The following is a 43,772-nucleotide window of genomic DNA, read 5'->3' as shown; positions in this document are numbered from 1 at the left end:
GCGCGGATTTGGGCGGGGGCAGGGCAGGGGGAAGCGGCGAAGGCATGACTCCCGTCGGAAGCGGACCGGCAGCAGGGCCGGGGAGGGGACCGGTGGGAAGTCCCGCGACGCTCGTCGACATCACGGGCACTGCCGGGACCGGTGCTTGCTCGGCGGGGGCCAAGTCTTCAACCACGAACTCACGACCCTGCCGGGTGGTCACGGCCTTTTCGCGTTCGGACTTCTCCTTGGCCGCGCGGTCTGCAGCGAACTGCACGCGGTACTGCTTGATCATGTAGCCCGCGACCGCGAGTAAAGCGATCAGGCCCGCGACGAGGACCAGGCCGCCGATCAGAGCCCGCGTGTTCTGGCGCTTCGCGACTTCGCCCTGAAAGGGGACGGCAGTCTCGACGACGCTTTCCTCGGGGTGGGTCTCGAAGGCCTCGGGTGCCCCTTCTGCGTGGCGCGAGTCGCGAGAATCGCGCGACTGGCTTGTCTGGTGCGTCATTTGAGTTCCTGCTTCAGACCCGTGATCGTGGTGCCGGCCCGTGCTGCGATGCCGACGGGGTCGTAGGCCTCGTTGAAGATGCCCAGCACCGAGCCGGACAGGCGCAGGTTCCAAGACGCACCCACGCCGTGGACCACGATGTAGTCGCCGTCCCGGTGGCTGTTGACGAGCCATTCGTCCTGGCTGCCCGGCGCGCTCTTGTAGATCGCCGGGATGGGGAGGTTCTCTGGGAACCGGAAGTACGTGAAGCGGCCGTCGTCGAAGACTTCCCTCGGCCGGATGTCGATCGTCTCGCTGACGGCTTCGAGCGAGTAGTGGTGATTGCGTGCCGTCGACAGCGCCTCGGAGAGGGGCGTGGCCGCTTCTTTCGCGGCCTTTGCTTCGATCTCCGGCTCGGGTGCCTTGGCCGGAGGCGGCGGCATCCGCACCACAATCTTGGACACGAAGTCGGCCGGCATGCCCTTGCCGCTGCCTGGCACGAGGTCCAGCACATAGGAGCGCGTCCTGGTCGCGATCAGGACGGTCGTGGGGCGCGCGCCTTCTAGTGGCCGCGCGAACAGCCGGGAGCCGCGTGTCTCGACCTCCCAGTTCGCGATCTTCCCGCCGGCGCCGCTTTCGATCGGCTCGCCGGGATCGAGCTCGAGGACCAGCGGATGGTCGGGGTAGCCGACGGCACGCAGCACCAGGTCCTCTCTATAGTCGACGCGGCGAACGCGCGCCGACTCGTCATAGGACGCGCTGTAGGTCTGGGCGGAAGCGATCGCTGGCAGAAGGAGCGCGATCGCGAACAGGACAAAGAACCTCATCGACCAGCCGGCTTGCTGTCACCGCCCATCTCGGGATCGGTCTGGTAGTTCGTCACCGTGAACCCCAGCGGGTTGGCGATCGCTTCTTTCTCGAGCACGAGATTCTTGACGGCGTACTCGTAGCGCAGCGTCGCAATGCGGCGGGTTGTCGTGGCCGGCGCCGTGGTTCGGTAGTCGCGGGTCTTGAGTTCGTAGCGCACGGTCGCGAGTCCGTTGCCGCCGAGCGTGATGCTGAGGACCGTCGGGATGATCTCCACGTCGTCCTTGAAGCGCTTGTCGAGAGCGTCGGTACCTTCGAACAGCGGTGTGTAGTTGCTCCATGTCTTGTCGCCGGCCAGGCGCCGCACGGTGTCGTAGTCGTGCTGGATGATCTTGTAGACGTAGCGCTCGCGGGCGATGACGAAGGCCTGGATCCAGTGCTTGTCGGATAGCGCGCTCGTTTCGACGTACTCACGCGCCGGTGCGACGACTTGTCCTTCGCCGGTGAGCTTGTCCACCATGACCACATGCGGCATGACAGTCTTGAGCGGGATAAGCATGACCAGGCTCGCGGCCATCAGGCAGATGACCACCGCCTCGGCCGCGGCAAGGCGCCAGGCGATCAGGCGAGATCGGCGCTCGAGCAGCACGACGTCTGCTTCCCAGGAAAGGTCTGTGAGCATTCGCTCGTCTTTGGCCGGCGTCTGGGCTGTGCTCTGGCGCCTCCATGTGGGGAATCTCAGCATCGTTGCCTCGCCCTTGCGGGCACATCCTTGCACCGGTCAGGCAGCTCTTTCAAGATGCACAACGATGCAGTAAAGGTTGCTATAAAAGATGTAGTATAGATGTCACAGCACGCCTTTTCGGCGACTCATCTGCTGAGAACTGCCAACTTTGGCGGCTTTGACCTCGATCCAGAAAATGAACTCGTCCTCCAGGACTTCGGGCGCGACCTTTGTCGGCGCCTTCGCGGCAGCGTTGCTGTTCGCATGCAGTGCGCAAGCGGAGCAAGCTTCTTCACCGACCGCGGCGAAGCGCCGCGCCGGCGATGTGCCGATCGCGGTTCCTTGCGTGGAGGAGGCCGCGGCATTCCACGGCGTCAACTCGATGCTGATGCGCGCGATCATCTTTCATGAGTCGCGTGGCAACGCATCGGTCGTGATGCGCAACACCAATGGCTCGATCGACGTCGGGCTGGGCCAGCTCAACTCGATCCACTTCAAGGAGCTGGCCCGCTACGGCATCGCGCCTGAACACCTGCTCGATGGGTGCGTGAACACCTATGTGGCAGCTTGGCACCTCGCGAAGCAGGTCAAGCAGCACGGCAACACCTGGATCGCCGTCGGCACGTACCATTCGAAGACGCCCGTCTTCCGCGACCGGTATGCCCAGCGCATCCACGCCGTTCTGCGGCGATGGAACGTCGCGCCCTGAGCCCCATCGCCATCACCGATGGTCGAGCGCGTCGATCCGATAGACGCAGGGCAGTCACTTGAACGTGCGCTCGCCCATGTGGCTGCGATCCATTCGCGACCCTGCGGCCGTTCCCAGCCTCCACGTTGCTGCAAAGCGGCCCGACCGCATGAGTTCCGTCGCGCCGTGTCTCCGGCAGACAAGCAGGAGGCTTCGTGGTACTGTATTAATGTACAGTACTCCAAAATGTCCGCCGTTCCCGCTCCTGACCTCTGCGCTGCCGCCAACGATGTTGGGGAGCCAGGGGGCATGCGCCTGCCGCCGAGCATCGCCAATGCCATCTGGCGTGGCACGGAGCTTGAGCACCGCACGACGGCGGCGCGCCCGACGGGATGGGCTGAACTCGATGCCGAGCTGCCCGGAGGAGGCTGGCCCGAGCAATCGGTCGTCGAAATCCTGTCGGCGCAGCCCGCAGTGCTTGAATGGCGGTTGCTCGCACCGGCCTTGCAGGCAGTGGTCCAGAAGGGCGATCAGGTGGTGGTCGTCGGGCCGCCTCGAAACCCGCATCTGCCGGGCCTGCAGTACATGGGCCTGAGCGAGCGGCAGTTCGTCTGGATCCAGGCCGAGCAGCCGGCCCAGCGGCTGTGGACCACCGAGCAGCTGATCAAGTCCAAGGCAGCTGGCGCCGTCATTGCCTGGTTGCCCAAGGCGCGTGCTGAGCAATTGCGTCGACTGCAGGTCTGCGCGCAAGGCTGCGAAGGGCTGGTGTTTCTGTGCAGGCCGGAGGCGGCTCGTCATGAGTCGTCCGCCGCGCCGTTACGCGTGCATGCCTCAGTCGGATCCGACTGGGAACTCAACGCCCACATCCTGAAGCGGCGCGGACCGATCCACGACCGACCGCTCGCGCTGCCCTCGATACCTGGCGGGCTCGCGTCGGTGCTCACGCCACGGCTGCGCCGTTTGACCCGTCCTGCCGTCCCCGAGGTTTCTCATGCTGTGGGTCGCCCTGTTGATCCCATCCGACCCCAGCACGCCACCGCCTGATGACCAGCTTCGTGGCCTCTCGATGTATGCGCTCCAGTTCTCTCCGCGCACAGCCATCGTCGAAGGCGCGGTCGTCATCGAAGTAGAGGCGAGCACGCGGCTGTTCGGCGGACGGCGCGCCTTGCGCGACCGCGTCGTTGCGGAGGTGCCTGAGTTGGGCGTCGGCAGCGTGGCTTGGGCGCCGACCAGCCTGTCCGCGCTGGCCTTTGCGCGAGCGGGCAGGGAAAACGGCATGCGCGGCGCTTTGACGTCCTTGCTCGACGAACTGCCGATGGAGACGCTGGCCGCGGTGCGCCCGCACCTGACGACCTTGTCGCAGCTGGGCTGCAAGACGCTCGGCGATGTGCGCGCCCTGCCGCGCGGAGGCATCAGCCGGCGCTTCGACAAGCAGTTGCTCACCGCGATGGACCAGGCCTACGGCCTGCGCCCCGAAGCCCATGAGTGGGTTCAAGCGCCGGAGACATTCAGACAGCGCCTGGAACTCATGTCGCGGGTCGACACGGCGCCGGCGCTGCTCTTCGGGGCGCGGCGGCTTCTGCTGCTGATGTGCGGCTGGCTGGCGGCCCGCAACGCGGGCACGACCGCGTTCGTGCTGCGCTGGATGCACGATGCGATGCGTCCGCGTGATGTGGACCCCGGCGGAGAACTGATCGTCCGCACGGCAGCACCCATGCGGGACGTCGAGCACCTGTGCCGGCTTCTCGCGGAAAACCTGGCCAAGGTCGCGCTGCAGGCGCCCGCCGGTGACCTGGAACTCGAGGCGCTCGGTGTGCATCCGCTCGAAGAGGTCAGCAAGTCGCTGCTGCCCGACGCCGTGCAGCAAGGCGAGTCCTTGACGTTGGCGCTCGAGCGCATCGCCGCGCGGCTTGGCCCGGACAAGGTGCTGCGGCCCATCATCGTCGAGGACCATCGGCTCGAATGGCAGACGCACTGGCAACCGGCACCCGAGCCGCTGCCCAAGAAACGCGCGAGACGCAATCGATTTCCGCAGCCGAGCTTCATCCTCGCAAGGCCGCTGAAGCTCGCGATGGACGGCGAGCGGCCGATGTACCAAGGCATTCTCCAATTGCTGGCAGGGCCACATCGGGTCGAAGGAGGCTGGTGGCATCGGGTGCGAGACGGAGAGGCCGAGAGTCCGGCGACCGTCGTTCGGGACTATTGGGTCGCGCGCAGCCCGCACTGCGGCGTGCTGTGGGTGTTCCATGAGCGGCTCGGAGGTGACCGGATTGCCTGGTACCTGCACGGGACGTTCGCATGAACGCCGGGACCATGCGGTTCATCGAGTCGCCAGTAGCTTGGCAGCCGAGCCCAACGCGGATGAACTTGGATCGTCGGCGCGCCGCGAGCCCGTACTGATGGATGCAGCAAGCGCCGACACGCGCGCCGGCATCCCGCCGTACGCGGAACTGCGCTGTCTGAGCAACTTCAGCTTCCTGAAGGGCGCCAGCTGGCCCGAAGAGCTCGTCGAACGCGCGAAGAAGCTCGGCTACAGCGCACTGGCCGTCTGCGACGAATGCAGCATGGCAGGCGCCGTGCGCGCGCATGTGGAAGGCAAGGAGCAGGGACTCCAGGTCATCCACGGAAGCCAGTTCGCCGTGGCCTGCGATGCGTCGTTCACGTTGGTCGTTCTGGCCTGCAACCTCAACGGGTACGGCAACCTCTGCCAGTTCATCACCGCACTGCGCCGCAGCGCCAAGAAGGGGACGTACCACCTGGTGCTGGACGCCATCGAGCCGTCCGCGCTGGAGGACTGCGTGGTGTTCGTCTCGCCGGACCGCGAGGCAACGGATGCCCAACTCGAGACGATTGCGCGCTGGCTACTCTCGACTTTCACCGGGCGCTGCTGGCTTGCCGTGGAGATGCAGCGTGTGCTCGATGACGAGATGTGGCTATACCGCATGGAGAAGGTCAGCGAACTGACGGCCATCCCGCTGGTCGCCAGTGGCGATGTGCGCATGCATGTCCGCTCGCGAAAGCCCATGCACGACGTCATGACCGCCACGCGAGTTGGCCGACCGCTGACCGCCTGCGGCCTCGACCTCGAGCTCAACAGCGAGCAACACATGCGAAGCCGTGTGCAGCTGGCTCAGCGCTTTCCGGAAGCTCTCTTGGCCGAGACCTTGAACATCGCGGCGCGTTGCACGTTCTCGCTCGATGAACTGCGCTACCAGTACCCGGCCGAGGTCGTGCCGGATGGCCAGACGCCGAGCAGCTACCTGCGGCAGCTGACCTACGAAGGCGCGGGTCGACGTTGGCCCGAAGGCGTACCCGCGAAAGTTCAAACGCAGATCGAGCACGAGCTCGCCCTCATCGCCGACCTAGCCTACGAGCACTACTTCCTGACGGTCGCGGACATCGTCCGGTTCGCGCAGGCGCAAGGCATCCTGTGCCAGGGGCGTGGCAGCGCCGCGAACAGCGTGGTCTGCTATTGCATCGGCGTGACCGAGGTCGACCCGGCGCGCATGAGCGTGTTGTTCGAGCGCTTCATCTCGAAGGAGCGCAACGAGCCGCCCGACATCGACGTCGACTTCGAGCACCAACGGCGCGAGGAGGTGATCCAGTACCTGTATCGCAAGTACGGCCGGGACCGCGCCGCTCTGACGTCGGTCGTCATCAAGTACCGGTCCAAGATGGCGTTCAAGGATGTAGGCAAGGCCTTGGGCATCGAGCCACCGCGGCTCGAAGCGCTGGCCTCGAACCTGGCCTGGTGGGACGGCAGCGATGTCCTGCCGCAGCGCGTGGCCGAGGCTGGGCTCAACCCCGAGGAACTGGTGGTTCAGCAGCTGATGTCGCTGACGTCGCAGCTGATCGGCATGCCGCGCCACATGAGCCAGCACCCCGGAGGCTTCGTGCTGACCAAGGGCCCGCTCGAGCGCCTGGTGCCGATCGAGAACGCCGCCATGGAGGACCGCACGATCGTCGAGTGGGACAAGGACGACCTTGACGCGCTCGGCTTGCTCAAGGTCGATGTGCTGGCGCTCGGCATGCTGTCAGCGATCCGCCGATCGCTCGAGTTCGTGAGCCGGCGCAACGGGTACGAATTCTCGATGCAGGACATCCCGGCCGAGGATCCGGCGACCTACGAGATGATCTCGCGCGCCGATACGGTGGGCGTGTTCCAGATCGAGAGCCGAGCGCAGATGTCGATGCTGCCGCGCTTGAAACCCAGGTGCTTCTACGACCTGGTCATCGAGGTCGCGATCGTTCGACCCGGGCCGATCCAGGGCAACATGGTTCACCCATATCTGAATCGGCGCCAGGGCAAGGAGCCCGTGGTGTATCCGAGCGAAGCACTGAAGCAGGCTCTGGGCCGCACGCTCGGCGTTCCGATCTTCCAGGAGCAAGTCATGCAGGTGGCGATCCTGGCGGCCGGCTTCACGGCCGGCGAGGCAGACCAGCTGCGGCGTTCGATGGCCGCATGGAAGCGCAAGGGCGGCCTGCAGCAGTACTACGACAAGATCGTCAACGGCATGACCGAGCGGGGCTATGACGTTGGGTTCGCGAACCAGATCTTCGAGCAGATCAAGGGATTCTCGGAGTACGGATTTCCCGAGAGCCACGCCGCGAGCTTCGCATTGCTCGTCTATGCGAGCTGCTGGCTCAAGCATCACCACCCGGGCGAATTCCTGGCCGCGATGCTGAACTCGCAACCTCTGGGCTTCTATTCGCCGTCGCAGCTCGTGCAGGATGCCCAGCGGCATGACGTCGAGGTGCGCGCGGTCGATGTCATGTACAGCGATTGGGACTGCACGTTGGAAGACTTGCCCGCTCCACCGGTTGTACGCCTCGGGCTCCGCCTGATCAGCGGCCTCAAGGAAACGTCGGCCAATCGCGTCATGGCGGCACGTGCCGAAGCGCCGTTCGATGACCCCGAGGACTTGGCTCGTCGCGTCGGCCTTGAGCAGCATGAGATGCAGTTGCTCGCCGGGGCCGATGCTCTGAAAAGCCTATCGGGGCATCGACGACAACAGGTCTGGCAGGCATCGGCCTTGCGTCGACCGCCCAAGCTGCTTCACGATGCCGCGGTCGACGAGGACTTTCTTGAACTCCCTCCAGCGCTGGAAGGCGAGGAGGTCGTGCATGACTATGACACCGTGGGCCTCACGCTGCGCAGCCATCCCTTACTGCTGCTGCGGCCCGTGCTGGATCGGCGCAAGCTCGCCAAGGCGAGCGATCTCGAGCATGTGCCGAACGGTCGCTTCGTGCGCTATGCGGGCATCGTGACGGTGCGGCAGCAGCCCGAGACGGCGAAGGGGACGGTGTTTATCTCGCTCGAGGATGAGACCGGGAACGTCCAGGTCATCGTGTGGCGGTCACTCAAGGAACAGCAGCGGCCCGAGGTGCTGCGGGCGCGACTGTTGGGGGTGTATGGGGAGTGGCAGCGGGACGGTGACGTCAAGAATCTGATTGCGCACGAGCTCAAGGATCTGACGCCGTTGCTGGGGAAGCTTGCCACGGCGTCGCGGGATTTTCAGTAACTGCGCGGGCGACGATTTTCTTCTCAGAGCCCTCGAAACACGCAGGTTGCGACCGGGCGCAACCTTCCGCAGTGTTCCGTTCATGCAAGTGCGACTTATTTCATGCAGGCGCCCAGGGACCGGCAGGTTGCGGTGCGTCGCCGAAGAATCCTGGAGGGCAGAATCCCGTCCGACACATCATGGCGGCGGTTAGAACCAACCACTCACTTGGAGGTCACATGAAACTGATCATCTTGTCCGTGCTTGCCCTGCTGTGCCAGGTTGCCAGCGCCGAAACCGTTCAAGTCAAATACCACGGAGCCGTTTCGCTCGATGCCTTCGCGTGTGCGGACGTTAACGAGAGCAGCGATGTTTCGCGCATCTGCTATGACAAGGCAGAGCGGTACATGATCATCCGGCTGAAAAGCACCTACTACCACTACTGCCAGATCGACGCCGCGACGGTGCAGGGTTTGCTGAGCGCCAATTCGAAGCGGCTGTTTTTTGAAACACGCATTCGCGGAACTGGCGCAGATGGGCCCTTCGACTGCCGGACTCGACCCATCCCGGCGAAGTACCGACAGTAGGAACGAGGCCCGCGGCCAGAGTCCGGCATTCGATGACAGGCCCCAGCCCTCCCTGCCGGCATTCACCGTGCTCACGCAGCCGCCAAGGCGGCCAGTCTTTTCGAAGCCCTCAGCAGCAGGCTCGCCCGCTCGCTCGGCAACTCGGCATTGGTGTCGCCCATGGCGACAATCTCGAACGCAATCCCAGTCTCGACCGAGCAGCGAAATGACTAAGCTTACTTTTGAAGCCCGAGTTTTTATCAAGGATGCACTGCCTCGTCTGTACGGAGATGTGAAACGAACTCTGCTCCGTGATCGGCCAGAAATGCTCGAACAGCTAGAGTTGCTCTACCTAGTCGAGCGGTGCAAGTGTGGCTTGGATGGCTGCGTTTCCTTTGTATGCGAGTCAGCAGACGCGCGCTTCACCCCAATTAACGGGCGTCGTCCGCTCTCCTATCCCCTCGGTGAAGTGCATGGCTGGTATTCCTTATCAGACGACGGCGTGTTCGCTGGCTTCGAAGTTCTGGATGATTACGACGATGGATATCTGGACAGTTGTCTTGTCGAAGCCGGCTTCGGATCCAATGCTTCGGGCGCCACTCCGACCACCGAAGACCCTTCCGAAGTCGCCAAAGGCAAATGGGACGGCTCCCTGCCACCGATCGAGCCTCGTTCGGAAGATCAGGAGCAGAAAACGTCCACCAATTCCGTGTACATGACAGCTCCCGCAGTTCAGCACCTGATTGAGTATCGGCTCGCTGTTCAGGCGTATAGCCGGGAGGAGATAGTCGACTTTACGGATGCGGCCATGGCCGCGAACGCGACCCCTCAGGCAACCGTCGTTCGCGGGTTTCGATACCCATCCCTCCTGAGCGCCGCGGTGCATGAATCGACTAGACGCGTGTTTAATTTGAGGATGCCACTTAACAAATCGAAGGACGGATTTGAAATGCGCACCGTGGTTCCGGAAGGCCGCTTCGCTCCGAGTCGGAAAGGTTGATGGGGTGCTCCTGTCGACTCAAGGATACGGACCTGGGACCACAACGATGGGCGCGCATCGTGACCTCGCCAAAAGGCAGAATCCGGCCAAAACCAGACGTTCACCAGTAGGCTAGATTGTCCCTCGTGATTTCCAGTCCCAAGTCATTCTTTGCTGATCGGGGCGGCCTGCATGACGCCCGAATCAAGGCGTTCCGTTGGGATGCATCGGCTCGCTTGATAGTTCTGGAAGTTGCTGACCTGGATGCGAATGCGTTGGGTCTGCCCGAGTACATGGGACCCAAGCCGGGGACCATCACCTTTCGCGAGGTCGAAGCTCTAGCGTTTAGTTGTGATGCGTTCGCGGACGACATCCAGCGCGTATACGACGTGGAGATCGAAGAGATCGGGAGCGGAACGTTCCGCTGCGTCTTGCTCATCTCACCTAGCGGTCGCCTCGAGTTTGTTTTCTCTTCGGCCGCTATGGAGGAGCATCGTTGACCGGAAAGGTCACTAGGCTGGCACCGACAACCTCCGGCAGAATTCGGCCAACAGCAGTCATTCGATGCGTGAACTCTATTGTCGCGACTTTGAGCAACATATGAGCCATCAACGAACAGCGCTCCACCCATGCACGCCCTCACTACCACCTCGAAGACGTTCTACGTCTATATGCTGCACGAAGCCCCGGAGCAGGAACCGTTCTGGTGCAAAGTTAGTTACTCAGACAATCCCTTGAAAAGATTGAACGAGTTGCAGGCCGGCAATCCTCGCTACTTGCGCTGTTGGGAATACACACGGCGGCCTACGAATCAGTTTGGATTGCCGTTGCCGGACAAAGCGCATGCGCGCGCCTGGAAGGCAGGATTCACGAGCGGCTTGAAGGAATGGGACTTCGAACCCTTCGTGACTACAACTATGCGACGGACTCCGCGTCCAAGAGAGAGTGGTTTGCAGGGCTCCATCCAAGCAAACTTTCTGTGCTCATAGATGCAATGTACTTCGACTACTGCAGGGAGCATCACCTCCTTGACGGCATGTTGAACCAATAGGAGCCGGCTCAGAGGCAGGACACGGTGGCGGATTCAACCTGTCGATGCAACACACTGAAGACTGCCGTGGGCAGAAGGAGTGTTGCAGAAATGGCGTACCGGACAAGGACCTACTACACCTACAAGCAGAAGGCACTGATGTGGGAGCGATGGAGGCAGGGTTGGACCCTCCATCAAATCGCTCAGTTGTTTGATCGGTCCCACACCTCGGTTCGGGGAATCCTGTCGCGCACCGGCGGCATACGACCGCCGGAGCGAACTCGTTCGTCAATGGCGCTGACGCTGGCCGAGCGCGAGGAGATCTCGCGTGCCATGGTCGCTGGCCTTTCGATTCGCTCGATCGCGTCGATCCTCGGGCGGTCTGCGTCCACCATCAGCCGAGAGATCAAGCGCAACGGTGGTTCGGGATGCTATCGAGCGACCAAGGCCGACCAAGCCGCCTGGGATCGGGCTCGTCGACCCAAGCTCTGTAGGCTTGTCGAGAATAGGTACCTGGCGCGCATCGTCTCGGAGAAGCTCCGCCTGCAATGGTCGCCGGAGCAGATCGCAGGTTGGCTCAAGCATACTTACCCGAGCGACGAGACCTTCCACATGTCCCCCGAGACCATCTACCGCAGCCTGTTCATTCAAGCCCGCGGGGCGTTGAAGAAGGAGTTGCTGCAGCATCTGAGACGCAGCGAGGCATGCGCCGCTCCCGCCATCACACGCAGAAGACGGACATCCACGGAAGAATCGTGGACGCCGTGTCCATCAGCGAGAGGCCGCCCATGGTTGAGGATCGAGCAGTTCCTGGCCACTGGGAAGGTGACCTGTTCTTTGGAAGCGCCAACAGCCAGATCGCCACACTGGTAGAGCGCCAGACGCGATACGTGATGCTGGTCAAGCTGGAGGGCAAGGACTCCCAGACCGTCGTCAATGCACTCATCAAGACCGCGCGCAAGCTGCCGCAAGAGCTCTATCAGTCGCTGACCTGGGACAGGGGCACGGAGATGCACGCTCACAAGAGGTTCACGCTGGCCACCGACATCCAGGTCTACTTCTGCGATCCGCAGAGCCCTTGGCAACGCGGAAGCAACGAGAACACCAACACCTGCTCCGGCAGTACATGCCGAAGGGCATGGACATCTCAGGGTTCTCACAACTTCAGCTCAACGCGATCGCGAGACAATTGAATGAAAGGCCGCGCTAGACGCTCGGCTTCCATACACCTGCTGAGATGTTCAGCGAATGTGTTGCATCGACCGGTTGAATCCGCCGTCAGGACCGGCCGTTCGGGGTCGAAGCAGAACTCTCTCCGGAACCGGGCATTGTCTGAATCGAGGAAACATTGCACCTGAAATCGCCGCGGCACGCCCCCACAACTTGTCACTAACCTTCGACGTTAGGTCTCATCATGCCGACGCCCGACATCAAACTAACCGAGCGAGAACGGGAGCTCTTCGATCAAGTCCGGTTCTGCTCTACGCGGCACGAAGATGTCCGCGCTTCGATCATGCCGATGGTTGCGCTGACCGAATCCCTTCTCAAGCGCGGGGCAGTTCCGGAGGTTCGGCTGCTCTACTTCACCGATTCTGAGCGCAATCCAGGTGGTCGCGGAAAGTCCCGTCAAGAGATCTTTGAGAGGAACGGTACTTCTGGCGCTGAGATCATGGCGCACCCCAATTTCATGAAGTATCTTGAGTACTTTGTGTGTGGGCCGAGTCTTCCTGATGAAGTGATGGGCGAGTTCAAGGATGCTGCCGGCTTTTCTGGGTATCTCACCGGGGGCGACGTCGTTGAACTTATTCCGAAAGCGCGAGCCGCCGTTCGATCGGCGCGGCTCGCTCCGTATGAAGCGTCGGACGAGTTCCACAAGCTGGCTTTGGAATGCGGCGCTAGCCCTTCCAGCGCCGAGACAATCCGAAGTGCGGTCCGATCGGTCAAGGTGGGGAGATAGGGCCCTGACATGGGCGACAAAATGCCGCCACGAGCAGATGTCGGCATCGGTCAAGGGTTGTCCGACACCTGCCCGTGTACGACGACAGCGCCGAGCTCGTCAACGGCGTGAGGGCAGGTGTTGGACAAGCCTCCACGGAGGAAACCGCGGAATGCCCCACTGAGGCTTGAGAGGGCTACGAAGCTATGGGGATTCGGTCGGTGTGAGTCGAACTCTTGGCGGCGACGCAGGTCAAGAGTTCGGCCGATGGCATGGGTGGGGCGCGGCGGACCGATCGCGGCGCGCTCAGTCGCCCCGCGGCGCCACCGGCGGCGATGCCTTCGTCGAGTGCGAAGGCAAGACTCCTCATCGGCCCAGAAGGATAAAGGGTCGAAGCTCGGACTGGACGCTGATGCAGATGTGTACTCATGGTGCTCGAGCCTGCTGAGGTGGCGCGCGGATTGGTTGCCCACGAACAAAGATCTGCAGGATGATCATCGGGTCGCCGCAGTGCGGGCAGAAGAAGCTCGGCCGCACAGGTTCGGGCTCGGAGTCAACATCCGATGTGTGCGCAGCGGCATTGACTTGCTGAAGCAGCAGTTCGCGAATGCGTGCGAGGCTGGCGGTTCGATTGCCGTTGGCCAGGAGCCCGTAGTGGCGAATGCGATGGAAGCCGCTCGGCAGGACGTGCAGCAGGAAGCGGCGCATGAACTCGTCGGCATCGAGCGTCATCGTCTTGCGGCGTGTGCGGCCCTTGGCCCGATAGTCCTTCCAGCGGAAGGTGACGCCTCGTTCGTCCATGGCCAGGAGCCGGCTGTTGGAGATGGCAACCCGATGGGTGTAGCGCGACAGATAGGCCAGCACAGCTTCGGGTCCGGCGAACGGGCGCTTGGCATAGACGACCCATTCGCACTTGCGCAGCGGTGCGAGCCAGTCGGTGAAGGCGTGCGCATCGGCCAGGGCGGCGAACTCGCCGAAGAACTGCAGCAGACCGGCGCGATGAACTTGCTCGAGTTGTTCAAGGAAGCGTCGTCGGAAGAGCCTCGACAGCACGCGCACGGACAGGAAGAAGCCGGGCCTGCAGGCGATCCATCGCTCACCGTTGGGCGACAGGCCACCGCCCGGCACGATGCCATGGACGTGAGGGTGATGCGTCAGCGCTGATCCCCACGTGTGCAGCACCAGGGTGGCTCCGATGCTGGCACCCAGGTGCTTCGGATCGGCCGCGATGGTCGTCAAGGTCGCGGCGGCCACGTCGAACAGCAGCGTATAGATCGCGGCCTTGTTGTAGTAGGCGATCGCACTGATGGGCGCCGGCAAGGTGAAGACGACGTGGTAGTAGTCCACCGGCAGCAGATCGGCTTGGCGAGCGTCCAGCCAACGCCGCGCGGAAGCGGCCTGGCACTTCGGGCAATGCCGGTTGCGGCACGAGTTGTAGGCGATCTGATCTTGCCCGCAGCCTTCGCAACGCAACACGTGGCCACCCAGCGCCGCGCTGCGGCACTGTTCAATGGCCGACATGACCTTGAGCTGGCCCAGGCTCAGGTGACCCCGCTGCGTCTTGCGCCAGACGGGACCGTGGGTGCGGAAGATGTCGGCGACTTCCAGGGCGCAGTGCGCCATGGAGATGGCCTATGCCGCCTGCAGCTTCTCCAGCGGGCTGACCACTTCGTGCAGGATCTCGGTGGCCACGTGCGTGTAGACCGATGTCGTCTCCAGCTTCTTGTGGCCCAGCATCACTTGGATCACACGGATGTCAACCTTCTGCTCCTGCAGGTGCGTGGCAAAGGTGTGGCGCAGCGTATGCATGGAGACGACTGAGCACCACGGGCAGCTTCTGGGGTACATGAACGTAGCTCATCCTTGCCTTCAGTTCGCCGCAGTCGAGCGTGACGTCGAAGAAGAACTTTAGGCCGGTGATGGTGGCATTGAGCGTGATCGGCGAGACGCCTCGATCGACCATGTGCAACTGGAAGCGCGGCAGATCCTCCGCGGTGGCCGTGTCGGGGGAGCGTTGCAAAAAGCCGGCGAGGTACCGAACCGCGCGGATGTAGGCAGCCTGGGTCTTGGGTCTGAGCTTGCGCATGCGCATGTCGTCGAGCATGCGTTGACGCAACGGCGTGACGGCTGGGGTCGAAGGGGTCATGATCCTGCTCCTGTCGAAGAACGAGGCCAATTGCCTCGATCCTCAACATAGACAGGGGCGCTACGTTTGCCATCCGCCGCGGCCTCAGCGGCCGGCTACCGCGCGAGCGGTTTAGTCCACGGGCCCGGAGCGGTCCTTCAGCATCAAGAGAAGCTGACCTTCGTCAAAGTTACCGGACGGCGATCAGCCGACGGTGGCGACAGGCAGTTTGCTGGCATCCCGAAGCAATCGCAAACCGATCACGCGAAAGAGGCCCCGCAGAGGTAGGCACCCACAGGCAGGCGGCACTGCGAGCGATTGAGGCGTATCGCGCGGCTTTAGCCGGTGTGGGCTCACTTCCTATGGGTCTATCGTGCAAGCCATCGACCGGCGGCCCCAGCGGGCGCCGGATGACGCGCCGGTTCACTACGAACGCCACCGCCCGGCGAACAGACCACGCCGCACCGCCTGGTACAGCAGCGTGCCGCGACTTTAATCGCCGAGACAGAGGCGGCCACCGGGGCCGACCTCCCGCAGTTCGTCAAGGACGAGTTCGACGCCTTCCTCGAATGCGGCCTCCTGGCCCACGGCTTCGCGTCGCGTGCGCAGGCTTCGCCTCGCGGACGTGCGGAGCATTTCTCGTGCGACTTCGCTCCGCAGTTGGTCTGCTGACATACCGGGCGCGAGTCCCAACGTGCCAAGTTAGGTGCGCTGGCGCGCAGAGCCTGACATACATTACTTGCGCAAGCTGGCGCGAGTCGTGGACCTCCCGTTCAATGTTCCTACCCCGTTGAGGCGCGCGGGGCTCGATAGGAACGGCTGATGTCATTGCTCGCGATGGTCAACAAGTCGACGGGGGGTGCTATGGACGAGCTATCCAATTTGCAGGTCTACGGTTTGCCCGTTTTTGGCATCGCGGTCGCATCGCTCCTCGTCGCGACCTATAGGCCTGGCCCAGGGCCCTACCTAGCACTGTCGGCGATAGTCGGTGGTGTCACAGGTGCACTCGCGCGCAGCCTGGGTTTGGGACTTGAGACATTCGTGGGGGTGGCACTGCTTTTTGCGGTCGTCAACTATCCCATCCAGCTGGTACTTGACCATCGATTCGAGCTGCGCCAAATGGCTGGGACGGCGACGCCATCACGAATAGGCCATGACGCAGTCGATGACCTAAATGGGAATGTCACGGTAGCACCGGACAGGAAGTCGTTCACTTGGAAGAGAAGGTGGCAGGGCGAACGTGTCGACGAAAAGTACATCATCTGGTTCGAGGTGCCACAGACTACCTGCGCGGAGAACTGCGGGTGCCCAGCACAGTAACTCGACGAGGTACAGCTTGGGCGAGATCCAGCGCGCTGCTCAACCACGTTCAGCGATCACTCGGCTCGCCTTCGTCAGACAACCGTTGGTGGCAGCAAGCCTTTGGTGGCAGCAGCCTCATGAGGCAGGCAACGACTGCGACCTGATCGTCATCGTGGTGAACCAGTTCGCCAAGTCCGAGTTGCGCCTGATCGCCTACATGGGCTCGGCCGCGGCCATCGTCGACCTGCTGGGGGCGCAGGTGTCGTCGGCATCAGGCCCACCCTGCTGTCCACTTCGGGCGAAGCAGGAAGCGCGCAGGCACCCGAGGTGACGACCTGCCGCGAACAGGGCTTTCCGCTCACGGCGCGAGAGTGGTACGGCGTGTACCTGCCGGCCGAGACGACGGCCGACGTGGCGCGCCGCGCCGCTACGCAGGCGGAAGCAGCCGTGAAGGACCCGGCCCTGGTGGCCGAGCTGACGCAAAGTGGCGTTGACGTGGCGTCGTCCACGCCCGCCATGCTAGAAGCCGACACCCAGAGTGGGCGCGCCTGACCAAGCAGATCGGCTTCACCGCCGAGTCGTAGGCAAGGCCGCGGCGCAGCGACGCACCGGCGCGAGCTTGGCGATGGACGCGGCCGGTTCCGAGAGGAGTCGCCTCCGCACGGAATCCGAGGCCGCAGTCGCCGCTGCCAGATCCTCGATGACTTGGATGTCAAGAGGGCCCAAACTGCGCACTCTTGGGCGGCCTGCATGGGTTCGACCGGCGGCTTTGCAGCGCCGAGCCCGAGGCAGCGAATGTCGCTGGTGGGTCGAAAGCGTCGTCGAGCGGCTGCCTTCTGCATCCACAGTGAATGGCTGGTGATGGACGACTGTAGCCGGCCGCGGTGCTGGCGGGAAGGGCCCGAAGCCGGACTTCCAGCCCTGCGAAAGCAGACCTTCGGGCGCTAACTCAGCTTCGTGCCCTAAACACGTACCTACCTTGCGCCGAGCACCAGGTCGGGCCCGAGCGATGGGATGGCTCCAGGTCAGCGGAGATTGGTGCTCGTCAAGAGGCTCGTGCTGTTGCTTCTATCAGCGCTGACGCTGGTCGTACTCAGATGTTTTGATGGTGGTTGTGGGCCATGCGCAGCCGCTTGATTGGCAAGTAGGGAATCGGGTCGTAGCGATTCCTCCGCTTTACCAAGTCCGAAATCGAGTTCGCGAAGCCAAACTCCCAGCCTAGCCCTTCGCGCTCCGGCGGAGGGGATATGCCGTGCCCTTCCAACAAGTCCAGCACCTCGCGTACAGTGCGGCGTCGGCTAAAGGTCTCGATTACCCAATCCCCCGGCGCGACAGCCTCTCCCGCCAACACGGAAGTCACGACGCGCGTGCCGAGCTTGAAGTCGACGCCAAAAGCAAGAGGGGAAATATAGCGGCGGCACTCTAGGGTGCGCATGTTCCAGGCAAGGAATGTATTCTTTACGGTAGCCGCGTAAACCTCAAAGGCCCCGTTGTAGTTCTTTGCTGTGCCCCAGTAGGTGTCCAACAGCGCTTGCTCCGCAGAAAGCATGTCTTCCTTGGAATCGAAGGTCTCGATGACCCCGAAGGAGAAATCATCAAGGCCCCATCCATTCACCTCCATGTCCCGGCGTAATAGATAGCAGCCGCATGTCGAAACCTCGCGAATATTCTTCCTGTGCATCGACCACCGACGGCTTGTGTCATTCGTCGAGCCGACATAGAACTTGCCGTTCCGCTCGTTCCTGATTTTGTATGTGACGAAGGCTTTGGGCATGGGACGGGTGCTGCAGGAGGTTCGCGGCCGCCAACCGCTTGCTCGCGCGACTTTCTTCAGAGAGCTAGTACAGCGAAGACCGAGGAAAAGCCGGCATTCAAACCTTGCAGAACCACAACCGGTGCCTGACATACCTGCTCCTCGTTCAAACGCTCTTAGGACGTGATTCTTGGGGCGTTACTAGGCAGCTCCCACGAAGGGCTGGTCTTGGCCGCATCAAGCCCGGACTGCTACCCGAAGGTCATCATATCGGCAGGTGCCCAGCCGGCGCTTGACCTGACGCGAGCTTCAAGATATCCGTCCCGGATAGAAGCATGGCCGCTTCATATGCCTTGAGCAGCACGTCATGGATTCGCTCGAGGTCATAGAGCATCTTGGTGCACCCGTCAGCCGAATTTCGACGAAGGTTGTGCTCACGGTAGAAGCCATGGTTCAAGCGATTCCGCTCTTTCAGCGCTTCGGCGAACAAGTCCTCGAGGCCGGCCGCCGTCAGGGTAGCTAGCCCAGGCGAGCTGAGGAGCGCGCCAAGCGTCTTTCGATTGATTTCCCTCAGCAACGCCGCGGCACGCTCGGGACGTTGGTTTGCGATCAGGTCTTCCTCCTTCACGCCGTGCAAAAACAGCATGTTGCCCAACTGCGTCTCCAGCAACTGCGCGGCTTCGGCGACCTCCCCGAACTTGGCGTACACGTCTGCTAGCGAATGCATTTGGCGCCTCTCGTCAAACAATTTGATGAATCTGGAGGAGGCTGGCGAAGCGCTGCTCTTGGCTGGATTCTGCCCATCTGCTATCCGTGTTGTGCTGCCACCCACGCGATGCCGGCCACAGCGTTGGCGACGATTGCCCTTCCAGCAAGCGCAAGGAGATACCAAGCAAATGCGCGGTCAGCAAGCCGGGTCGCGCGACCTTGAACCGCGCTTCGAATCGCGCGATGGTGCTCGCAAGCAATCCCCAGGAGCGACAGGCAAGACACGGCCCCGACGATGGACCATCCCCAATGTGTCGAAAGCGCGCCCACGAAGCAGAGGCCGAGGCCTACCATCCAGAAAATGCCGGCGATGTTCTGCCAGAACGGGGATAGGTTTTCGCCAACGCGCATTGTTGAGAGGACAGGTTCAATGTCTGGTCGTGGCCGAATTCCGCCTTAGGTCACTGCCTCGCAGGTCTGGCATGTTCGAGCCACATTGCATCGAACGCATCCTCCGTGATGGCTGAGCCTTCGAACTGTGAGTCTTGGTTGATTTCATCCAGCGGAGGCACCGCACCGATGCCGAGCCGCGTTCGCGCAGTTTCATGGCCGCAATCCGCCGCATCGACGGTGCGGTCTCGGAGGAACTCCAGCTTGCGCAGCTCGGAACGGTCCGCGCCAAGCTCAGACACCAATCGGACGGGGTCCTCGTCGTTTTGGTGCTTCCAGAGCACATCGATGTACTGCTTGGTAGGGTTCACTGAGAGTCGCTGGTGAATGTCTGGTCCTGGCCGAATTGTGCCGCTCGATTTCGCTCCGGATTTCGCTAGTGCAAATGCTGACCGACCTTCTGCTGTAGCAGTGTGACGAGCTCCGGCTGCATGAACTGGAAGCGGTCTGGAACATTCAGGCACACGACCTTCTTTCCCTGCAAGGACGCCGCGAACCTCTGCTTGAGCTTCACCCGGTGCTGCTTCTCCATCACGAAAATCAGGTCGGCCCATTCAACCTGTTCGGCGCTCAGTACGCAGTCCGCGTCGGGCGCGAGGCCGGCGGAGTCCGTCTCGATGTCGGACGACGCGAAGAGGCTCTCGGCGGTGGGGCTGCGGAGCCTGTTTCGACTGCAGATAAAGAACACACGGCGCATTGATGACTTCTGGTCGAAGGTGGGTAGGAGCCGGAATTCTGGCAGAGCCCCGACAGTCCGGTCTTGGCCGTGCCTTGCCTATGAGGTCGGACTGAAGTCTTGGTCGCGCCATCCTCGTCATACCAGATGACACTCAAGAATGACCAAAGGGCGGACAACAGCAGCAACATATCAAACGCGAAAGTCCATTTCGCATAGGACCGAATAGAGGTCAACGGTCGGTGGCGATTCGCGGGTGTCGGTGGAGAGCATCCTGTCGACTCTAGTTGCCGGCTCCGCCCGCCGGACCTAGGGAGTTCGCGGACAAATTGCTTCGGCGTCTCCAAAAGAGCGGCCGCGAGCGCCGCTGGGGCGAGTCGGGCCTTCGTCGCGAATGACGGATTCTGGCGATACTGCCGCTCGCGGCTTCAGCCCGTCCGCACGTCGGTGCAGTTCGATCGAACAAAGGTCCTGCGAAGGTCGTCCAGGAAACCCGCCATGTCCTCGAGACCATGTACCTCAACATCGCGCGCATCCGCATGGAGAACGACGCGCACCAGGTTGTTGCCTTGCCAGTAGAGGTTTGCTCGGCCGATTTCAGGACTCGCCAGAAGCGAGGTTCGGGACGTCGGCGTTTCCTGCGATATTCCCCCGGCTGTAACGTCGAGGAAGGTGTTCTCGAGAACAGGCCTCGGCGGCCGGAGCCACCTTCGGATGACAACTACCAGCAGGGCGACCGTGACGGCGAAAGCGAGAAAGAACGCAAGTACGGCTAGGTGTCCTGCCTCGAGAGGCGCCAGCTTCCAATAGCCCAGTGTAGCGACAACGCATGCCACCGTTGCGCCGCCCCAAGACCTCCCGGTATGGGAGAAGGGCCTGCCGAGACAAGCCTTGCGCGCATCAGACAGTCGGTGCTTCATTGGCCGCAGAACATTTCCATTGGGGGAAGGTGGTGAGTGTCGGCTATTAGCCGGCTTTCGCCTGACGCACTTTGCCGCCGAACGGTTCGCCAGCCTTCGACTGGGCAGGGCAGATCCGTGCAACTTCGTGACGGTAAGATCTAGCGCTCCGCTTTGAAAAAAGTTCAACGGCGTTCGGGGAGGGGCGCAAACCATGGCAAAAAGGAACCTCGCGATTGTTTTCGCATGCATGGTTGTTGGTAGCGCCCTATGGTGGGTCGACCGTAATCGCGCGGACTGGCGTCAGGCTCGCCGCGCTGCCGAGCAAGCCGATTTGCTGGTGAGCCTCGAAGCGCTCAACCGCGCCTCGGTGTTGGCTTTCGTAAGACATTGGAAGGCCATTTACGCGCAGCCCGACGACGAGCGATTGGAGAAGCTTCGGTCTATAGTCGCGCGGCTGCAGAGGGACCCGACCGCACTTGAGACATTCTGACGCGCTCAGCCGCCCTAGGACGCGCGTGGCGTTCTGCTTTGCGCTCGGCGCCGCCAGAGTTGAGCAGCCCGGACATGCTGGATTGCAGTGAGCCAAGCCAACACGCGCAGCCTCGCGGGTGACGACGGCGCAGCCAAGACAATCGGGAATCTCGTCGGCAACGCCTCTGCAGCTCACTTGCATTGAATCAAGGCAAAATCTTCGGTCTGAATTTGCGTGCCAACAACGACAAGAGGAGGATTTCGTGAAAGCACTGTGGACTTTAGGCGCACTGCCATTAGCGGCACTAGTGAGCGGCTGCGCAGCTCCGACTATCCCGCCCGCAGCGGATACAGACATGGCTGTGTCTTCGGGAACGTGGGCATGGCGCTATCGCACTTATGACATCGAGTCGGGGATTGAGTATCCAGCTGGACGCATCGAGCTATCTGGTCGCCCAGGTGGCTATTCGTTCCGCTACGTGCTAAAGGAGCCAAATCCTTGCGCCGCCGGAAGTGTGGCTGCAACGGTCAGCACTGATGATCTCAACACCATCATTATTCCGGTCGAGAGGATGACGGGCTGTGGGGTTCGTCGCTTTGTCCTTCGCAAGGATGGCACAGGCGGACGTGTCGATGTTAAGGTCCAGTCAAAGAAGGGGCCGACGACATGGGAGCCCGAAGAGCGGGATCGCGGTCTGACCGCAATGTAAGAAAGGCCCTCATTGAGGGCCTTCATCATTTGGCATTGCTATCCGCCGGCGCCACCGCCCCCGCCGCTGCCGCCATCTCCGCCAGCATTGCCTGCTTCCGTCAGCGTTCCGGTGCTAAAGACGAAGGTCGAACTCCCGGCCGGGCATGTAAATGGCTCGAAGCTTGTTCCAGTCGGCGTTCTGACCGGTGTGTAGCCACTCGCCGGACCGTACGACCCATACACGCAGGCAACCTGCGAAATCATGTTCCCGCCGTCGTGGCGCGCAAACACGCCAGTGGCAAATCCTCCGCCTCGCCCATACGCAGCATTCGCCGTGTTCTGCGCCGAGTTGGCGACGTTCGACGCATACACGGCCGTGTTGTACGACGCGTCCGCGTAGCTGTAGGCCGAGTTGGCGTAGTTCCAGGCGTTGACGCCGGTCTGCCACGCGTTGTTGATGTTGGTGTAGATGTGAGCCTGGTCAATCACGACCGCAGCCCGACGGCCCGAATCCGCTGAACTGGCCGGAATAGATTGTGCCCAGCCATTCGCGGTGACGAGGCACGCTGCGAGCATGCAGGTGAGCGGCCCGCGGCCGACGAGATGGTAGACCATTCCTCTTTTCCTTCGTAGATGAACTTCGAGCGACAGCCGGAATATATCCTGGATAGCAACTGTTATAGCAACTATCAAGTTGTGCTGCTGTTCGGACGTCATACGTAGTTGCAGTACACGTACAGGATGGCGCTGGCCGCTGGGGTCGCAGAGAGAGCTCCGCCTGCGCCATTGGTCAGCTGCACGGTCCAGCTCGAGCCGTTGTCGACTGTGAAGCGGCTGAAGCCGCCGTCCGAAGACGACTCCACCTTGCCGATCAGGTAGGGCAGAGGTACGGCGGTCTGGCCCGCTGCGACGGCGCACGTCGGCTTCGCCACCACCGATCCGTGCTGCACCTCATACGCGTTGATGAATACCATCCCGCTCGTGATGTCCTGGATCCGAAACCAGCGCGCCGGTCCGCCCGTGGGATTGACGCGGCAGACGAGCGCCGTCGTTCCCGCGCCGGCACCTACCAGGTTGTACCCCAATGCGCCGGGCGTCGCGCACGCCGCGCCTACGATAGCCGGCGGCACCAGGTCGTTCATGTAGATCCAGGTGTTGTTGAAGCAGTACAGCTGCCGCCCTGAGGTATCGAGGGCGCCCTGGCCGTTGACCGGACAGGTGGCGCCGGCGACGGCCACGGTACTCAGTGGCGTCCAGACCGAACCGGAGCACACCACCAGCACGCCGCCAGACGTCACAGCACTCGAGCGAGCGAGCGCACCCGACTCGGAGCAGGCTGCGCCGGGTGCGTAGGCACCGGTCGGGACCAGGCGGTTACCCGCAACCTGGCCCGACGTTCTGACCATGGCTTCGACCCCGGCGCCGCCGCGCGACATCAGCGCGAAGTTGCCGTTGTTTCCGGTGAAGCCCGCCGGCGCATCTGATGCGAGCACATTGCCACTCGCGACCACGTCGATAGCGCGTACGCCACCCGCGTAGCCGCTTGGTAGGTCGGTCGGATCGAGGCAGTTGAAGCCGCCACGGCCGTCTCCCTGAAGCCGGACGCAGTTGTTGACGTTGACCTCGCCGGACGTGGTGACCGTGTTGTTCACCGTCATGGGCCCGGCGAAGGTCGAACTGCCGCCGATCGTGAGGTTGCCGAGGGTCGTCAGGTGCCCCTGGAAATTCGGATCCCGGGGATCGTTAAGGACCAGGAAGCGTCCGAAGCCGCTGGCGCCGAAGCCCACGCGAGCGCCAACCACACCCTGCATCGGCCCGAGCGGGTTGGCCAAGGTCACACCGTTGATGCTGATCAGGGTACCGGGGTTGGTGTTGAGCGCCACCATGACGTCGCCGCCGACCTTGTCGATCAGCGCGCCGATTTCCACGCCGGCCATGTCCGCGGAGCCTGGCTGCCGGATGGGCTGGTCGATGTACACCACGCCCGTGATGTTGCAGGCCGCACCGGCGCACCCGGCAGGAACCTTCTGCAGCGCCACGCGATAGACGCCGTTGTTCAGCTGCGAAGTACCGTTCGTGCCGGCCGGCAGATAGCCCATCGCGATCAGGTTCGCAATGGTCGGAGCCATGGCCTGGCCGTTGGCCGCCCCCGGCGCGAGCGTGACCGCGGCCTTGGTGACGGGCTGGTCCAGTTGCAGTGCCGGGTAGGACTCCATCGCATAGTTGTTCGCCGCGTCCTTCATCAGGCTCAGGACGTCGCCCTGCAGGCGTCCGGCCGTCAGCTTCTGATTCAGCTGCTGGGCCTGAATCTGACCCGCCGCGATGATGGCGCTGACCACGAGCGCGAGCATCACCGAAAGAAGGGTGACGCCCGACTGGCGCGAGCGGCCAACGGGCATGCGAGCAGCACTGTTCATGCTGGAAGCCGTTCGCGCAGCGTGTCTCACTGCCCGCGGCCGAAGGTGAAGTTGATGTCGCTGACCGGGTTGGCATCGCAGGCGTTGGCCAGTGCCGCAATATCAACCGGCACGTCCGCTGCCTTCACGACCGTCGCTCCGACCGCGATCCGGCGCGTGATCTCGTTGCTGCCAAGCACCAGGTCCTGGCAGTCTTCGCGCTGAACGTTGCCGTAGCCGACGACCAGCGAATCATTGGCCGAGGTGATCGTGGCCGGCGTGAAGGTGACGGCGCCGTTATAGCGGTTCTGTGCCGTGTTCGTGCCCGAGATGCGCAGCCGGGCTGGAACGACGCCCGACTGCACGGCGATGGCCGTCGTGACCGCGCCGTACTGGTTGGCGTTGCCGTACAGCTTCTGGGCGCCGGCGATCATGGTCGAGATCTCGGCCTGCCCGGCCTCAATCCGGGCCTTGCGCGTCGAGTCCGTGTACTGGTTGTAGACGACGGCGGTGACAGCTGCCGCAATGACGAGACCCAACAGCACCGAGATGATGCTGACGCCGCGTTGGCGGAACAAGCGCGAATGAAAGTGCGAACGACAGTGCGAATGACAGTGCGAATGACAGTGCGAATGACGGAACGAACGAACGGAATGGATGTGCTTTGAAGGCAACGTCGGATCTCCAAGGAGGGTTGCGAAGAAAAAAGGGAACCGCGAAGGGCGGGAGAGACGGAATGAGAGCTACTGCGCCTGCTGCTGTTGAGCGCGCTGCATCAGCTTGGCCGAGGGGTCGCCTTCGCGCGACAGCGCACTGGCAATCGTCATCGTCCCGATGGACAGGACCACGGCGATCGCCACAAAGAAGCCGGTCAAGGTCCAGTTCACTGTCGAGGCGGACAGGTACACCCGCTTCTCGAGCCGATCGATCTCGGTCGTGCCGAGCACCACGAGCGCGTCGGCGAAGCTCTTGGCCGAGTCCAGCAGGCTGGCCAGGCGCGCACGCACGGCCGGCGGCATCAGGCCGCGCCCGAATGCCGTGATGTATTCGGTCGGGTTGTCCTCGAGCGAGGTGATGATCCGGTTCAGGTGCCAGCGCAGCCACGGGCGGGACGCGGCGCGCAGCGCTTCGAGTGCCTCGCGCATCGTCTTTCCGGATCGGATCATCATGGCCAGCGCGCTGAGCACCACGGCCGCGTTGTAGTCGCGGTAAAGGCTCAGGCCCGGCCACGATTCGATCTTCAGGCGCAGGCTACCGGTCCAGCGCGGTAGCCAGTAGACCGTGGCAGCGACGGCGATCGCCGTTGCGACGCCGATGGCTGCGGCATAGTCATTGATCGAATCTGCGAGCCAACGCACGAGGCCGTTGTAGCCGGTCCAGATGCTGTCGGGCGTGCCTGACGCGGCGATGCCGCTGATGATCTGCGAGGTGATGAAGCACAACGCGCCCACAATCGGGATCGCCACGACCGGCACCAGTAGCTGGTAGGCCATGACTTTGAGCGCACGCTGCTGGAACTCGACGGCCGACGCGCACATCGTCAGGGCCTCGGCTTTGTCTGCACCGGCGTCGTCGACGGCCTGGAGCAGCAACTGGTCGGCTGCAGGCGCGATGCCTTGGACGAGTTCCGAGAGCAGGTGACCCTGGCCGCCGGCTAGGCGCGCCGACATCGCCTGGATCATGCGCAGCGAGGTGCCATCGTCGAGGATGCGCGCGTTCGACGCAGCCCGCTCGAGGAAATCCCGGATGCCGACCTTGCGCGCGAGCGCATCGGCAAGATCCCGGTAGAAGTGCGCTCGGTCAAAGGACCACAGCAGGCAAACAAGCTTGAACAGAAAGCGGTTAAGGAGCATGCGACCGTCATCCCTTGCGCTTGGCACTGGTCGCGCGGCCCATGTAGCGATGCCAGGCTTCGAAGCGGGAGCACTGACGCGCATCGACCTGGCCCTGCAGCGCCTTGTGCAAGGTGTGCTCGAACACGGTCTTGCCGGTCATGTCCGGGCTGTTCAGGTTTCGGTTGGAGCTAGTCCGGTAGATCTCTACGGCATCGGTATCCCGGCCTTCGCGGATCGCTCGCAACCAGTCTTCGTCAGGCATCAGCATCTCGGCCGCAACGGTCAAGCCCACCGTGCCGCGCTCATTGCAATGACTGCAGCCGCCGATCCGCTTCCAGCGCATCGGTTCGACGTCGAGTGACAATGTGCCGATGTGCGAGGCGATCGCGGCAATGTCTTCGTATCGCGTGATTGCCTCGGCCGTCTCCATCGCGCAGTGCGGGCACAGCTTCGGCACCAGCGCCTGGTAGGCCAGTAGCGTCGTCATGTTCGGCGCCGCAAGAATCTCCCGGCTCATGCCGATCTCGTCGTTGACGAGTCGCGGCACGATGCCTGACAGCAGGTGCGCGTGCACGGTGCCGAGGCCCATGTGGCCCGTCTCGGCCAGCTGCTGCGCCGCGTTGCTGCTGAAGCGGTCGCGGATCTCGCCGAGCATCACGATGTCCGGGTCCGCCCGCATGAGCGCCGCAATCGTCTCTGAATACCGCTTGGCCGACTCCTCGGGGTTCGACAGGTCGCGCTGGATCGGAATCTGATGTGCACCGCGGATCGGGTACTCCACAGGATCCTCGATCGTATAGACCGCGCTGTGCGGCGTATGCGGATTGAGCTCGATGAAGGACTTCTGGGACGTCGACTTGCCCGAGCCCGTGACGCCGGCGATCAGGACCAGGCCCGAGGGCGTGTCCATCGCCTGCTTCCACAAGGCCACGTGCGAGGCCGAGTAGCCCAGCTCCTCGAAGCTCTTGGTCGGCTGGGTCTCGTCGACGTGCAGCAGCCGCAAGACGGTCTTCGGGCCCTCGTTGCCTCGGAGGGATTGGTACCGGAGCTTCAGGCTCTGGCCGCGCCCCGAGTACGGAACCATGCAGTAGAGGTACTTCTCCTTGTCGAACAAGGAATCGGAGCCGGACTTCGTCTGCTGGTCGTTGTTGAAGAGCGACGACATGCACTTCTCAAGAAAGGCGCCCGTGTAGGCGCCGGCATTCTCGGCGCGCATCTCCTCGACTTCACCGTCGATCCGGAACTTGACGGTCCCGCTCGATCCCCTCGTTTCGAGATGGACGTCGGTGGCTCGGTTGTCGAGCGCGTACTGGATCCATGTGCCGATCGCCTCCTGGTACTGGTTGGCGCTACGCGCGGACCCATTGCTTTCCTGGTGATCACCAACGCCCTGGTAGATGGCAGCCACGACATGGGCCTCACCGGTCGACACGCGAAGGCTGAAGCCCTCGGCGCGCAGCCGCCCCTTGATCGATTCGAGCTGAGCGCCGTCGATCCCGGTGTGCAGGACCATGGCGGCGCGGCCCGGCAGCTCGACCACTGCGACGCGCAACTGCTCATCTTTTGTCAGGGACACGACTGGCCGGGCGCCGCTGCTCAACACGCGAACGAATCGGGGCACGTCGGCGTAGGTCCGGATATGCGATCCCGCACCACCGGGGGTTTCGACAGCTACCAAGCGATCAAGGGGCAGCTCGGACGCGGTAGCGAGCGGCTGTGTGCTTCCAAGGATGCGGTTCGAAGCACCGTTGCGCACCGGAGGCGGCGCGAACGCTGTGCGATCTTCGAAGCGATCCGGATCCCTTCTGAACCACATCAGATGGCCTCCCCGACGGTCAGGACACGTGTCCCGCAGGGCCGCTTCTCGCGAACATCCTTTGCGGTGCACGGCCGGGTCAGCACCAGACCACGCCGTTCCACTGCCGCCACGCGATGGCCATGGAACTGCATCCCGACCAGCGCCAAGCCGAGCCGTTGCCCTTCTGCGACTTCGGCGACCCAGGCATTGTCACGGGCATAGAGCGCGTGCAGCACGATCTTCGGCCGAGCCGCTTCGTTGGCCCGCTCGACGGCTGCACGCATCTCCGCGGCACTCGTCGCGGGAGAAGCGCTGATGGGCTTCAGCACTGGTGGCGCCTCTGCGGCTTCCGCCGCGGCCGCTTCCTTGCGGATCTTGGCGATCTCGGCGCGCTGCTTGACGCGCTGTGCGTCCGCCAGGTCACTCAAGGACTGAGCGTGGCTGGACAGGACGACGAGCATCGCGGCCAGCACCGCAGTGCCAGTTAGGATTTTTCGGGCAGTAATCTTTCGTTCAGTACTGGGTGACATAGTAGGTTCCGGTCAGGCGCGCCTTCGCACGCGCGAGGGGTTCTTGCTTCTCGTCGCCGAGTTCGATGCTCCAGCCCGTCCACTTGACGTTCTGCGGAGCAGCGGCCAGCGCTTCGGCGAGCTGGGGGAGGGCGATCGCGCTGAGCTCGAACTTGCCGTTGGCCAAGGCCTGCGGATGCTTGAACGTGCTGGGGACGCCCGGCGCCTGTGGCCACAGTTGCGGCGGCGCAAGCTGGATCGTCAGCCCGGCGACGAGCCAGTTCTGGAGCTTGGAAGCTTCCGGGCCCTGGATGAAGGCGCCCAGGGCGGGCAGGCGGTTCTCGGGGTCGAGTTGGTCCGGTGCGAGGTCCGGCTTCCACGTCATGCGCGCGTCGTTGAGGTTCACATCCGATGCCGGGCTGAGCGCGAGGAACGGGATCGCGGCCTTGAGGCCGGCGTAGGTACCGGTGGTACGGCCGAACACGGCCTCACAGCCGACCTGCACGGCGCAGGCGATGCGCCGGGCCGCCCATCCGTCTGGTGCGAGGGGAATGCGCTGGGCCGCGGCAACGCTGGCCTCTAAAGAAGCGCGCGTGGCGCCGACCTCCTGACGAGCTGCAGCCAGTGCGCTCAGGTACTTCGGCACGGGGTCTTGCTCACGCGCACGCGCGAGTGCTTCCTGGCGGGCCTTCTCGGCCTTCCACTGCCCGTGGTACCAGTAGCCACCGATCGCGCCCAGGACCACCGTGGTCACGAGCAGCAGCTTGACGGTGTCGGGCGGAATCGCCCGGATCGCGGTGCTTTTGCCGGTTGCCCTGGCGATCTCGTCGAGCAGGCCGACCGCGAGCAGCGACCGCGGATACTTCTCGTCGTCGTCCGAGAAGACCGAGATCGCGGGTCGCTCCTGAAGATAGGAGACGGTCTTGTCGTACGCCTCATCGGCGGTGGGCGCCACCGTGTCCAGCACGGGAAGCCCATCGATCACGACGACCACGGCATACAGGTCGTCGCGTACCTTGACGTTCAACAGGGCTTCCGGATGCCTGTGCGCCCACCGTCCGAAAGCGGCGGCGAGCGAGTGCGCGCCCTTCGGTGGTCGGGTCGACTCGGCGGAGGCGTAGTAGCCCGCGGAGACGCGACGGGTCTGGCTGGTCTTGCCCTTGACCTTGATCTCGACGCTCGTGGATGCGGTGGCGAGCGCCGCGAAGCCCGCGCCGCGGTCGCTGCCTCCCTCGCGCAGGTGCGCTTCGACGGAGCCACCGGTCGGCAGCAGGCGCCAATCGAGCCCGCCGATCAGGCACCCGCCCTGGCCGGCCTCGAAAAACACGTGACGTGTCATCGATCTCTCTCAGAGCTGGACCGCGCGGACCACGATCAGGAAATCCTCGCGCTTGTAGCCGAGCTTGCGACTGCCGCCCGCGCCAATTGGGACGCCATCGGCAAGGGTGCGCATGTCGCCCGAGGACACGCGTCGCGAGAGCCCGGTCACGACCATGGCCTCGCCCGGCATCAGTCGCACGGTCGTCTGGTCGTCGGTTCCCGAGGTGACGGGCGTCTGCACCTTTTGGAAGGTCGAGCCCGAACCCGCCGTGACGTCGAACAGGCTCAGCAGTTCCGTCAGCGAAATGCCGAATTTCAGCAGGATCGCGCCGCTGTCGAGGATTGCGGGCTGGACGAGGAACTTGTCGCCGGTGACGATGGAAGACGTCTTGAGGCCCGGTGCGCCTGAGCCGACCGACGACGCCGTTGCCGGTGTGGTCTCCGAGAGGTAGCCATCGGTCTTGAGGTTGGTCTTGCGCGCCCACTGGCGGTTCATCGCGATCAGCGAGACGGGCCGGTATTGCGCCGTATCGCTGACTTGGTTGAGCAGCGTCAAGACGGCCGAACTGTTGCCGAAGCGCGCCTGCGTACCGCTGACCGGTGCCGCGCCCTCGGCCGGAGCGAGGATGTTGTAGCCCATGCTGCCGCCGAGCGCGCCAGTCAGCGTCGCCGGCGACTTGATCGATGCGCCCCAGGTTCGCGTGAGGTTCTGGAACACGATGTTCCAGTCGACGCCACGCTCATCGTTGTCGTTGACGGTCACGCTGTAGACGTCGAACTGGATGTGCGCCTGGCGCAGCATCACGGCGTCCTCATGCCTGAGGATCTCGCGCACGCGGCTCATGACGTCCCGTGTGGTCGTGACCGTGAAGCGGCCCGAGCCCTCGCTCATGACGACGCTGCCGCCGGTCGGCGCCACCATGGTCTCGATCGACTTGCGCAACGACTCGAGCGCGGCGATCTTTCCGCCTTCGTTGACGTCGAGCGACGTCGTTGTCGATCCTGTGCTGCCGCCCGTGCCGTTGCCGCCGGACTGGCCCGAGTTCGTGCCGCTCAGCGACATCTTGAAATCCTGCGTCCCGACGAACGCAGCGAACTCAAAGCTCTCGGTCATGTAGCGCTCGATCACGACGACGCCGTCGCGGTACGACCAGCTCAGATTGAGCCTGCCGCTGACGTGGTCGAGGAAGGAGGAGAGCGAGCCGTCCCAGCGCATCTCCACCGAGCTCACGTCGGTCAATGGTTGCCGGAACGGGTTCTGTGGCGCGGGTGCCAATCCAGGCAGTCCAGGCACGCCCGGCAGTGCTGACATGCCGGGCAGGGGCGCCGCGGCCATCGGTGGCGGTGGCAACGGGGCGCCCGGGGCCGATGGCGCCATGACCGGTGGCAGCGGCGTGAGAGGCGAGCCGCCGGCGATGAGGGCGCCTGGAAGCGGTCCGCCTGGCAACGGCGCGCCGGGCAGGAGTGCCAACGCCACACCAGGGCCCTGGCTGCTGGCGGGCAGCGCGCCCCCCATCTGGCCCGCTTGGCCGGGTGGCAGGGCATAGACGTCCTGCTTCACGCGCACCGGCACATTGGTGAGGCGGCTCAGGCGCTCCGCAATGACCGCGATCGACACGCGGCCGGCGGTCGCCCGATCGTCGAAGTTGAGCTTGAAGTTCTCCGAGAAGATTGGCGGCAGCACCTCGTCACTCTGGACCGCCGTCATGCGCGCACCGATCCAGGCGCGCGAGGCACGGCGGGCCACGGGCATCTCGCGCGACAGCGCGGCGCGGTGGTCGCCGAAGGTCGGCGTGCCGACCGTTGCATCGTCGACCGGAAGCGGCGCCTGGCGGGTGCCGCGGTTGACCGTCGACGCTTGCTGGCGCACCGTCGCGCCCTCCTGCGAGATGCGCCCAGCAGTGCCGCATGCGGCGAGTGCGCCGACACCGATCAACCCGATAGCAAGGCGGGTGCGGCGGCTGAATCGAGCGGCGATCATTGGCATTCCTTCAGTTGCTCACCCTTGCGTGTGACTCGGGCCAGCGGTGGTGTGTTGGGGTAGAAGCAGACCTCGAGCGGGTAGCCGCTGTAGGCGATGCCCGGCGACGCGAGCTGCGACGCGATCGCGTCCTCGAAGCTGCCGGTGAAGGTGTCGGGGGCCTCGACCATGACGTGCTTGGCGGCATCCCAACGGATGCGCCAGCCGGCCTCGGCGGCCCAGCGCTGGAAGGTGTTGGCCAGGTGCACGTCCTTGAGCTCGACGGTCCAGGCGCGCTGCGGGCTCGCCTTCGGTTCGGTGGCCTGCTGGGCCAAAGCACGCGGCGGCGTCTTGGCTTGCCCAAGCACGAGATCCGGTTGCACGGCGACTGCTGCGGTGGTGGGCTTCTTGGCGCCGATGACGATGTCTTGGGCCGCAGCGTTGCACGCTACGATGAGCAGCACGGACGCCAAGGTCCACGAAGCGCCTCGGCCTCTTCTAATTTCTTTCGCCTGCCTAGACGTCGGGTTCGAATCGCTCACTTGGGCACCTCCAGGTCGTAGACGCGCAGTGCAGCGCCGTTATCGAGGAAGCTCATGCCGATGGGCTTGGCCAACTCACCGAAGGTGCCGGCCAGTTGGGCCACCGATTCGCGAAAGGTGCCGCCATAGGCCTGTGCCCGCGCAGCGTCCGTGAGCGTCTGGGTGCTGGTGCTTTCCCAGACCAGCTTCACGCCGCCGAGGGCCGTCCAGTCGTCCAGCACCTCGCGCAGGGTCTTCTTGTCGCCTATCGGCCAGGACGACCGTGACTCGGCAACCTGAAGGCTGGGTGCGGGCTCGGCTGGCATGGCAGCAGCCGTGGGCGGCGGCTCCGGGGTCGACGGTTCGACGCCACCCTGCACAACAAGTCCGTCCGGCGTGCTCGTGATCGCGAGCGGCGCACGAACGCCGGCCAGCGATGCACGCATCTGCTCGAGAGCGGGCTCGAGCTCGCGGGCACGGATGGCACGCATGCGCGGCGTGACCGGATAGTCGATATCGCTCTCCCAGCTGAAGTCGACGCGAGCCACTCGTGCCCAGCGGCGAAGTATTTCCATCGCGCTCTGTTCGTTCGCGTTGACCATGAAGACCTTGAGCGGCACCGGTTCGGGCGGCGCCTCTGAGGCGATCGGCGCCTTCGTGGTCTGCGCAGCGGCCGGCGCGAACGCAGGACCGCCCATCGGCCTAGTGGCCGCAATGCTTGCGGTTGCCCCTGCGGGCGCGGGCGCAGTTACTGCGGCGGGGCGGCTCGACGCGTTGATCGGCTGCCGCGCGGCGCTACCCGTCGGAAATTTGAGGGTCGGCGCCGACGTACAGGCGCACAGAGCCACCACCGCCGCTGTCGGCGGTATCAGTTTCAACATAAGAGATCCCGGGTTGTTCCTCGATTGCGTGTGTTCAGCCGCCGCCGGGCGTGTGCGTCTGGCCCACGGGCCTGCTACCGCCTGAGATGATTCCGATACCCGCCGCGTGGCTGCGGCCCAGGGCATACGCGCTTCCGATGCCGTTGCTCCGTACGGCATCAAAGAAACCCCCACCGCGAAAGGCGCTCGCGACCCGGGTGCCCAGCGTTGTCGCGCCGATCGCCTGCGCTGGTGCCGACGCGGCGGCGCGGCCGGCCAGGTACGCGGTGCCGTTCGCTGCACTGCCCGCGGTCGCGCCCACCACCGCAGCCATCGGCCGCGCAGCCATGGCCGGCCCGAACGCCGAGATCCCGATGCCGCCGACCATGTCGCCCGCGATCTGGGGAATCTTGGTGGCCAGCACGCCGAGGATCAGCGTGGCGCCGACCGCCGAGAACGCAGCCGTCACGAAGTCGAGCGCGCCTGCGCTGCTTGCCAGGGCGCCCGTGTAGCTCTGCAGGATCCCGATGCCGATCCCGATCACAGCCGAAACGACCACGGCCGTGAACGTGTACTTGAGGACCGCGCCGAGCCAGGCGTCGGTGAAGCGTGCGGTCGCCTGGAACGCGAAGCAGGCCACGAAGATCGGACCTAATGCAAAGATCAACGCCAGGGCGAAGTCGATCACGATCAGGTTGATCGCGCAGACCGCGGCGAAGACGGTCAACGCCGCGATCATGAAGAACCAGCAGCCCAAAGCCACCACGCCCGCGAAGTTGGGCGAGGTCGACATGATCGTGATGTTGTCGCTGGCCCAGTTCCAGGTCGGATCCCAGCTCGACAGGCCAGCCGACACAGCCGCATCGAGCGCCTCGTAGCTGGTCGACGTGCCGCGGACGAACATGCCAGTCAGCTCGCTGCGCAGATCCTGAAAGAATCCCACGACGTTGCTCGAATAGGCGCCAGCGGACAACGCCAGGCCCATCACGAGCAGAGCACGCACGCACTTGGCGAAGACATCCAGCAGGTGATGCTGGCCGCCTGCGCCGCGCACGATGTTGAAGCCATGCCACATGACGAGGAGCGTGACGCCGGCGGTGACCGGCGCGGTCACGAGCCCGCTCAGTTGCCCGGCGATGCCGGACCAGGCGTTCGTGGCGTCGATGATCCGTGCGGCCAGCGGGGCGATGACTCTGTATTCAGCCATTTTGTGCCGCCACTTACCGGATGTATTCCCGGCCCGCGTAGACCAGGTTGCCGTTGGCGCGCAGCGTCGCCGTGGTCATTGCATCGATGACGACCTGGTCGCCGATCAGCTTGCCGACGAGCGGTTCGCCCGACGTGTAGTCGCGCGCCACGAACACGAGCGTGCGCTCGGCCTTCTTCGTCACGGTCACCGTCTCCGTCGGGTACTTGACGCGATGCCAAGTGCCGATGAATTGCTCGGGTGCGGGGGAGCAGTTGCAACCCACAAGGAGGGCGGCGGACACGCCGGTGGCGGCAGCCAACCTGCCTACAGTCTTCTTCATGGTGTTCTCAGTCCAGGTTGAACGGATTCGCGCCGCCACCGTTCGACCGGGTCAGGCGCTTGGCGCCTTCCTCGGCCGTGCGCTGCTGCGAGAGGGCGAGCTGCTGCTGTTGCTGCTGCAGGGCCATGTCCATCATCATTTTTTCGTTCTGGAGGTAGGCGATCTCGAGCGACATGCGGTTCGAGAGGTCTGCGGCTGCCTTCGCATCCGAGGTGTCGATCGCCGCGCCGAGTTGCCGAAGCTGGCTCTGGCGTTGCTTGGCCGAGTTCAGCGAGCCGTTGATGAGATCGAGGTTCTGCGGGATGGCCATGGCCGTCGCTTCACAGTTCATGCGATCCCGCTGATTGCCCGGATACCGCTGCGCGCAGTCGAAGGTCCGGATCTGCTCGTAGATGGCCTTCGCACCGCTCGACGCACCGCCCGCGCCGAGCGAGCGCAGTTGGTCGTAGCGGGTCAGGAAGTCGGCGGGCAGCTCCTGACGCAGCATGTTGCCGGCCAGGTTCGCCATGCCCCGGCCGCCGGTCAGTGACTGGATCTGGCGCACCTGGTTGTCGATCTGCTCCTTCTGGTTCTTGAGCGAATCGATCATCTGCTTGTATTGCTGCGTCCAGGACATGACCTGCTGGACCTGTTGCGTCAGCGACGCAATGTCGGTGACCGGGATCTGCGCTGATGCGCCTGCGGCGCTCAAGCTCAAAGCCAGCGGGGCCGCCAAGCGTCCGAACCATCTCACAATCATCACGCTTCTCCCTTCATGAACGCATCGAGCCATTGCCCGGGTTCGTCGCCGAGCCTGGCCCGGAGCCCGTCGAGGCGCTTGACGTTGTCGGTGGTGCCGGACAGGACCTTGAGCTCGTCCCTGAAACCGTCCAGATTGAGCGATGCCAGCGAGAAGCGGTTGCCCTGCTTGATCGCGAACATCCGCGACCCCTTGGCCAGCGAGGCGACCACGTCGAACTCGGCGTCGGTCAGCTTGAAGCCGCCGACGTACTCGGCGCGGTCCGCCGTGGCGTTGGGCAGGAAGATCAGGGTGGCCGACTGCTCGATCAGCGTCCGGGCGATCGGGCTGCTCAGCGTGTCCGATGGGCTTTGCGTCATGTAGACGCCGAAGCCGTTCTGCTTGCGAATCGTCTTCTGCTTGTTCTTGGCGAAGTCCTCGAAGTAGCTGACCGACAGGGCCTTCCAGTACTCGTCCATGAAGAACGCGAAGCGCCGGCCGTCGATGAGCTGCTCGACGCGGTACATGAGGTACATCATGATGGCGGGGCAGGTCCGCTGGTCCTCGAGCAGCTCGGTATAGTCGAAGCCGTAGCAGCGGCCGTCCTCGAACTGCAGGCGATCGTCATCGCAGTCGAGCGCCCAGCCCAGCGGGCCCGGCACGTCGCCGCCTGTGCGGCACCATTTGCGCAGCCGTGCGGCCACGCTCGCGTCATCGGTGTCGGGGAGGTTCTGCAGGACCGCGCCGAAGCTGCGGTGCCGGCGTTCCAGGCGTCCAACGGCGACAACAGCCTCGCGGATCTCGGCTTCTTCCTTGGCCGTGTGCGGGTGCCCTGGCACGCCCGTGCAGAACATGATCAGGTCGGCCCAGAACAACAGGGTTTCGGCCGTGGGCGCCATCTTGAACGGCGCGAAGCCGGTATGCTGGCCACGCTCGAGCGACAGATACTGGCCACCGATCGCCCGGATCGCGATCTCCATGCCGCGGTCCTTGTCGAAGGCGACGATGTGGGTGCCGTACTTCAGCAGGTTGTAGAGCAGGAAGAGCGCCAGCACCGTCTTGCCGCCACCCGACTGGCCGATGATCTGGGTGTTCCCGAGCGCCTTGTCGTCGAAGGAGTCGTGGTCACGCTCCGTGTCATGAAAATTGAAGTACACGGGCTGGCCCGCCGGCGACTGCAGGATGGTGACAGCTTCCCCCCAGGGGTTTCGGTCGCGCTTGCCGTTGCTGAAGTTGTGTAGCGAGCACAAGCCCGTGAAGTTGCGCGAACTCAGATTCGCGACCCGGGGGCGCAAGCGCCAGTTCCCAGGAAGCTGCGCGGCGTAGGCGTGGTCCGTGACGAGGTCCAGCGGAACGCCCAGGAAGCCGGCGCTCTGCAGTGCGTCGATCGCCGCCGCCCGCGCCACCTTGACCAGCTCAGGGCTCTCGGCCTTGACCTGCATGCTGTAGTGGTACTCGCCGAACGAGAAGTTGCCGCTCAGCACATCGTCGATGGCCTGGTCCATTTCCTCGACCTGCGATCTCGCGTTGTCCTCGGAGCTGATCAGCTGGTTGCGCTGCCGACGCAGCACCTGCTGGGCATCGCGCGTGTTGAACGGGGAGAACGACTGCGTCTCGACGTACTCGCACGGCAGGCCCAGCATCGTGTTGAGGATGCCGGGCGATGAGAAGTCGGCGTAGTCCTTGATGTCGACGAAGGCGCTGAAGATCGACCCGTGGTGATCCCGCGTCTCGATCATCTCGGTACCGAAGAAGAGGCGGGTGCGGGCCAGGTACCGGTCCAGCGGGACGGATTTAAGCGGGACCGGCTGCCAGGTGCCGTTGGCCAAGTAGGCATAGAAGGTCAGCTGGTCGCTGAAACGCACGTTGCCTTCGCTGTAGGCGCCGAGCAGCTTCGGGCGGTAGTCCACCAAGGTGCTCATGACCTGGCGGTTGACGGTGTCCATCACGTCGAGCGCGGCCGTATTCTCGGCCTGGAACTCGACGGGCGTCCGGGCCACGTTGCCGAACAGTGCCTTGGCCTTCTGCGGGTAGGGCCGGTAGACCACCGTCAGGTAGATCTGCGTGGCCATGAGGCTGCCGTGCGCGAAGCGCTCGTAGTATTTCGCCATCAGGTCCCGCGCAAAGCCTGGCGGTGGGAGCGACAGGCTGTCGCCGATCCGGCGACGGACGCGGTGGACCCAGAAGGCGAACTTGCCATTCGACAGGCCGCGGATGAACAGGTTCAGCGCGTTCATCTGTGCAACGGCTTCCTCGTTGCTGAGGCCTTCGAACGAGAGCCCTTCGATCAGCCAGGTCGAAATGTAGTCGCCCGTCTTGAGGACGACGACATCCTCCGTCGACGAATACGAGAACGGCAGGATCCGGCTCTGGGAATCCTCGCGCGTGCTCAGACGGATCGTGTCAAACATGGCGCTCACCATCCGCCCCGCTTCCTGAAGTCCAAGGGGCCCATGCTGTGCGCGCCCCAGAAGATCCGGTTGCGCCGGAACGGCCTGCTTCGCAGGTACATGAGGTACTGGTTGAGGCGGTGGTCGTCCTGGCTCGACATGAAGCGCATGACGAGAACCGCGAAGGACATGATGACGAGAATGGCCAGGCAGGTCAGGAGGCCCAGCAGCGCCAGGCTCCACATGGCCAGCAGCAGGAACGTGCCGACGACAAGGATGCAGGGCACGATCGGGACGCCCAGCATCATGGCCGGGCGCGTGGCGCCCTTGAAAATGCGATCACGCATGCCTGTTCAGAAGAAAAGGCTTGCGAAGGCGCTGCCGCCGCCGAGGAGGACGCCGCCCCAGAAGACCGGCGCCACATCGGACCACTTCGCCGCATGGAAGGCCATTCGCGCGCCGACGAACATGATGGCGAGCGACACCAGGATCACCCCGATGCTGAGAAACCAGGTCTGGACGCGCGTCAGGGCCTGCGTGCCCCGCTCGAACTGAGCGTAGGCGGGCGAGGCGATGACCAAGATCGTTGCCAGCGCCGCTGCCGCGCGCAGGCCTGACTTGCCGCGCCATTGCTTTTTGTACCGCACTCTTCAACTCCTCTGCTTTGTAAGCAACTGTTATAGCAACTATTATGGCATCTAAAACAGTGGCCTACGAGTTCAGCAGGTCATGGCAGTCGTGTTGCCTGGAACGGCCTGGCTTCTTCGTGGCCTCGCTTCTTCTCTGTTCGCTCGCAATAGGGCGCAGAATCTCTGGATGCCCGAAGCTCAGCCGCCTACTACCCAGCCGCGAAATCCTCTTCACGGCGTGACGCTGGAGACAATCGTTCGAGCGCTGGAAGCCCGTTATGGATGGGCGGACCTTGCGCAGCGGATACCAGTTCGCTGCTTCTCGCATGATCCGAATGTCAGGTCCAGTTTGACGTTTCTGCGCAAAACGCCGTGGGCCCGAGATAAAGTGGAGGGGCTCTATCTATTCATGCTGCGCGAAGAAAAGCGGATGCAGCGATCCTTGACCGCGAATCGCTAGTGAGGGTCCGCTTACTGCGAGTCACTTCCGCCGTGAAGCTCGCCGTCAGCTACCCAATCACGCGCTCTTGCCGGGCCGCGAACGCCCAGATCAGACGAGAGGCATCCGGCCCCTGCGCGTCGCCGTAGGCCTGGCTGGGCGAGCCACCGCTCCATGCGTGACCCAGGCCGGGGATGTCGACCAATGTCGCGACCCTGGTGCCGCGACGCTTGAAGTCGGTGACTTGTGCGGGATAGCGCTTGCCTCGTTGAATCGTTCGCGTGGCGCCTGCTGTGGCGCCCGCGGCTACGGCCCAGGCTTTGACGGCCGCGTGGCCGTTGGATGCAGCCACCACCTTGTCGTTGCGCCCATGGATGACCATCAGCGGCGGCCACGCTCGCGCCGAGGCCGCAGGCGCTGGTACACCGGGCCGCATCGATCGCAGGCCGTGCATCGCTGCAACGGCGGAGACTGCCGAACGGGCGGCGCCGGGCGGAATGCCAGAATGCATCACCACGCCGCTGAAGCGATGAGGGTAGCGCGTGGCCAGCAACGCCGCCATGCTCGCGCCAGCCGACAGGCCGGCCACCGTGACGCGTGTTCGGTCGACGGGATACAACACGCTGACCTGATCGATCGCACTCATGATGAGCGCGGCCTCGGAGAACGCCCGTCCGCTCGAGGTATCGAACCAGTTCCAGCAGCCCTTGGGATTGGCCAAGCGATCCTGTTCGGGGTACAGCACCAAAAAGCGCTCACGCGCGGCGAGCGCGTTCATGCGGGTCGAGGCTGCGAACTCCTGCGCGTCCTGGTCGCAGCCGTGAAGCATCACCATCAACGGCAGCCGATCGGAAAACCTGACGCCCGGCGGACGATACAGTCGGTATCGGCGAACGCCCTGCATTCCCGCGGCCATGCCGGAAACCCATTCGCCGATGGCCGGAGCCACTCTCGGCGTTTGCAAGGGCACGCGGGGCTTGGCGGCGGGGCGCGGAGACCGCACCTGCAACCTGACTGGCTTGGCTCGGGTGGCGGGCTTGGCGCTCTTTGCAGGCTTGGCCGCAGCACGCATCAAGCCAAGGCCGAATTTCAGCGCGCGCGACCAGGCAGCGGACAGTGCGCCGGACGACGACCGACGACGCACCATCAGCGCCTGCTCTTCTTGGCCGACGGCTTCGACTTGACCGCCGTGCGTGTGGTCCCGGTCCAGAAGTCGACGATCTGCCGGCTGAGGTCAGCCTGCGAACTCGCCACTTGGCGCTTTGCGGCGGCGGTCGCCTGACCACGAACTGAGCCGGCTGCCTTGTTGGCCGCGCTCAGCCACATGCTCATCAGTGGGTTTGTCTTCGTCCACGGGTTGCTCATCGCGCGCTTTCGTCAAGACCGAAGTTGAAGCACTTATGAGACATCACGCCCCTCATGCTGCGACGCAGCATTTCACTCAAATTAGCGTGGTTGATGTCCTACCACGAGCGGTGAAAGCGGCGTCGCATCTCTCGTACCAAGAATGGATATGGCACCGGGTGCAAGTAGATCGACATGGCCCGCCGATCCGGACGCTGGGCCCGCCCGCGCGCAAATACTGGCTTTGTCGGTGTCAGGATCTGGCAGCGGGAAGCTGAACCCTAAAAACAGTGCCTTTTGCTGGCCGGCTCTGAATAGTGACCGGGTGGCGCAGGCGGTCGGCGAACCGTTTCACCACGGTGAGGCCCAGGCCGCTTCCGCGCTGCCCGTCGGCCGCAGCGCTGGCATCCTCGTGGAACGCGTCGAAGATCCGGGCGCGAAGCTCGTCGCTGACGCCAGGACCTTGATCCCAGACTTCCAGCATGACGAAGTCCCCGCGCTTGCGCGCAGCGACCAAAACGCCGCTTCGTGTGAACTTCAGTGCATTGGAAACGAGGTTTTCGAGGATGCGTTGCAGCATCGCCGGATCGGTCTCGACGAGCAATCCCGTGGGTCGGACGTGCATTCGTACGTTGCGGGTTGCCGCGACAGCCTCAAAGTGGAGATCGACCTTCTGCATCAGGCGCTGCAGCGGAATCACCTGTCGTTGCGGTTTCGTATCGATCGCCTCAACGCGAGCAAAGTCCAGCACTTCGTTGAAGTAGTGCTCGAGCTCTTGCATCTCGGCCGACATCCGAATCAAAGTCGCGTGTGCAGGATGCTCCTGCGGCACCTCGGCGAGCGCCGAATAGCCCATGAGCTTCATAGCGTGGAGCCGCTGCTTGAAGTCGTGGCTTGCGCCTGCAAAGAAGTTTGAACGTTGCTCAAGGATCGACGCCGTGTCGTCCACACGCTGCTCCAGCGTCTCCTTGACCTCCGTCATCTTGGCAAACATGCGATCCGCTTCGATACCGTGGGCCAGTGACGCCTTTGGCTGTCTGGCTGCCAGGATGCCGAGCCATGTAATCACGCCAGCGATGACGTCGCCGGCGATGATGACCTCGGGCGAAACAAGGTCGACCTGGTACGCGCGCAGCGACAGTCCGGCCCATAGAGCCGCGACATAAGCACCGGAAGCGACTGGCGAACGCGTCCAAACCCGAGTTGCAGCCAGGGAGAGCATCACGAAGCTGATCAACAGCATCCCGATCGTGTCCGTGAGCTCGCTGCCGACATAGAGCCATACGGTCCAGAGCCAGTGGACGGTGGACAACACGGAGATGACGGCAACGAGACGCGGGTACCGGCGCCGGGATTCCGCGTGGCGCGTAATTGCGAAATACAGGCTGGCCCGCGCACCGCCGATGGTGAGGGCGCTCAGGAGCCAGAGCAAGAAGGCCCAGCAGCTGCCGGTGGGTCCTGTCAGCTCGGCCAAACCGATCGCGAGGTTGGCCACCAGGAAGGCAATCTGGTTCGGGCCCCACGACCTGCCCAGGCTCGGGCTTCCCGCTTCCAGCAGCTTGCCGAACAGGCTGTGTGTGGGCCACTGAAGGTCTTCTTGCGCGCTCATTGGGCCCCCAGCCGAGTGGCTTCGGGGTGAGGCCCGGGCGCCTGACTGAGCATCCCGCCCTCGATGGCCTTGGTTACCGCATGGCTGCGCGTCTTAACGTTCAGCGCTGCCATCGCCGCGTTGATGTGATTGTTGACGGTCCCCTCCGATAGGCCGAGTGCTCGACCTATCTCCTTGGAGCTGAACCCGGATCGGACCAGGTCCAGCACTTGAGCCTGCCGGCGTGTGATCCGCAGTGTTGTTTCGTCTCTCATGCGGTCGACAGGGGGCGCTGCTGCGAAGCAGCGCTCGCCGCGGAAGATCTGATCCAGCGCCGACGCAAAGGCATCGACCGGGGTCGCCTTGATGATGTAGCCCAAGAAGCCCATCGCCTTCGCTTGTGCCACGAAATCCTGCCGATGCATCGCTGTCACCACGCAGGTGATCCCTGCTAGCCCTCTGTCCCTGAGCTCCGTCGCCAGGGACAGGCCATGAGCACCGGGGACATCCAGGTCCAGAAGGATCCGGTGCCACACCTTCGTGGGGTCGGAAAGCGCGGATCGGACGGCGGTGGCGCTCGAGCGCACGGAGATCTGCAGCAGGGGATAGTTGTGGCTGATCAGCTCTTTGGTGGCGTGGGCCACAAAGGGGTGATCTTCGACAATCAGTACGTCATTCATGGGAGTAGCTACTCAAGGCGTTGCCGCCCGAGAAAAATAGGATCTCGCAAGCGAGAGAGTTCAATGCGGCCGCGCCGAATCTCCGGCGGCGGCGGCGGCGGCGGTGGGGCTCAGAAGTGCTGGCCTACCAGAATCGCCGCAAGCAGCAAGACGTTCGCTCCGGCGAGCCCGATCAGGAGCCACAGGTGCCTCGTGAGGCCTTGCAGAGCACGCTCGGTGTGCTGGCTGATTTCCGCGTGGACGCGGGCCGCTTCAGCATGTTCGTCGGCAACGCGCCGACGAAGAACATTGGTCAGCGCGAGGCCCATGGCCTCAAAGTCGGTAAGCGTCTGCTTGGCGGATGACCTGACTCCATCAGCGCTGGCCTGTATATCGGCAGTGATGGCCGGAACCTGGGCCTTGAGCGCTTCGACGTTGGCGCTGAGCTCTTGGACTTCGACCAGCAACTCAGCGTGAAAGGCATCGACAAGGCTTTTGCCAGCCGAGGTCATGCAGCTTGGACAAACAACTTCGCGAAGACTTCGTCGAGCTCGCGCTGGATGCCACGCGCGATGCGCGAGAACACTTGCGCCGTCGCAAGCTCGACCTTCTCCTGCTTGGTCTGAGCCGCGGCGATCTCAGCGCGAAAGTCCCGACCTTCGGCGACGCACTCGTCGACGCTGCGCGTCGCGAGATACGCATAGCCCTCGCTTTCGTGCACGACCGCGCTCGCGATGCCAAGTGCCTGCGACGCCTGGATGACGTGGTGGAACATCTTGTCCACGTCATCTTCGGGATCGACGAAGTTCAGGACCAGCTTCAACTTTTCTTCTGGGACGGCCAGGGACACCAGTTCACGAATGACCTTCACGGTATCGGCCTGCTGCTTCGCCTTGGAGACCGTGGGGATCAGGAAGTAGTCGAAGCCGTCGAGCACGTCGCCCATGCGGCCGACCTTCGAGAACACCTGCTCGATGTTGCTGCTGCCGATGTCCACGATCGCTTGATCGGACGCGAGAACGTCGACCATCACGGTCGAGAAGTCCTTGCCCTTGACGTTCGTTTCGTCACCGCCCTCGTTGATCGATTCCACGAACGTGATTGGGCAGTTGCCCATGCGCGGCTGAAGCAGGTGCCGGGCCAGCGTCGACTTGCCGACATTGCCCGAGTAGTTCAGGACCGCAACCTTGATTCCAGATTTCTTGCTCACTTACCAATTCCACTCACTCTGTTCCCTGCGTCGATCATTGCGCGTAATGCATGTTCACCTTGGCGCGAGCCAAGTCGCTGTCTCGCTTGTCGAGGCGCGACAGGGTTCGCTCTGCCACGACACCCATGTCCTGCTCCTCCATCCGACTGAGGATGGAACTGAGCATGGCCAGCTTGCCCGCGCGATCGGTCGAAGCATCGGTGGGCTTGATGACTGAACTCGATCGTACCACCAATGCATCCTTCAAGGATGCAGTAAAGGTTGCTATCGACGCCGGAGGTTCACAACATTG

46 protein-coding genes and 3 pseudogenes (1 of these 49 cut by a window edge) are annotated in these 43,772 nt (G+C 63.7%); 16 read left to right on the top strand and 33 right to left on the bottom strand.

Annotation, left to right across the window (positions count from 1 at the left end; translation table 11 throughout):
* The 4 genes and pseudogenes from B0W80_RS11000 to B0W80_RS36195 form a co-directional block, all read right to left on the bottom strand.
* Positions 1–487: pseudogene (locus B0W80_RS11000) on the bottom strand (hypothetical protein); the annotation flags it as partial.
* Positions 484–1,293 (bottom strand): TrbG/VirB9 family P-type conjugative transfer protein, encoded by an 810-nt coding sequence (locus tag B0W80_RS10995; RefSeq protein ID WP_076999172.1) that lies wholly within the window; start codon positions 1,291–1,293, stop codon positions 484–486. The pseudogene B0W80_RS11000 and the gene B0W80_RS10995, both read right to left, overlap by 4 nt.
* Positions 1,290–1,955 (bottom strand): virB8 family protein, encoded by a 666-nt coding sequence (locus B0W80_RS10990; protein WP_179106885.1) that lies wholly within the window; start codon positions 1,953–1,955, stop codon positions 1,290–1,292. Before B0W80_RS10990 ends, B0W80_RS10995 begins: the two co-directional genes overlap by 4 nt.
* A gap of 165 nt (positions 1,956–2,120) precedes the next feature.
* A complete protein-coding gene (locus tag B0W80_RS36195) occupies positions 2,121–2,399 on the bottom strand; it encodes a hypothetical protein (protein ID WP_256856545.1) in 279 nt (92 codons plus the stop codon).
* Between B0W80_RS36195 and B0W80_RS36190 the strand changes: the two genes are divergently transcribed.
* The 9 genes and pseudogenes from B0W80_RS36190 (at position 2,386) to B0W80_RS10945 (ending at position 12,718) form a co-directional block, all read left to right on the top strand.
* Complete coding sequence (locus B0W80_RS36190) at positions 2,386–2,706, top strand: lytic transglycosylase domain-containing protein (protein ID WP_256856544.1); 321 nt, start codon at positions 2,386–2,388, stop codon at positions 2,704–2,706. The two genes, B0W80_RS36195 and B0W80_RS36190, sit on opposite strands and share 14 nt — an antisense overlap.
* Before the next feature lie 288 nt (positions 2,707–2,994).
* Entirely contained in the window at positions 2,995–3,729 is a 735-nt protein-coding gene (imuA, locus tag B0W80_RS10980; protein WP_076999169.1) for a translesion DNA synthesis-associated protein ImuA, read from the top strand.
* Complete coding sequence (locus B0W80_RS10975; protein WP_076999168.1) at positions 3,677–4,987, top strand: DNA polymerase Y family protein; 1,311 nt, start codon at positions 3,677–3,679, stop codon at positions 4,985–4,987. Before imuA ends, B0W80_RS10975 begins: the two co-directional genes overlap by 53 nt.
* Positions 4,988–5,084: 97 nt before the next feature.
* A complete protein-coding gene (locus B0W80_RS10970; protein ID WP_076999167.1) occupies positions 5,085–8,207 on the top strand; it encodes an error-prone DNA polymerase in 3,123 nt (1,040 codons plus the stop codon).
* Between the two features lie 218 nt (positions 8,208–8,425).
* Entirely contained in the window at positions 8,426–8,773 is a 348-nt protein-coding gene (locus B0W80_RS10965; protein WP_076999166.1) for a KTSC domain-containing protein, read from the top strand.
* A 205-nt stretch (positions 8,774–8,978) separates the two neighbouring features.
* Positions 8,979–9,752 carry a hypothetical protein gene (locus tag B0W80_RS10960; RefSeq protein WP_143684573.1) on the top strand — a complete coding sequence of 258 codons (774 nt, stop codon included), beginning with the start codon at positions 8,979–8,981 and terminating at the stop codon, positions 9,750–9,752.
* Between the two features lie 125 nt (positions 9,753–9,877).
* Positions 9,878–10,231 carry a hypothetical protein gene (locus B0W80_RS10955; RefSeq protein WP_179106884.1) on the top strand — a complete coding sequence of 118 codons (354 nt, stop codon included), beginning with the start codon at positions 9,878–9,880 and terminating at the stop codon, positions 10,229–10,231.
* Positions 10,232–10,872: 641 nt separating this feature from the next.
* Positions 10,873–11,971, top strand: a pseudogene (locus B0W80_RS10950) (IS30 family transposase).
* Positions 11,972–12,175: 204 nt separating this feature from the next.
* A complete protein-coding gene (locus B0W80_RS10945; protein ID WP_076999163.1) occupies positions 12,176–12,718 on the top strand; it encodes a hypothetical protein in 543 nt (180 codons plus the stop codon).
* Positions 12,719–13,123: 405 nt separating this feature from the next.
* On the opposite strand, the gene B0W80_RS10940 is transcribed toward B0W80_RS10945, so the two are convergent.
* Both B0W80_RS10940 and B0W80_RS10935 read right to left on the bottom strand, forming a co-directional pair.
* Positions 13,124–14,320, bottom strand: a complete 1,197-nt coding sequence (locus tag B0W80_RS10940; RefSeq protein ID WP_076999162.1) for an IS91 family transposase — start codon at positions 14,318–14,320, stop codon at positions 13,124–13,126.
* A gap of 9 nt (positions 14,321–14,329) precedes the next feature.
* Positions 14,330–14,843 (bottom strand): annotated as a pseudogene (locus B0W80_RS10935) (tyrosine-type recombinase/integrase).
* An 801-nt stretch (positions 14,844–15,644) separates the two neighbouring features.
* On the opposite strand from B0W80_RS10935, the gene B0W80_RS10930 reads away from it, so the two are divergent.
* From B0W80_RS10930 to B0W80_RS36180, 3 genes are all read left to right on the top strand, one after another.
* Positions 15,645–16,142, top strand: a complete 498-nt coding sequence (locus tag B0W80_RS10930) for a hypothetical protein (protein WP_076999161.1) — start codon at positions 15,645–15,647, stop codon at positions 16,140–16,142.
* Positions 16,143–16,230: 88 nt separating this feature from the next.
* Positions 16,231–16,455: a hypothetical protein gene (locus tag B0W80_RS36185; RefSeq protein WP_256856543.1), complete on the top strand. Its 225-nt coding sequence runs from the start codon at positions 16,231–16,233 to the stop codon at positions 16,453–16,455.
* On the top strand, positions 16,452–16,676 hold the full coding sequence (locus B0W80_RS36180; protein ID WP_076999159.1) for a tripartite tricarboxylate transporter substrate-binding protein: 225 nt from the start codon (positions 16,452–16,454) through the stop codon (positions 16,674–16,676). The genes B0W80_RS36185 and B0W80_RS36180 overlap by 4 nt, the downstream gene beginning before the upstream one ends.
* 541 nt (positions 16,677–17,217) lie before the next feature.
* Here the strand turns inward: B0W80_RS36180 and B0W80_RS10915 are convergent.
* From B0W80_RS10915 to B0W80_RS10900, 4 genes are all read right to left on the bottom strand, one after another.
* Positions 17,218–17,898, bottom strand: a complete 681-nt coding sequence (locus B0W80_RS10915; RefSeq protein ID WP_076999158.1) for a GIY-YIG nuclease family protein — start codon at positions 17,896–17,898, stop codon at positions 17,218–17,220.
* Between the two features lie 244 nt (positions 17,899–18,142).
* Positions 18,143–18,586 (bottom strand): hypothetical protein, encoded by a 444-nt coding sequence (locus tag B0W80_RS10910; protein ID WP_218668889.1) that lies wholly within the window; start codon positions 18,584–18,586, stop codon positions 18,143–18,145.
* Between the two features lie 460 nt (positions 18,587–19,046).
* On the bottom strand, positions 19,047–19,346 hold the full coding sequence (locus B0W80_RS10905; protein WP_076999156.1) for a hypothetical protein: 300 nt from the start codon (positions 19,344–19,346) through the stop codon (positions 19,047–19,049).
* Positions 19,347–19,411: 65 nt separating this feature from the next.
* Positions 19,412–19,732 carry a low molecular weight protein tyrosine phosphatase family protein gene (locus B0W80_RS10900; protein WP_076999155.1) on the bottom strand — a complete coding sequence of 107 codons (321 nt, stop codon included), beginning with the start codon at positions 19,730–19,732 and terminating at the stop codon, positions 19,412–19,414.
* A gap of 491 nt (positions 19,733–20,223) precedes the next feature.
* Between B0W80_RS10900 and B0W80_RS34860 the strand changes: the two genes are divergently transcribed.
* From B0W80_RS34860 to B0W80_RS34855, 3 genes are all read left to right on the top strand, one after another.
* Positions 20,224–20,487, top strand: coding sequence for a hypothetical protein (locus tag B0W80_RS34860; RefSeq protein WP_143684572.1), 264 nt, complete (start codon positions 20,224–20,226; stop codon positions 20,485–20,487).
* 337 nt (positions 20,488–20,824) lie between these two features.
* Positions 20,825–21,103 carry a hypothetical protein gene (locus tag B0W80_RS10890; protein WP_076999153.1) on the top strand — a complete coding sequence of 93 codons (279 nt, stop codon included), beginning with the start codon at positions 20,825–20,827 and terminating at the stop codon, positions 21,101–21,103.
* Between the two features lie 244 nt (positions 21,104–21,347).
* Entirely contained in the window at positions 21,348–21,794 is a 447-nt protein-coding gene (locus B0W80_RS34855; RefSeq protein WP_143684571.1) for a hypothetical protein, read from the top strand.
* A gap of 38 nt (positions 21,795–21,832) precedes the next feature.
* Here B0W80_RS34855 and B0W80_RS10885 read toward each other — a convergent pair whose 3' ends face one another.
* The 16 genes from B0W80_RS10885 to B0W80_RS10810 form a co-directional block, all read right to left on the bottom strand.
* Positions 21,833–22,390, bottom strand: a complete 558-nt coding sequence (locus B0W80_RS10885) for an alanine-zipper protein (RefSeq protein ID WP_076999152.1) — start codon at positions 22,388–22,390, stop codon at positions 21,833–21,835.
* Between the two features lie 98 nt (positions 22,391–22,488).
* Entirely contained in the window at positions 22,489–24,192 is a 1,704-nt protein-coding gene (locus B0W80_RS10880; RefSeq protein WP_143684570.1) for a hypothetical protein, read from the bottom strand.
* A gap of 26 nt (positions 24,193–24,218) precedes the next feature.
* Positions 24,219–24,749: a type 4 pilus major pilin gene (locus tag B0W80_RS10875; RefSeq protein ID WP_076999150.1), complete on the bottom strand. Its 531-nt coding sequence runs from the start codon at positions 24,747–24,749 to the stop codon at positions 24,219–24,221.
* Positions 24,750–24,914: 165 nt separating this feature from the next.
* Positions 24,915–26,108 carry a hypothetical protein gene (locus B0W80_RS10870; RefSeq protein ID WP_143684569.1) on the bottom strand — a complete coding sequence of 398 codons (1,194 nt, stop codon included), beginning with the start codon at positions 26,106–26,108 and terminating at the stop codon, positions 24,915–24,917.
* Positions 26,032–27,822, bottom strand: a complete 1,791-nt coding sequence (locus B0W80_RS10865) for a GspE/PulE family protein (RefSeq protein WP_083745308.1) — start codon at positions 27,820–27,822, stop codon at positions 26,032–26,034. Before B0W80_RS10865 ends, B0W80_RS10870 begins: the two co-directional genes overlap by 77 nt.
* Entirely contained in the window at positions 27,822–28,265 is a 444-nt protein-coding gene (locus B0W80_RS10860) for a hypothetical protein (protein ID WP_218668888.1), read from the bottom strand. The genes B0W80_RS10865 and B0W80_RS10860 overlap by 1 nt, the downstream gene beginning before the upstream one ends.
* Before the next feature lie 52 nt (positions 28,266–28,317).
* The gene (locus B0W80_RS10855) at positions 28,318–29,652 is read right to left on the bottom strand and encodes a type 4b pilus protein PilO2 (RefSeq protein WP_076999146.1); all 1,335 of its coding nucleotides are present in this window, start codon (positions 29,650–29,652) and stop codon (positions 28,318–28,320) included.
* Positions 29,653–29,661: 9 nt separating this feature from the next.
* On the bottom strand, positions 29,662–31,614 hold the full coding sequence (locus tag B0W80_RS10850) for a hypothetical protein (protein WP_076999145.1): 1,953 nt from the start codon (positions 31,612–31,614) through the stop codon (positions 29,662–29,664).
* Complete coding sequence (locus B0W80_RS10845) at positions 31,611–32,057, bottom strand: TcpQ domain-containing protein (RefSeq protein ID WP_256856542.1); 447 nt, start codon at positions 32,055–32,057, stop codon at positions 31,611–31,613. Before B0W80_RS10845 ends, B0W80_RS10850 begins: the two co-directional genes overlap by 4 nt.
* 74 nt (positions 32,058–32,131) lie before the next feature.
* Positions 32,132–32,995, bottom strand: a complete 864-nt coding sequence (locus B0W80_RS10840; protein ID WP_143684568.1) for a TcpQ domain-containing protein — start codon at positions 32,993–32,995, stop codon at positions 32,132–32,134.
* Between the two features lie 34 nt (positions 32,996–33,029).
* The gene (locus B0W80_RS10835) at positions 33,030–34,088 is read right to left on the bottom strand and encodes a type IV secretion system protein (protein WP_179106883.1); all 1,059 of its coding nucleotides are present in this window, start codon (positions 34,086–34,088) and stop codon (positions 33,030–33,032) included.
* 106 nt (positions 34,089–34,194) lie between these two features.
* Entirely contained in the window at positions 34,195–34,503 is a 309-nt protein-coding gene (locus B0W80_RS10830) for a hypothetical protein (RefSeq protein ID WP_143684567.1), read from the bottom strand.
* A gap of 7 nt (positions 34,504–34,510) precedes the next feature.
* Positions 34,511–35,194: a type IV secretion system protein gene (locus B0W80_RS10825; RefSeq protein WP_218668887.1), complete on the bottom strand. Its 684-nt coding sequence runs from the start codon at positions 35,192–35,194 to the stop codon at positions 34,511–34,513.
* A gap of 47 nt (positions 35,195–35,241) precedes the next feature.
* Entirely contained in the window at positions 35,242–37,632 is a 2,391-nt protein-coding gene (locus B0W80_RS10820; protein ID WP_179106882.1) for a VirB4 family type IV secretion/conjugal transfer ATPase, read from the bottom strand.
* Positions 37,633–37,637: 5 nt separating this feature from the next.
* Complete coding sequence (locus tag B0W80_RS10815; protein ID WP_076999138.1) at positions 37,638–37,958, bottom strand: type IV secretion system protein VirB3; 321 nt, start codon at positions 37,956–37,958, stop codon at positions 37,638–37,640.
* 6 nt (positions 37,959–37,964) lie between these two features.
* A complete protein-coding gene (locus B0W80_RS10810) occupies positions 37,965–38,258 on the bottom strand; it encodes a TrbC/VirB2 family protein (protein ID WP_083745305.1) in 294 nt (97 codons plus the stop codon).
* A 169-nt stretch (positions 38,259–38,427) separates the two neighbouring features.
* On the opposite strand from B0W80_RS10810, the gene B0W80_RS10805 reads away from it, so the two are divergent.
* Positions 38,428–38,700 (top strand): VF530 family DNA-binding protein, encoded by a 273-nt coding sequence (locus B0W80_RS10805; protein WP_076999137.1) that lies wholly within the window; start codon positions 38,428–38,430, stop codon positions 38,698–38,700.
* A gap of 49 nt (positions 38,701–38,749) precedes the next feature.
* On the opposite strand, the gene B0W80_RS10800 is transcribed toward B0W80_RS10805, so the two are convergent.
* The 7 genes from B0W80_RS10800 to B0W80_RS10770 form a co-directional block, all read right to left on the bottom strand.
* Positions 38,750–39,826 (bottom strand): PHB depolymerase family esterase, encoded by a 1,077-nt coding sequence (locus tag B0W80_RS10800; RefSeq protein ID WP_083745304.1) that lies wholly within the window; start codon positions 39,824–39,826, stop codon positions 38,750–38,752.
* The gene (locus B0W80_RS10795) at positions 39,826–40,044 is read right to left on the bottom strand and encodes a hypothetical protein (protein WP_076999136.1); all 219 of its coding nucleotides are present in this window, start codon (positions 40,042–40,044) and stop codon (positions 39,826–39,828) included. Before B0W80_RS10795 ends, B0W80_RS10800 begins: the two co-directional genes overlap by 1 nt.
* Positions 40,045–40,276: 232 nt before the next feature.
* Positions 40,277–41,632, bottom strand: coding sequence for a HAMP domain-containing sensor histidine kinase (locus tag B0W80_RS10790; protein WP_076999135.1), 1,356 nt, complete (start codon positions 41,630–41,632; stop codon positions 40,277–40,279).
* Positions 41,629–42,291: a response regulator transcription factor gene (locus B0W80_RS10785; protein ID WP_076999134.1), complete on the bottom strand. Its 663-nt coding sequence runs from the start codon at positions 42,289–42,291 to the stop codon at positions 41,629–41,631. The genes B0W80_RS10790 and B0W80_RS10785 overlap by 4 nt, the downstream gene beginning before the upstream one ends.
* A gap of 110 nt (positions 42,292–42,401) precedes the next feature.
* Positions 42,402–42,782: a hypothetical protein gene (locus B0W80_RS10780; protein ID WP_076999133.1), complete on the bottom strand. Its 381-nt coding sequence runs from the start codon at positions 42,780–42,782 to the stop codon at positions 42,402–42,404.
* Positions 42,779–43,480, bottom strand: coding sequence for a StbB family protein (gene stbB / locus B0W80_RS10775; RefSeq protein ID WP_076999132.1), 702 nt, complete (start codon positions 43,478–43,480; stop codon positions 42,779–42,781). The genes B0W80_RS10780 and stbB overlap by 4 nt, the downstream gene beginning before the upstream one ends.
* Positions 43,481–43,514: 34 nt before the next feature.
* Positions 43,515–43,772: the 3' portion of a hypothetical protein gene (locus B0W80_RS10770; protein ID WP_076999131.1), read on the bottom strand. The gene runs 507 nt beyond the window's last position; the window shows 258 of its 765 coding nt (coding positions 508–765); its start codon lies beyond the right edge, outside the window — the gene reads right to left on this strand; the stop codon is at positions 43,515–43,517.

The sequence above is a fragment of the Variovorax sp. KK3 genome, from assembly GCF_001984055.1.
Lineage (GTDB): Bacteria > Pseudomonadota > Gammaproteobacteria > Burkholderiales > Burkholderiaceae_C > Variovorax.
This window is presented reverse-complemented; position numbering and strand designations above follow the sequence as displayed.

Coding starts and splice junctions, on each gene's coding strand:
- B0W80_RS10995 (WP_076999172.1), bottom strand. CDS start 1,293: ATGAGGTTCTTTGTCCTGTTCGCGATCGCGCTCCTTCTGCCAGCGATC.
- B0W80_RS10990 (WP_179106885.1), bottom strand. CDS start 1,955: ATGCTCACAGACCTTTCCTGGGAAGCAGACGTCGTGCTGCTCGAGCGC.
- B0W80_RS36190 (WP_256856544.1), top strand. CDS start 2,386: ATGCGCGCGATCATCTTTCATGAGTCGCGTGGCAACGCATCGGTCGTG.
- B0W80_RS36195 (WP_256856545.1), bottom strand. CDS start 2,399: ATGATCGCGCGCATCAGCATCGAGTTGACGCCGTGGAATGCCGCGGCC.
- imuA (WP_076999169.1), top strand. CDS start 2,995: ATGCGCCTGCCGCCGAGCATCGCCAATGCCATCTGGCGTGGCACGGAG.
- B0W80_RS10975 (WP_076999168.1), top strand. CDS start 3,677: ATGCTGTGGGTCGCCCTGTTGATCCCATCCGACCCCAGCACGCCACCG.
- B0W80_RS10970 (WP_076999167.1), top strand. CDS start 5,085: ATGGATGCAGCAAGCGCCGACACGCGCGCCGGCATCCCGCCGTACGCG.
- B0W80_RS10965 (WP_076999166.1), top strand. CDS start 8,426: ATGAAACTGATCATCTTGTCCGTGCTTGCCCTGCTGTGCCAGGTTGCC.
- B0W80_RS10960 (WP_143684573.1), top strand. CDS start 8,979: ATGACTAAGCTTACTTTTGAAGCCCGAGTTTTTATCAAGGATGCACTG.
- B0W80_RS10945 (WP_076999163.1), top strand. CDS start 12,176: ATGCCGACGCCCGACATCAAACTAACCGAGCGAGAACGGGAGCTCTTC.
- B0W80_RS10940 (WP_076999162.1), bottom strand. CDS start 14,320: ATGGCGCACTGCGCCCTGGAAGTCGCCGACATCTTCCGCACCCACGGT.
- B0W80_RS10930 (WP_076999161.1), top strand. CDS start 15,645: ATGTCATTGCTCGCGATGGTCAACAAGTCGACGGGGGGTGCTATGGAC.
- B0W80_RS10915 (WP_076999158.1), bottom strand. CDS start 17,898: ATGCCCAAAGCCTTCGTCACATACAAAATCAGGAACGAGCGGAACGGC.
- B0W80_RS10900 (WP_076999155.1), bottom strand. CDS start 19,732: ATGCGCCGTGTGTTCTTTATCTGCAGTCGAAACAGGCTCCGCAGCCCC.
- B0W80_RS34860 (WP_143684572.1), top strand. CDS start 20,224: ATGTACCTCAACATCGCGCGCATCCGCATGGAGAACGACGCGCACCAG.
- B0W80_RS10890 (WP_076999153.1), top strand. CDS start 20,825: ATGGCAAAAAGGAACCTCGCGATTGTTTTCGCATGCATGGTTGTTGGT.
- B0W80_RS10885 (WP_076999152.1), bottom strand. CDS start 22,390: ATGGTCTACCATCTCGTCGGCCGCGGGCCGCTCACCTGCATGCTCGCA.
- B0W80_RS10880 (WP_143684570.1), bottom strand. CDS start 24,192: ATGAACAGTGCTGCTCGCATGCCCGTTGGCCGCTCGCGCCAGTCGGGC.
- B0W80_RS10870 (WP_143684569.1), bottom strand. CDS start 26,108: ATGCGCGTCAGTGCTCCCGCTTCGAAGCCTGGCATCGCTACATGGGCC.
- B0W80_RS10865 (WP_083745308.1), bottom strand. CDS start 27,822: ATGTGGTTCAGAAGGGATCCGGATCGCTTCGAAGATCGCACAGCGTTC.
- B0W80_RS10860 (WP_218668888.1), bottom strand. CDS start 28,265: ATGCTCGTCGTCCTGTCCAGCCACGCTCAGTCCTTGAGTGACCTGGCG.
- B0W80_RS10855 (WP_076999146.1), bottom strand. CDS start 29,652: ATGACACGTCACGTGTTTTTCGAGGCCGGCCAGGGCGGGTGCCTGATC.
- B0W80_RS10850 (WP_076999145.1), bottom strand. CDS start 31,614: ATGATCGCCGCTCGATTCAGCCGCCGCACCCGCCTTGCTATCGGGTTG.
- B0W80_RS10840 (WP_143684568.1), bottom strand. CDS start 32,995: ATGTTGAAACTGATACCGCCGACAGCGGCGGTGGTGGCTCTGTGCGCC.
- B0W80_RS10830 (WP_143684567.1), bottom strand. CDS start 34,503: ATGAAGAAGACTGTAGGCAGGTTGGCTGCCGCCACCGGCGTGTCCGCC.
- B0W80_RS10820 (WP_179106882.1), bottom strand. CDS start 37,632: ATGTTTGACACGATCCGTCTGAGCACGCGCGAGGATTCCCAGAGCCGG.
- B0W80_RS10815 (WP_076999138.1), bottom strand. CDS start 37,958: ATGCGTGATCGCATTTTCAAGGGCGCCACGCGCCCGGCCATGATGCTG.
- B0W80_RS10805 (WP_076999137.1), top strand. CDS start 38,428: ATGCCCGAAGCTCAGCCGCCTACTACCCAGCCGCGAAATCCTCTTCAC.
- B0W80_RS10800 (WP_083745304.1), bottom strand. CDS start 39,826: ATGGTGCGTCGTCGGTCGTCGTCCGGCGCACTGTCCGCTGCCTGGTCG.
- B0W80_RS10795 (WP_076999136.1), bottom strand. CDS start 40,044: ATGAGCAACCCGTGGACGAAGACAAACCCACTGATGAGCATGTGGCTG.
- B0W80_RS10790 (WP_076999135.1), bottom strand. CDS start 41,632: ATGAGCGCGCAAGAAGACCTTCAGTGGCCCACACACAGCCTGTTCGGC.
- B0W80_RS10785 (WP_076999134.1), bottom strand. CDS start 42,291: ATGAATGACGTACTGATTGTCGAAGATCACCCCTTTGTGGCCCACGCC.
- B0W80_RS10780 (WP_076999133.1), bottom strand. CDS start 42,782: ATGACCTCGGCTGGCAAAAGCCTTGTCGATGCCTTTCACGCTGAGTTG.